Source organism: Paenibacillus sp. MAH-35 (assembly GCF_058135425.1).
Map to the genome: position 1 here is coordinate 1 of NZ_JBYUPU010000010.1, position 57,671 is coordinate 57,671.

General features: G+C 55.4%; 51 protein-coding genes and 4 pseudogenes (1 of these 55 running past the window's edge). 21 read left to right on the plus strand and 34 right to left on the minus strand.

Annotated features, from left to right (window positions below):
• Positions 1-870: 870 nt before the first annotated feature.
• The 3 genes from AC3Y2E_RS12830 (at position 871) to AC3Y2E_RS12840 (ending at position 4,053) form a co-directional block, all read left to right on the plus strand.
• Positions 871-2,367 carry an ABC transporter substrate-binding protein/permease gene (locus AC3Y2E_RS12830; RefSeq protein ID WP_379210780.1) on the plus strand — a complete coding sequence of 499 codons (1,497 nt, stop codon included), beginning with the start codon at positions 871-873 and terminating at the stop codon, positions 2,365-2,367.
• A complete protein-coding gene (locus tag AC3Y2E_RS12835) occupies positions 2,360-3,082 on the plus strand; it encodes an amino acid ABC transporter ATP-binding protein (RefSeq protein ID WP_379210782.1) in 723 nt (240 codons plus the stop codon). Before AC3Y2E_RS12830 ends, AC3Y2E_RS12835 begins: the two co-directional genes overlap by 8 nt.
• Positions 3,083-3,285: 203 nt before the next feature.
• Positions 3,286-4,053 carry an exodeoxyribonuclease III gene (locus tag AC3Y2E_RS12840; protein WP_379210784.1) on the plus strand — a complete coding sequence of 256 codons (768 nt, stop codon included), beginning with the start codon at positions 3,286-3,288 and terminating at the stop codon, positions 4,051-4,053.
• Between the two features lie 228 nt (positions 4,054-4,281).
• Here the strand turns inward: AC3Y2E_RS12840 and AC3Y2E_RS12845 are convergent, their stop codons facing one another.
• The 4 genes from AC3Y2E_RS12845 to AC3Y2E_RS12860 form a co-directional block, all read right to left on the minus strand.
• Positions 4,282-4,650, minus strand: coding sequence for a DUF3862 domain-containing protein (locus AC3Y2E_RS12845; RefSeq protein ID WP_379210786.1), 369 nt, complete (start codon positions 4,648-4,650; stop codon positions 4,282-4,284).
• A gap of 122 nt (positions 4,651-4,772) precedes the next feature.
• The gene (locus AC3Y2E_RS12850) at positions 4,773-5,453 is read right to left on the minus strand and encodes a DUF4386 domain-containing protein (RefSeq protein WP_379210788.1); all 681 of its coding nucleotides are present in this window, start codon (positions 5,451-5,453) and stop codon (positions 4,773-4,775) included.
• Positions 5,454-6,355: 902 nt separating this feature from the next.
• Positions 6,356-7,054, minus strand: coding sequence for a transglutaminase-like domain-containing protein (locus AC3Y2E_RS12855; protein ID WP_379210790.1), 699 nt, complete (start codon positions 7,052-7,054; stop codon positions 6,356-6,358).
• Positions 7,055-7,075: 21 nt separating this feature from the next.
• Positions 7,076-7,849, minus strand: coding sequence for a helix-turn-helix domain-containing protein (locus AC3Y2E_RS12860; RefSeq protein ID WP_379210792.1), 774 nt, complete (start codon positions 7,847-7,849; stop codon positions 7,076-7,078).
• Between the two features lie 324 nt (positions 7,850-8,173).
• Here AC3Y2E_RS12860 and AC3Y2E_RS12865 point away from each other — a divergent pair, with 324 nt between their 5' ends.
• Both AC3Y2E_RS12865 and AC3Y2E_RS12870 read left to right on the plus strand, forming a co-directional pair.
• Positions 8,174-8,857: a hypothetical protein gene (locus AC3Y2E_RS12865; protein WP_379210794.1), complete on the plus strand. Its 684-nt coding sequence runs from the start codon at positions 8,174-8,176 to the stop codon at positions 8,855-8,857.
• Between the two features lie 330 nt (positions 8,858-9,187).
• Positions 9,188-9,298, plus strand: a pseudogene (locus AC3Y2E_RS12870) (Fic family protein); the annotation flags it as partial.
• Between the two features lie 90 nt (positions 9,299-9,388).
• Here AC3Y2E_RS12870 and AC3Y2E_RS12875 read toward each other — a convergent pair.
• From AC3Y2E_RS12875 to AC3Y2E_RS12900, 6 genes are read right to left on the minus strand one after another with little or no spacing between them, the layout of a single operon-like run.
• Complete coding sequence (locus tag AC3Y2E_RS12875) at positions 9,389-10,249, minus strand: sulfurtransferase (protein ID WP_379210796.1); 861 nt, start codon at positions 10,247-10,249, stop codon at positions 9,389-9,391.
• Positions 10,250-10,266: 17 nt separating this feature from the next.
• On the minus strand, positions 10,267-11,040 hold the full coding sequence (locus AC3Y2E_RS12880; protein ID WP_379210798.1) for an ABC transporter ATP-binding protein: 774 nt from the start codon (positions 11,038-11,040) through the stop codon (positions 10,267-10,269).
• Positions 11,041-11,065: 25 nt separating this feature from the next.
• Positions 11,066-12,082, minus strand: coding sequence for an ABC transporter substrate-binding protein (locus AC3Y2E_RS12885; protein ID WP_379210800.1), 1,017 nt, complete (start codon positions 12,080-12,082; stop codon positions 11,066-11,068).
• Positions 12,083-12,118: 36 nt separating this feature from the next.
• Positions 12,119-12,898, minus strand: coding sequence for an ABC transporter permease (locus tag AC3Y2E_RS12890; protein ID WP_379210802.1), 780 nt, complete (start codon positions 12,896-12,898; stop codon positions 12,119-12,121).
• Between the two features lie 48 nt (positions 12,899-12,946).
• Complete coding sequence (locus AC3Y2E_RS12895; RefSeq protein ID WP_379210804.1) at positions 12,947-14,314, minus strand: LLM class flavin-dependent oxidoreductase; 1,368 nt, start codon at positions 14,312-14,314, stop codon at positions 12,947-12,949.
• A gap of 41 nt (positions 14,315-14,355) precedes the next feature.
• Complete coding sequence (locus AC3Y2E_RS12900; protein ID WP_379210806.1) at positions 14,356-15,342, minus strand: aldo/keto reductase; 987 nt, start codon at positions 15,340-15,342, stop codon at positions 14,356-14,358.
• A 510-nt stretch (positions 15,343-15,852) separates the two neighbouring features.
• Here AC3Y2E_RS12900 and nikR point away from each other — a divergent pair.
• The 6 genes from nikR to AC3Y2E_RS12930 all read left to right on the plus strand — a co-directional run bounded on the left by nikR (position 15,853) and on the right by AC3Y2E_RS12930 (position 22,105).
• Positions 15,853-16,473 carry a nickel-responsive transcriptional regulator NikR gene (nikR, locus tag AC3Y2E_RS12905; protein WP_379210808.1) on the plus strand — a complete coding sequence of 207 codons (621 nt, stop codon included), beginning with the start codon at positions 15,853-15,855 and terminating at the stop codon, positions 16,471-16,473.
• Positions 16,474-17,025: 552 nt separating this feature from the next.
• Positions 17,026-18,618, plus strand: coding sequence for an ABC transporter substrate-binding protein (locus AC3Y2E_RS12910; RefSeq protein ID WP_379210810.1), 1,593 nt, complete (start codon positions 17,026-17,028; stop codon positions 18,616-18,618).
• A 31-nt stretch (positions 18,619-18,649) separates the two neighbouring features.
• Positions 18,650-19,639, plus strand: a complete 990-nt coding sequence (locus tag AC3Y2E_RS12915; protein WP_379210812.1) for an ABC transporter permease — start codon at positions 18,650-18,652, stop codon at positions 19,637-19,639.
• Positions 19,636-20,514: an ABC transporter permease gene (locus AC3Y2E_RS12920; protein ID WP_379210814.1), complete on the plus strand. Its 879-nt coding sequence runs from the start codon at positions 19,636-19,638 to the stop codon at positions 20,512-20,514. The genes AC3Y2E_RS12915 and AC3Y2E_RS12920 overlap by 4 nt, the downstream gene beginning before the upstream one ends.
• Before the next feature lie 84 nt (positions 20,515-20,598).
• Positions 20,599-21,522, plus strand: coding sequence for an ABC transporter ATP-binding protein (locus AC3Y2E_RS12925; RefSeq protein ID WP_379210816.1), 924 nt, complete (start codon positions 20,599-20,601; stop codon positions 21,520-21,522).
• Positions 21,512-22,105 carry an ABC transporter ATP-binding protein gene (locus tag AC3Y2E_RS12930; protein ID WP_379210818.1) on the plus strand — a complete coding sequence of 198 codons (594 nt, stop codon included), beginning with the start codon at positions 21,512-21,514 and terminating at the stop codon, positions 22,103-22,105. The genes AC3Y2E_RS12925 and AC3Y2E_RS12930 overlap by 11 nt, the downstream gene beginning before the upstream one ends.
• Positions 22,106-22,241: 136 nt before the next feature.
• Here the strand turns inward: AC3Y2E_RS12930 and AC3Y2E_RS12935 are convergent, their stop codons facing one another.
• Positions 22,242-23,510, minus strand: a complete 1,269-nt coding sequence (locus AC3Y2E_RS12935; RefSeq protein WP_379210820.1) for a WD40/YVTN/BNR-like repeat-containing protein — start codon at positions 23,508-23,510, stop codon at positions 22,242-22,244.
• A 378-nt stretch (positions 23,511-23,888) separates the two neighbouring features.
• On the opposite strand from AC3Y2E_RS12935, the gene rfbF reads away from it, so the two are divergent.
• Positions 23,889-24,662 carry a glucose-1-phosphate cytidylyltransferase gene (gene rfbF, locus AC3Y2E_RS12940; protein ID WP_379210822.1) on the plus strand — a complete coding sequence of 258 codons (774 nt, stop codon included), beginning with the start codon at positions 23,889-23,891 and terminating at the stop codon, positions 24,660-24,662.
• 54 nt (positions 24,663-24,716) lie between these two features.
• A pseudogene (locus tag AC3Y2E_RS12945) lies at positions 24,717-25,730 on the plus strand (glycosyltransferase family 2 protein); the annotation flags it as partial.
• Between the two features lie 142 nt (positions 25,731-25,872).
• Here AC3Y2E_RS12945 and AC3Y2E_RS12950 read toward each other — a convergent pair.
• Genes AC3Y2E_RS12950 through rfbG form a run of 5 tightly spaced genes read right to left on the minus strand, consistent with a single transcriptional unit; the run spans position 25,873 to position 30,259 of the window.
• Positions 25,873-27,012, minus strand: a complete 1,140-nt coding sequence (locus AC3Y2E_RS12950) for a DegT/DnrJ/EryC1/StrS family aminotransferase (protein ID WP_379210827.1) — start codon at positions 27,010-27,012, stop codon at positions 25,873-25,875.
• An 18-nt stretch (positions 27,013-27,030) separates the two neighbouring features.
• Positions 27,031-27,705, minus strand: a complete 675-nt coding sequence (locus AC3Y2E_RS12955) for a GNAT family N-acetyltransferase (RefSeq protein WP_379210829.1) — start codon at positions 27,703-27,705, stop codon at positions 27,031-27,033.
• Positions 27,706-27,709: 4 nt separating this feature from the next.
• Positions 27,710-28,567, minus strand: a complete 858-nt coding sequence (locus tag AC3Y2E_RS12960; protein ID WP_379210831.1) for a glycosyltransferase — start codon at positions 28,565-28,567, stop codon at positions 27,710-27,712.
• Complete coding sequence (gene rfbC, locus AC3Y2E_RS12965) at positions 28,564-29,139, minus strand: dTDP-4-dehydrorhamnose 3,5-epimerase (RefSeq protein ID WP_379210833.1); 576 nt, start codon at positions 29,137-29,139, stop codon at positions 28,564-28,566. Before rfbC ends, AC3Y2E_RS12960 begins: the two co-directional genes overlap by 4 nt.
• Before the next feature lie 4 nt (positions 29,140-29,143).
• Complete coding sequence (gene rfbG / locus AC3Y2E_RS12970) at positions 29,144-30,259, minus strand: CDP-glucose 4,6-dehydratase (RefSeq protein ID WP_379210835.1); 1,116 nt, start codon at positions 30,257-30,259, stop codon at positions 29,144-29,146.
• 272 nt (positions 30,260-30,531) lie between these two features.
• Between rfbG and AC3Y2E_RS12975 the strand changes: the two genes are divergently transcribed.
• Positions 30,532-30,936 (plus strand): hypothetical protein, encoded by a 405-nt coding sequence (locus AC3Y2E_RS12975; protein WP_379210837.1) that lies wholly within the window; start codon positions 30,532-30,534, stop codon positions 30,934-30,936.
• Between the two features lie 381 nt (positions 30,937-31,317).
• On the opposite strand, the gene AC3Y2E_RS12980 is transcribed toward AC3Y2E_RS12975, so the two are convergent.
• From AC3Y2E_RS12980 to AC3Y2E_RS13015, 8 genes and pseudogenes are all read right to left on the minus strand, one after another.
• Positions 31,318-31,596: a hypothetical protein gene (locus AC3Y2E_RS12980; RefSeq protein WP_379211211.1), complete on the minus strand. Its 279-nt coding sequence runs from the start codon at positions 31,594-31,596 to the stop codon at positions 31,318-31,320.
• A gap of 41 nt (positions 31,597-31,637) precedes the next feature.
• Positions 31,638-33,419: a hypothetical protein gene (locus AC3Y2E_RS12985; RefSeq protein WP_379211213.1), complete on the minus strand. Its 1,782-nt coding sequence runs from the start codon at positions 33,417-33,419 to the stop codon at positions 31,638-31,640.
• A gap of 55 nt (positions 33,420-33,474) precedes the next feature.
• Positions 33,475-33,927: pseudogene (locus tag AC3Y2E_RS12990) on the minus strand (NTTRR-F1 domain); the annotation flags it as partial.
• A gap of 139 nt (positions 33,928-34,066) precedes the next feature.
• Entirely contained in the window at positions 34,067-34,864 is a 798-nt protein-coding gene (locus AC3Y2E_RS12995; RefSeq protein WP_379210839.1) for a hypothetical protein, read from the minus strand.
• Positions 34,865-34,876: 12 nt separating this feature from the next.
• Positions 34,877-35,458 carry a DUF4179 domain-containing protein gene (locus AC3Y2E_RS13000; RefSeq protein WP_379210841.1) on the minus strand — a complete coding sequence of 194 codons (582 nt, stop codon included), beginning with the start codon at positions 35,456-35,458 and terminating at the stop codon, positions 34,877-34,879.
• On the minus strand, positions 35,459-36,019 hold the full coding sequence (locus AC3Y2E_RS13005) for a sigma-70 family RNA polymerase sigma factor (protein WP_379210843.1): 561 nt from the start codon (positions 36,017-36,019) through the stop codon (positions 35,459-35,461).
• Between the two features lie 198 nt (positions 36,020-36,217).
• Entirely contained in the window at positions 36,218-36,715 is a 498-nt protein-coding gene (locus AC3Y2E_RS13010; RefSeq protein WP_379210845.1) for a GyrI-like domain-containing protein, read from the minus strand.
• Between the two features lie 114 nt (positions 36,716-36,829).
• Positions 36,830-37,255, minus strand: coding sequence for a DUF6157 family protein (locus AC3Y2E_RS13015; protein WP_379210847.1), 426 nt, complete (start codon positions 37,253-37,255; stop codon positions 36,830-36,832).
• 17 nt (positions 37,256-37,272) lie between these two features.
• Here AC3Y2E_RS13015 and AC3Y2E_RS13020 point away from each other — a divergent pair, with 17 nt between their 5' ends.
• Positions 37,273-37,701, plus strand: coding sequence for an MBL fold metallo-hydrolase (locus AC3Y2E_RS13020; protein WP_379210849.1), 429 nt, complete (start codon positions 37,273-37,275; stop codon positions 37,699-37,701).
• 84 nt (positions 37,702-37,785) lie between these two features.
• On the opposite strand, the gene AC3Y2E_RS13025 is transcribed toward AC3Y2E_RS13020, so the two are convergent.
• Entirely contained in the window at positions 37,786-38,733 is a 948-nt protein-coding gene (locus tag AC3Y2E_RS13025) for a phosphotransferase family protein (protein WP_379210851.1), read from the minus strand.
• A 409-nt stretch (positions 38,734-39,142) separates the two neighbouring features.
• On the opposite strand from AC3Y2E_RS13025, the pseudogene AC3Y2E_RS13030 reads away from it, so the two are divergent.
• A pseudogene (locus tag AC3Y2E_RS13030) lies at positions 39,143-39,499 on the plus strand (helix-turn-helix domain-containing protein); the annotation flags it as partial.
• Positions 39,500-39,590: 91 nt separating this feature from the next.
• Here AC3Y2E_RS13030 and AC3Y2E_RS13035 read toward each other — a convergent pair.
• Complete coding sequence (locus tag AC3Y2E_RS13035; RefSeq protein WP_379210853.1) at positions 39,591-41,864, minus strand: helix-turn-helix domain-containing protein; 2,274 nt, start codon at positions 41,862-41,864, stop codon at positions 39,591-39,593.
• A 236-nt stretch (positions 41,865-42,100) separates the two neighbouring features.
• On the opposite strand from AC3Y2E_RS13035, the gene AC3Y2E_RS13040 reads away from it, so the two are divergent.
• From AC3Y2E_RS13040 to AC3Y2E_RS13060, 5 genes are all read left to right on the plus strand, one after another.
• Positions 42,101-43,045: an ABC transporter permease gene (locus AC3Y2E_RS13040; protein ID WP_379211198.1), complete on the plus strand. Its 945-nt coding sequence runs from the start codon at positions 42,101-42,103 to the stop codon at positions 43,043-43,045.
• A gap of 13 nt (positions 43,046-43,058) precedes the next feature.
• Positions 43,059-43,943: a carbohydrate ABC transporter permease gene (locus AC3Y2E_RS13045; RefSeq protein ID WP_379210856.1), complete on the plus strand. Its 885-nt coding sequence runs from the start codon at positions 43,059-43,061 to the stop codon at positions 43,941-43,943.
• 137 nt (positions 43,944-44,080) lie between these two features.
• Positions 44,081-45,721, plus strand: coding sequence for a type 2 periplasmic-binding domain-containing protein (locus tag AC3Y2E_RS13050; protein WP_379210858.1), 1,641 nt, complete (start codon positions 44,081-44,083; stop codon positions 45,719-45,721).
• A gap of 97 nt (positions 45,722-45,818) precedes the next feature.
• Positions 45,819-46,826 carry a ComEC/Rec2 family competence protein gene (locus AC3Y2E_RS13055; protein ID WP_379210860.1) on the plus strand — a complete coding sequence of 336 codons (1,008 nt, stop codon included), beginning with the start codon at positions 45,819-45,821 and terminating at the stop codon, positions 46,824-46,826.
• 21 nt (positions 46,827-46,847) lie between these two features.
• Positions 46,848-48,716 carry a right-handed parallel beta-helix repeat-containing protein gene (locus tag AC3Y2E_RS13060; RefSeq protein ID WP_379210862.1) on the plus strand — a complete coding sequence of 623 codons (1,869 nt, stop codon included), beginning with the start codon at positions 46,848-46,850 and terminating at the stop codon, positions 48,714-48,716.
• 718 nt (positions 48,717-49,434) lie between these two features.
• Here AC3Y2E_RS13060 and AC3Y2E_RS13065 read toward each other — a convergent pair.
• The 8 genes from AC3Y2E_RS13065 to AC3Y2E_RS13100 form a co-directional block, all read right to left on the minus strand.
• The gene (locus tag AC3Y2E_RS13065) at positions 49,435-50,271 is read right to left on the minus strand and encodes a stalk domain-containing protein (RefSeq protein WP_379210864.1); all 837 of its coding nucleotides are present in this window, start codon (positions 50,269-50,271) and stop codon (positions 49,435-49,437) included.
• 1,821 nt (positions 50,272-52,092) lie between these two features.
• The gene (locus tag AC3Y2E_RS13070) at positions 52,093-53,529 is read right to left on the minus strand and encodes a glycoside hydrolase family protein (protein WP_379210866.1); all 1,437 of its coding nucleotides are present in this window, start codon (positions 53,527-53,529) and stop codon (positions 52,093-52,095) included.
• A 657-nt stretch (positions 53,530-54,186) separates the two neighbouring features.
• On the minus strand, positions 54,187-54,456 hold the full coding sequence (locus tag AC3Y2E_RS13075) for a helix-turn-helix transcriptional regulator (RefSeq protein ID WP_379210868.1): 270 nt from the start codon (positions 54,454-54,456) through the stop codon (positions 54,187-54,189).
• An 81-nt stretch (positions 54,457-54,537) separates the two neighbouring features.
• Positions 54,538-55,374 (minus strand): sulfurtransferase, encoded by an 837-nt coding sequence (locus tag AC3Y2E_RS13080; protein ID WP_379210870.1) that lies wholly within the window; start codon positions 55,372-55,374, stop codon positions 54,538-54,540.
• An 83-nt stretch (positions 55,375-55,457) separates the two neighbouring features.
• On the minus strand, positions 55,458-55,895 hold the full coding sequence (locus AC3Y2E_RS13085; RefSeq protein ID WP_379210872.1) for a DUF350 domain-containing protein: 438 nt from the start codon (positions 55,893-55,895) through the stop codon (positions 55,458-55,460).
• 56 nt (positions 55,896-55,951) lie between these two features.
• The gene (locus tag AC3Y2E_RS13090; protein ID WP_379210874.1) at positions 55,952-57,229 is read right to left on the minus strand and encodes a glutathionylspermidine synthase family protein; all 1,278 of its coding nucleotides are present in this window, start codon (positions 57,227-57,229) and stop codon (positions 55,952-55,954) included.
• A gap of 50 nt (positions 57,230-57,279) precedes the next feature.
• Complete coding sequence (locus tag AC3Y2E_RS13095) at positions 57,280-57,588, minus strand: hypothetical protein (protein ID WP_379210876.1); 309 nt, start codon at positions 57,586-57,588, stop codon at positions 57,280-57,282.
• Between the two features lie 30 nt (positions 57,589-57,618).
• A protein-coding gene (locus AC3Y2E_RS13100; RefSeq protein ID WP_190923625.1) for a hypothetical protein crosses the window boundary here: on the minus strand, positions 57,619-57,671 show its final stretch. The gene runs 397 nt beyond the window's last position; 53 of the gene's 450 nt are visible here — the last part of the coding sequence; its start codon lies beyond the right edge, outside the window — the gene reads right to left on this strand; its stop codon occupies positions 57,619-57,621.

Here is a 57,671-nt window from a genome sequence, read left to right on the forward strand (position 1 = left end):
TTCGCCCAGACTCCCGGGGCTCGGCGCTCTCTTGTCCTCGAAAGGTTCGCTATTACGATGCGGTGGGATTCACGGTCGGTCCATTACGGCCTGTGAATTCGCTTCCTTGCGCTTTGCGCAGTTTTTCGCAGGGCTTCAGCCGCCGGATCTCTCCTGCGTCTGCCTGCTAGCTACGGGGCGGCTTGGCCCCTACCCCGACTGAACTTTCATCAGCTAGTTGTGCCTAGCTTGGCTAGGCGCGCGGAGTCTTTTGCACATTCTATTTTCGGCATGTTGGGCTACCGGCACGAATAGAGGCGGTTTGCCCCCCTTATTTCAACCAACCCGCCCCGTCTGCTCCTTTTTTCGCCGATTTTAGCAGCTTCAATCCGCTCTTATTTCATCGCCCAAGCCGGTTTTCACAAAAATAAAGGGTGCCAAAGAGACTGTCGATTCATTGTGTAGAAGTGATAGCAGGCCGTTCCAAGTGAAAAGTTACCTTCTTCTGCTCAAACAGGTTGTCCGGAATCCCTTGATTGAATAAGGATTGTAAGGTAGGGGATTCCAGACAAAACTCGCCAGAAGGTAATCTTTTCCCTTTCCACTTTGTTGTCCACATTGAATCGACAGCCTCACAAACCGCTTCTATTCGCTTCCTTCCCCGCTTGAAGCAGGGCAGTTGGCCGAGGACGCGGGCGTAGGTCCGAAAAGTCGAAAAGTCTCGCTTTTTCTGTGTATCGGGGACGGCTTCCCCGTTAAAATTTCACGCGCAGAGCCACAATAAGGTATAGCCGTCCGCTGGTGCCAGCACCAGTTTCAGCCATTTACATCCTATCTTGTACCGCTTATACTTTCTGAGTTGAATCCATTACACACAGGATAGAGGGAATCATGAACAGGAACTTGTCAACCAGAATCAGAATCTCACTCCTCATCTTCGTGCTCCTTCTGCTGTCGCTGGGACCGGCCGCCTCGCTGCCGCTAGGGCACACAGCCGTCACTTATGCAACGAACGAACCGGCAAAACCGGCCAAAAAGCTCGTGATGGGGACGTCGCCCGATTATCCCCCCTACGAAAGTGTAGACGCCAAGGGCGGCGGCGAAATTGTCGGTATGGATATCGATATCGCCAAATACATTACCGGTCGGCTCGGTTACGAGCTGGAGATCGCCAGCATGGACTTCAGCGGGCTGATCGCCGCTCTTCAGACCAAACGCGTCGATTTTGCCATGTCCGGCATGTCGGTAACCGAAGAGCGCAAACAAAGCGTCACGTTCTCCGACAGCTACTATACGGCGCGCAATACAATCGTATCGCATAAGGACCAGGCGTACGAAAACGTTGAGCAGCTCTCGGGCAAACTGATCGGGACCCAGCTCGGCTCGGTTCAGGATCAATATGCGCAAACCATTCCGGGAATCCAGCTGAAAAAGCTCAATAAAATCGCCGATTTGATTCAGGAACTGAACTCCCGCCGCATGGACGCCGCCATCGTCGAAGACGCGGTAGCTATCGAGATGGTCCGGGCGAATCCGAATCTCGTGCTGAACTTCCTCCCGGTATCGGAGCAGGATAACGGCTATGCGATCGCATTCCCCAAGCAGTCGGAGCTGGTCGACGACTTTAACCGGATTTTGCGGGAGATGAAGGAAAGCGGACAGCTGCAGCAGCTGACCGACAAATGGTTCGAAGAAAAGGAAACCTCCGCCGGTAAAGGCGCCGAGGGCAAGCTGATCGATTTCAGCGTCCTTGAGGGGTATGTCCCTTATATTCTTAAAGGCGTGTATGTGACGCTGCTGTTCACACTCGTCTCCGCGTTACTCGGATTGTTGTGGGGAACGATTCTTTCCCTGTTCAAAATATCGGGCATCCGCCCGCTGCAGTGGTTCGCCACCGCGTATACGTCGGTATTTCGCGGAACGCCCTTGCTCGTACAGCTGACGATCATCTATTACGCGACCCCGCAGCTGTTCAACTTCGACATCCCGGCGCTGCTTGCGGCCGGACTCGCGTTCGGGCTCAACTCTGCAGCTTACTTGTCGGAGACGATTCGCGGCGGCATTATGGCCGTGGATAAAGGTCAGCGCGAAGCGGCGATCGCCCTCGGCATCCCGTACCGCAAAATGATGGTGCGCATCATCTTCCCGCAGGCGCTGCGCCACATCCTGCCGGCGCTCGTGAACGAATTCGTCGCCCTGCTCAAGGAGTCGTCGCTCGTGTCCGTCATCGGGGTCGCCGAACTGATGCGCCGCGCCGACGTCGTTCGGGCCAGCACCTTCCGCGCCTTCGAAGCGCTGCTGCTCGTAGCCGTCATTTATTATGTGCTCGTGCTCGTCCTTACGTCTTTGGCGCGCATGCTGGAAAGGAGACTTCGCCGCAGTGATTAACGTAACCGATCTAACGAAAACGTTCGGCAAAAACCAGGTGTTGAAGGGGATCTCCACTCATGTGGACAAAGGCGAAGTCGTCGCCTTGATCGGGCCGTCCGGCTCCGGCAAATCGACCTTCCTGCGCTGTCTGAACCTGCTCGAGATTCCAACCTCGGGAACGATTACGATCGACGGGGCAGAGCTGACCAAGCCAAAAACCGATATCGCCCGGATCCGCCAGCGGATCGGCATGGTATTTCAGCACTTTCATCTGTTCCCGCATATGACCGTGCTCGATAATATTACGTTCGCCCCGATCGAAGTAAAAGGAATGTCTGCGGAAGCGGCCCGGACCAAGGCGCATGAGCTGCTCGCGCGCGTCGGTCTGGCGGATAAAGCGGACAGCTACCCTTCCCGGCTGTCGGGCGGACAAAAGCAGCGCGTAGCGATTGCACGCAGTCTGGCGATGGAACCCGACATTATGCTGTTCGACGAGCCGACCTCGGCCCTTGACCCGGAGATGGTCAAGGAAGTGCTGAACGTCATTCGCGGTCTCGCCGACAGCGGCATGACGATGCTGATCGTCACCCATGAGATGAAGTTCGCGCGCGAAGCGGCCGATACGATTTACTTCCTCGATAACGGGAAGCTGATCGAGCGCGCGGCGCCGCAGCAGTTTTTTACCAACCCCCAAAGCGAACGGGCCGCCCGCTTCCTGGAACAGGTTTTGTAACCGGACCGAACGGGCACGGGTCATTCTTCTGGAAAAGGCTGCGCGATACGCAGTCTTTTTTGCCCTATTTCGCAAATCCGGCAGAGAGTCAAATATGCTATACTTCCAGAAGAAACGTTCCGCTTACGGCTTGAACCCAGAAACGGCGGCAATTTCACAGCACCACCCGTAGAATCGGAAGCTTAGCAAGGGGAGAAACGACGATGAAGCTGGTATCCTGGAACGTCAACGGATTAAGAGCCTGCGTGAACAAGGGCTTTCTCGATTATTTCAAGGAAACGGATGCAGACCTGTTTTGCCTTCAGGAAACGAAGCTGCAGGAAGGGCAGATCAGCCTGGAGCTGGGCGAGGAGTACGAGCAATATTGGAATTATGCGGTCAAGAAAGGCTATTCCGGCACTGCCGTATTCACGAAAATAAAGCCGTTATCGGTCCGGTATGGGCTGGAAGAGGACCTTGAGCCCGAAGGCCGGATTATCACGCTCGAATTCCCTGCCTTCTATCTGGTGAATGTGTATACGCCCAACGCCAGACGCGATCTGTCGAGACTGGAGCTGCGGATGGAGTGGGAGGACCGCTTCCTCGCTTATTTGCAGCAGCTCGACGAGCGCAAGCCCGTGATCGTATGCGGCGATCTGAATGTGGCTCACCAGGAGATCGACCTGAAAAATGCGAAGGCCAACCGGGGCAATTCCGGATTTACCGAGGAAGAACGGGACAAGATGACCCGGCTGCTCGAAGCCGGCTTCATCGATTCGTTCCGGGACTTGTATCCCGAGCGGACGGACGCCTACAGCTGGTGGTCGAACATGCCCCGGGTCCGGGAGCGGAATGTCGGCTGGCGGATCGATTATTTCCTCCTCTCCTCCCGGCTGAAGCCAGCGCTGCTGGACTCGCAAATCGACGCCCACGTGCTGGGAAGCGATCATTGTCCCGTAGTGCTTCAGATGGCGGACGAGCTTAAAGGCTGAGCGGGTACTGGCGCCGGGGATTTAAAGCTTTCCCTTGGAATGAAGATTCACCAGCTCTGCAAGGCGGGCTGCCGATCGTATGGTCCGGCATTTTGCCGCTGAATAAAGGGCGTTATGGGAGGCGCCACCTGGCTCAGCAAGCAAAGAGGGCGGCGACAAGTTGTCCGCCGACAATCCGCCACCGCCCATAACCTGCGCCCTATGCGCCGCATGAGATTCCGTCCGCCTTTATTTAAGACCATATTGCGATTTGGACTTTAATTCGTCTCCCAGAAAGACGAAGCTCGCGCTGCCGGAACCTCCCTTCCCCTCGTACGAGACGCCGATGGCGTACATGCTGCTGCCTTTTTCGCCGCTCTCCGTTACGATCTCGCCTTCGCCGCCTACGATTTTAACGACTTCCTTGTACTTCATTCCGTTGTTGATTTTGTCGTATTGTTCTTTTGTAATCGTACTTTTTTTGGAGGATTCCGATTGCTGTCCTTCTGATTGGGCCGCCGTACCTCCCGCCGGCTTAGTCTGGCTGTCGTCCTTCGAGCCGCAGGCCGCCATTACGATCATGATACCGATAACGATTGCTATACGAAAAGTTTTCATAGTACCTCCCAAATGATATCAATTGTTACCCATAAAATTGTACTCACTCATCCGATCTTTTTTTAGGTGCGAAATGACTATGTAGGACCTACGACTGAACAATTTCAGTACGACTCGCTCCTTTACGCCGCTTCCGTTGACTGCGGCTCCTTGACGATATGAAACCCTTTGACGATTAGCCAAAGAGGCATCACGATCTCGAATAGGGCTCCCGGAATGTATAGAATCATGCCGCTATGGCCCATAAGCTCCACGATCGCACTGGCCGACAACGAGACATATCCAATAAAGCCGAGAACCGAGATGAATCTGGGAATAAGGCTGGACCGGTACAACAAATGGCAAAACAAAAGGCTGTACAGTCCCAGCGTAATCATAGCCAGCTGAAAAGCAATGAAGCTTCCTTCTTCCGCTATCGCTCCCAGGGTATGAAAGTAAGAATTAGCCGGAGCTCCTGTCGCGATAAATTCTTGGCTTAATCGCACGAGCAGCAGCGGACCGATTGCGCCGACAACCAGAAGTACGGCCTCTATGACCCGGAAACCGACGTAACCTACTGCGATTTTTTCGCTATGCCGCTTTAAAACCGGGAACAATACGACCGCGATTCCGACAACGGCGGCCGAATTCATAAACTCCAGCAATACCCCCGTAAGGATTTGGTTTTTGTGACTGTAGGCATTCGTGAGGTAATCCGGAGAACCCAAAATCGATTCGATCCTTGCATTTCCTAATAAATAGGCAGCTGTTGCAAATAAAAACAGGATGCCTGCAAGGACTGCCGCCTTTCTATCCGTGTTCATTTCTCCCCTCCTCGGCGTTTGCGTGCTGGGCTGGTGTAGCTTTGCCCGGCAATTGCGCTGTTCACCGTGCATTATAGTCGAATCCGATTCCGGCCTTACAGATACTAAAGTACGGTTTCAAAAACAAATCCCCGCAAATTTCATTCCATCGCGACGAAAGATGCGCAACGGAAGTTTCGTCTGCTTCAATGAGAATGATTATCGCCAAAAAGGAGCACCTGCCTTGCCGTCCATTGTTTCATCCCGACCGGCCGGCCCCGAAGCCGCCCCTCTCTTCTGCCTTCCTGTCCGGATCGCCGAGTTAACTCCCCTTGATCGCGACTGAACCGAGGGAACCGATCCGGGAGCTCCCGGATCGGTTTCGTATGGGGCGGCGGGGGCAACTCCGGCTTCAGGATGTTCCGCTCCCCCGATTGGCTCTGGCTGGAGGCCGTTCGCAGCGGCCGGGTGTATATGATGCAGGACTCCCATCTGTTCCGCGGCTATGATCCGATCTCCACGCAGGGGCAGTTAAACGCCATCGCAAGGAAACTGCTTGCGGATCACAATTTTGCATGAACGGATATCATTTTCAAGCGTAGTCGAATGAGCGAATACCCTGTATAGTTGTCACTGAGAATGATTATCGTTCAAATTGCATACAGGAGGATATTCAAAGTGTCACGTCGCTTGTTTTTCGTTCAAGCCGTTTTCGTGTTATGCCTCGTATGCCTTGTCTCCGCCTGCGGGGCAGGTTCGGCAGATGTTCAGCCCTCCGCTTTCATCAGAAAGCGGGGGGCACCTTTTTTTGCGGGACGGGTTGTAATGCGGCTTCTCCGTCGCCTGCTCATCCATCCGCCGCAGCCGGATGGTCCGGCTTGCCGTCCGCCCCGCCAGCTCCGGAGGCTCTTTAGCTTCGCTGGTTATCCTTCCCGTATCCTTCTCACGTTTCGATTCATCAGATGCCGGACGACCTGCTGGTATACCACTTTCCGGATTCCACTCAAGTTTTGCGGATGGCGGGCAAAAAACGCATCCGGGCTGTCATACACACCCAAATCGCGCACAATCCCCTCTTTTTGCACATACGTATCGTTGCCGTCCCAATAGATGGGTGGGTTTTGGAAATCGTTCGTGGCCACGCCGTAACCGCAAAATGAACCTTCGCACTCGCTGAATGTTTGCTGCAGCTTGGTTAAGTAAGGAAGGTCCAAAATAAATCCCTCCATATTCAGCCATCTTCCCTCGACATGCACTTCCACCCAGCTGTGGATGATTTCATTGGGCGACAGCCGGTAATACCAGCCTTTCATCGCGCCTTTTTGCAGCTTTTTATCGATCGTAAATCCGTGCATCCGGCAAGGCACCCCCACGGCTCGCAGCAAAGCCATGAACAGCACCCCCTTCGTATTGCATTGACCGTAGCCGTCCTGCAGCACCTCGGATGCCGGTATATCATCCGCCCGGTTATAACCGAACAAAACCGCATCGCGGACATAGTTGTAAATGTCGAGTATTTGTTGGGGCGGCGCCAAGCGATCCCACTGCTTCGCCCGGATCAACTGCCGAATACGGGGATGCGAGTAGTTAAGCAAAGCCGTTTCCAGGGTATACGTTCTCACGGGGAACACCTCCTTCCCCCACTATACCGTCTCGTGCGCGTAAGAAACTTTCAAAAAGACGCTGTCTTTGCGAATATCTCTGGGCGTCATCCCGAGCAGCCGTTTGCTTGCGGCGGCAAAATGGGAGGGGCTGTCAAATCCCGCGGTCAATGCTGCTTCTGTAATCGACATCCCGTTCAAAATCAGATAAATCGCCTTCTGAAGCTTGCTTAACAGAATATAGCCGCTTAACGGAATTCCCGTATGTTCTTTGAACAGATGAGATAATCTGCTGCCGGACAAGCCCAGCTTCCCGGCAAAATAACGGACGGAGTGGTCGTCGCTCTCCCCTTCTTTTAATATACCGATTAACTCCAGAACGCGCGGATCGGCCATAGCCGGTTGAACATAACGGACGCCCAGCAGTTCCAGGAGCTGCGTCAGGAAACGGTTATAGGCGGTACTGTCCGCAACGGTATGACTGAAGCTGCGCACAAACTCAGCGGCCGCAGCCGCCTTCTCATCCGGAAATACGCCGTATCCGCGATCGCCGATCTGTTTCTTAAAGCCCGCCGCCAATGTGGAGGTGCTGTCCATTAACAACAGCAGCAGCGGCTGGCCTTGCCCGTCCAGGCGGTGGCTCACATTGGAATCCAGAACGATACCGCCGCAGGTGCGAAGCGTGCCTTCCACTTCCATCTCAAACGTATCCTGCAAGGAGATCGTCGCTTGCAAAAACAAATGTTTGTGAATATCGGCATCGATGGTGTCAGTTAGTACCAATAGATGGTGATCGGCACCGTATACGTTCATCATGCTTTGCCTCTCCTTATGCCATTGTACTTTCATCTCAGCTTGCCGTTCGCTTGTCCTGATCCGGCCTCTTCTTGAACCGTCAGCGTTCCCCGTGCCCATCTATCATGAAAGATTGTACACGCGCGCCAACGGCCTGTACAGATTCGATTCGTATAACCCTTTCCCTCTCCCCTTAACTTGTTGCGCTCTTGAAAACTTTGTGTCACACTATGAATATCAACCAGCAGCCAAGCGGCAAAGAATGCCCCGCTTCCTTTCTAACCGGAGAGGAATCGGGGTTTTTAGGCTTGTATCAACCGAATATGCGAGGGGAGGGATCGAGGAATGGGCTTCCAATTGGAACACGAGAACTGGATACGCGATCATCTAAAGCGAAGAAGAGGGGAACGTCTCGACGCTCTAAGACGGGGCCACGGCTACGGAAATCGATTGTTCGCTGAGCAAATTTGGTGGCCGCTTGCCGGTCACTTTCACGGGATCCACCCCGAGTATGAGGTGAAGGACTGGCGGGGACGCTCTTACTTTGTGGATTTTATGTGGGTTGTAGGAGCGGTACGGATTATTTTTGAAATCATGGACTTTGGTTCCCACGGTACGGACCGAACCAAGTATCGAAGGGATCTCAACCGGGGGCTTTTTCTTCAGGCTCAAGACTGCTCGGTCTACTACATCTCTCTGGATGAGCTAAAAGAGAATCCTTCGTTCGTTCTTTCTGCATTGCGGAGCATTCTATCCCCCTACCTGTCGGCGGATTCCGGAGCTAAACGAACGGTTACGAGGTGTTATTCCAAAATCGAACGGGACTTGATGCGGACTGCCATTCGCCACAACCGTGTCATTCGCCCTGCTGAGGCGGCAAGGGAATTGGAACTGCATACGATGACGGTCATTAAGTACTGTCGCCTACTGGTGGATAAGGGGAAGTTTCGAGCTGTAGCGAGAGGAGTGTCCGGGCGGGTCATTTATTATGAGTATGTAGGTTCCATCCAAAGTCCGGATTTGGTCTGATTGTGGAGCGATCGTGCGATTGTATATGAAAAATCATATATATTTTTCTCCGAGTAGGCAAAATTAATGAATCTGTATGAATAATCATATAGAATTTATCATTTTGCATGGATTTGAAATATTCTATGCGAAAAATCATACAGAATCAAAGGTCGGCCGGGGCAAACCGACTTGGACTCACTCCAGCCTTGGTTGACCAACCGTCATATCGCGCCGAGCACCGCGCGCCGGGGTGCTTCGCGGTTCGGAAAGACGATTACGGATAGCTGATCATACGCTCCTACCGACTATCCGTTCCGAGATCACCCCAAAGCATTTATTTTAGATGAGGATACTCATCCTCTTCTAAAAGTAGCCATTCTGCACGCGCAATTCGAATCTATTCATCCATTTTTAGATGGCAATGGACGTTTAGGACGAATACTAATCGCACTATTTATGATGCAATCTAAACAAATATCCCCCTGCATTACACAAAAAAGTACATCGCCACATGAACGATGTACTTCGAGTCACAACCTGTATTTCTGCTTAAGCCTGGTCTTCGTCCCCCGTCGCAATCGGATTCTCCTCATAACTAATCCAATCGCTCCAGCTTCCCGCATACAGCTTTACATTCGTAAAACCCGCTTCCTCCAGCGCCAGCACGTTCGGCGTCGCCGAGATGCCCGAGCCGCAGTAGACGATGATCTCGTCCGAGGCGCCGAGCTCTGCGAAGCGGTCGCGCAGCTGCTGCGGGGACTTCCAGCTGCCGTCCTCATTCAGCACGTCCTTCCAGAAATAGTTCACCGCGCCCGGTATATGCCCGGCGACCGGATCGAACGGCGCTTCCAAGCCCGCATACTGACGGGCGTCGCGCGAATCGACGAGCGCCGTACCGGTGCGGCGGCCTTCCGATGATGCACGCACCTCGTCCACACCGGCGAGCAGCTCGGGCCGCACGGCCGGCACGAATTCGCGGGGCTCGGGAGCCGGCTGCTCCCTCGAAACCGGCAGTCCTGCCGCCACCCAGGCGTCGTAGCCGCCGTCCAGCACATGGACGCGGTCCGCTCCCGTATATTTCAGCACCCACCACAGCCGGGCCGCGGCCGGACCGTTGCCGTCTTCATAAACGACGACCGTCGACGACTTCCCGATGCCCAGACCACCGAATGTCCGAGCCAGCCGCTCGGGCGTAGGCAGCGGACTCCGGCCCCCGTGCTCGCCCGCGGGATCGGCCAGATCCGCTTTCAAATCGACGAACACCGCACCCGGAAGATGTCCCCGCTCATAGGCGCTTCGCCCGTGAAGGGCATCCTTGGGCGAGAATCGCACGTCGGCGATGACGATTTCCTCTCCCGCTTCCAGACGGGCCTGTACCCACTCCGCTTTTACAAGATTCGAACCCGGCATCCTCATTGCTCCTTCCATTAGATCACATATTCCAAATGCTCCTGCGTCTTCACATCGTGAATGACCGCGTAAATATCGCTCTGAATCTTGAGCAGCTCGAGATCGTCGCGCTTGCGGGGGCGTCCGCCCGGAACGTGGAAAATCTTACTGATCCGGCCGGGCCTCGGCGACAGCAGCACGACCCGGTCCCCTAGAAATACGGCCTCGGATACGTCGTGCGTAACGAACACGACCGTTTTTTTCTCCGCCTCCCAGATGTTCAGCAAGTCGTCCTGCAGCTGCAAGCGGGTCAAATGATCGACCGCTCCGAACGGTTCGTCCATCAGCAGCACCTCGGGATCACCCGCGAGTGCCCTCGCGATGCCGGCCCGCTGCTTCATCCCCCCAGACAGATGGTGCGGGTATTTGTGCTCGAACCCTTGGAGCCCGACCATGTCCAAATAGTTGTGGACCGCCGCTTTCCGCTCCGCTTTGGGAACGCCGCGAAGCTCGAGGCCCAGCTCGACGTTCCGGAACACCGTACGCCACGGATATAGCGACGGGTCCTGGAACACGACACCCCGTTCGATGCCCGGCCCTTGCAGCTTCTTGCCGCCGAAGCGCACCTCTCCCGACGACGGCAGCTGCAGCCCGGCCAATATTTCGAGAAGCGTGCTCTTGCCGCAGCCGCTCGGACCGAGAATGCTGAGAAATTCCCCGTCTTCGATCGTCAGGTCGATATTCGACAACGTTTCGGTCGGGACGGTCCCTCCGAACACTTTCGACACTGCGTTGATCGAGAATCCGGCCATACTTTCACCCCGCCTCCAGATCGTTTTACTTTTTAGGTATGAACCGCAAATCGACGATTTTATCCACGTCGTACACTTTGTCCTGGAAGCCCAGATCGACCTGGATCTGCTGCGTTTCAAGCAGCGATTTCGAATCGACGTTCGGATCGTTCTCCCACAGTACGTCCTCGCGCCTGAAGGCACTGTCCACAGCTTTCTCATCCACTTTGACATTTTGCAGGAAGTACGCCCGGTACTCGTCGAAATGGCTTTTCGCATATTCCTGCGATTTGAAATAGGCGCGAAGCAGCTTCTCGATCAGTTCCGGATGCTTCTCGATGAAATCGTTGCGCGAGGCCAGTACGCCCGTATGGAAATTCGGCAGATAGTCCCAGCCTTTGGCGAGCAGCTTCCCTTGGCCGCTAATCTCCACCAGCGAGGCGAACGGCTCGTGGATGATCGTCGCATCGACCTGGCCTGTCAGCAGACTGGCGTAAGCCGCTTCCTGCGCGCCGTTGGCCACGTAGGCTACGTCGTTTTTGCGGAGCCCGTGTTTCTGGAGAATCGTCTGCGTGTAGACGTCCAGACCGCTGCCGAACGTGCCGGCGCCGACTTTTTTCCCCTTCAAGTCCTCGACGCTATTAATACCGGGAGCCCCGATTAAGTAAAACGGTCCTTTCGTCCGGAACATCGAGGAGACGATTTTGATCGGGGCGCCCTTGCCCGCGGCGATGATGGCGGTCGTCGTAGGGACATCGGCGATATCGACATCTTTGCTCGTTAATCCTTCAACGGCGTTTTTAGTCGTAATGAATTCGACGTCGAGGCCCTCTTCCTTAAAGAAACCTTTCTCCGCCCCGAAACGCACGGCCAGGCCGCTGACGCCGCTAAGTGGGGAGTACCGGATTTTCTGCAGCTTTCCGTTGTCCGCAGATGCGGGAGCGGAAGCAGGCGAAGCCGTCTCCCCGCCGTTCCCTTTGGCGGCGCTCCCCGCGCAGCCGGACAGTATCAGCGCGGCAGCTATACTTGCAAGCAGGACGCCCCTCCATTTGTGTTTGATCATGGTTTTTTCTCCTTCTGATAGAATCAAATGATGGTATTAGGCAGACTTCCATTTGAGCACGACTTTTTTCTCCAGCGTATCGATGAACGCGATGATCAGCACGGATACGACGGTGATGATCGTAATGATCGCAAACGCCTTGGCCGTATCGTACACGGATGTCGCTTGAATGAGCAGGTTGCCCATCCCTTCCTTCGATGCGGTCATTTCCCCGAACAGCGCCCCTACAAGTCCGGTAGCCGCCGACAGCCTCAACGAGACGAAGATGGTCGGAGCGGCGGACGGCAGGATGACTTTCCAGATCGTCTGAAACTTCGTCGCCTCAAACACACGGGCTACCTTCAGATGCTGTTCCGCCGTTTGTTTGATTCCGGTAATCGTATTAAAGGCGATCGTGAAAAAGCAGAACAAAAAGACGATGGCGATCTTATTGGACAGTCCGATCCCGAGCCACAGCATCAGCAGCGGGATGATCGTCACTTTGGGGATGGCCAGCAGCGCCGAAAGAAACGGTCGGAAGAACGTTTCGGCATTCGGAACGAGCACGAGGAACATCCCGGTCCCGATCCCCGCAAGTGCGGACAGCACGTATCCGGCGGCAAACTCCTGCAAAGTGACGACCAGATGCCGAAACAGCTCGCCTTTCGTAAACAGAGCGGCGATTTCCTGCACAACCCGGGTCGGCTCCGGCACATACAAGCTGCCGACGATTCCCGCCCGGACGATATATTCAATGAGTCCCAGACCGAGCAGCAGGAGCGCGATCTGACCGATGATGATGCCGCCTCCGTAACGGGCGGCTTTCCCGTTGCCCATACATTTCCCTCGTTTCTCCCACTTCGTACGGTACGATGATCAGGCGGGTTATTCCGCGGCTCCCTGCAGAGCAGCCTGCTTGGCGAACCGGTTGTCCGGACGCGCCAGGCCGAAGTGCTCCCGAAACGTGCTTCCCTCGTATTCGGTGCGGAACAGTCCGCGGCGCTGCAGCTCCGGCACGACCAGCTCTATGAACAAATCGAGTCCTCCCGGCATGTACGGAGGGCATATGTTAAATCCGTCGGCGGCCTCCTGAACGAACCATGTCTCGATCTGATCGGCGACTTCGGCCGGATTGCCCACCACAAGCAGATGGCCTCTCGCCGTCGCGGCAAAGTAATGGAACAGCTCGCGAACCGTGATGTCCTCGCGTCCGGAAGCGCTTTGCGCCAGAGCGACCAGACGCTGGGCCTTATCGCCCGGGTGACTCGACTGCGACACATCCGGCAGCGGTCCGTCGAGCGGCAAACCGGTCAAATCGATGCCGAGACGCTGAGACAGCGGGGCCAGGTTATAATCCGTGACGAGCAGGGCACTCAGCTCCTCATATTTAGCGCGCGCCTCCTCGCTCGTGCGGCCGACCAGCGGCACCAGCCCGGGCAGGATCGACAGCTCTTCCGGTGTGCGGCCGTATTTGGCCAGCTTGCTTTTGATCCCGGCGTAGAAGGCCTTGGCTTCCTCCAACAAAATCTCGCCTGTGAAAATGGCGCTGGAAAACCGGGCTCCCAGCTCCTGACTCCGCTCGGAGGTGCCGGCGGATAGTAGCGGGATTTGCCCTTGCGGCGGCCTGGCTACGTTCAGCGGCCCGGCTACCGAGAAATGTTCCCCGACATGGTTAAGCGCATGGACCTTGCTTTCGTCGACGAAGACGCCACTTTTCTTATCCCGGATAAACGCCTCGTCCTCCCACGAATCCCAAAGCTCCTTCACGATCCCCACAAACTCGTTGGCATAATCGTAACGTTTGGCGTTGTCCCAATGCTTCTCGCGGCTGAAGTTCAGCGCCGCCCGGGTATCCGCGCCGGTTACGACGTTCCAGGCGGTCCGCCCGCCGCTCAAATAATCGAGAGACGCGGTCATCCGGGCCACGTGGTACGGCTCCGCATAGGTCGTATTGACGGTTACGATCAATCCGATTTTCTCCGTCGCGGCTGCCAGATAGGAGAGCATCGTGAACGGCTCCAGCCGGATCATTTGCGAAGGAAACGTGTACTGCTCATCCGCGCTGGAGGCGAGCCGGTCGCCGAGGAAAAAGAAGTCGAACTTCGCCCGCTCCAGCTTGAGGGCGACCTGCTTCAGAAATTCGGGGTCGAAGGCTCCGCCTGTGACCGCCTCGGGCAGCCTCCAGCCTGCCGGATGGTAGCCGGTGGAGAACAGAAACAGGCCGAGATGCAGTTGTCGTTTGGATATGCTCATGAGAGGTTCCTCCTAGGTTGGTATGCGTGATGATCACAGGTTTAAACAATCAGGCCGACTTTGCGGGAAATGGCGTCGATTTTGCTCAGCTCTTCCGGCGTCAACCGCTGATCCGCGTATTGGATCGAATCCTGGATCTGCTCCGGCTTCGATGCGCCGAGAATCGCGGAAGACACATAAGGATGACTCAGCACCCATGCCAGCGAAAATTGGGCCAGCGTCCACCCCCGCTTCTCGGCCAGCGGAAGAATCGCTTCCACCAGGGCGTAAGCGGGATTGGAATGCAGCAGCAGCTCCAGCCGCTTCTCGCCTGCCGCAAGCCTCGAGTCGGCCGGGGGCGCCTCGCCCTGACGGTATTTGCCGGTCAAGATCCCTCTGCCGAGCGGACTGTACGAGATGATGCCGACTTTCTCGGATTCCGCAAACGGGATGAGCTCCCGCTCGATGCCGCGCGTGATGAGGCTGTACTCTGGCTGCACGCTTTCGAACCGGTTCCAGCCGTGAACGGCGCTGATGCCGTGAGCTTTGGCGAGCTGCCACGCCGCGTAGTTGGAGCAGCCGATATACCGGATCTTCCCCTGCTTGACGAGATCGTCCAGCGCGCCGAGCGTTTCTTCCAGCGGCGTTTCTTTATCGAAATGATGGACTTGATACAGATCGATATAGTCGGTCTGCAGCCTTCTCAGACTGTTGTCCAGCGCACGGAACAGATGATACCGGCTCTGCCCCTCGTCGTTGACTCCGGTTCCTACGCGGGCATGGGCTTTGGTCGCCAGGACGACACGGTCCCGCTTTCCTTTCAGCAGCTTGCCGAGGATCTCTTCCGATTGGCCGCTTTGGTTCGGGTCCCCAACATCCATTCCTTTGCCGTAAATATCCGCCGTATCCACGACGTTGATGCCTGCGTCCAGAGCAGTATCCAGCACCTCCGCCGATGTCTTCTCGTCGATCCATCGTCCGAACGCCATCGTGCCCAGACTGACCTCCGACACTTTCAGGCCGGTTCTTCCTAATTTGCGGTATAACATAGGGATGTACGCCTCCTTGGTAGATGAAAAGGTTCGATTCGGGTTCGCTCCGCAGCGGGGAACCCGTGTGCAGGCAAGCCGGCGCTGCGCTTGCGGGCAAAAAGAGATAACTTTGCTAGATGACAAATCGCTCTAGCGATAAATATGTGCGTGCCAAGGTTCGTTCCACAGCGGAAAACCGTGTGCGGGGCAAGCCGGTCTTGCGGGCAAAAGGTTGCGTCAGCTTCAGCTTCGCTGAAAGCGAATCCCTCGCTGCTCTAACAAACAGGAACAGCCGGAAAGACGGCTTGTTTGATTACTTACAAGCGTCTCTCCGGCTGTCCGGTTGAGGAATATTAACTTTACTATTCCGATGTGCTAAGTAGGATAATAACATGAGACGAAACGGTTCGCAACCGTTTTTTTATTTTTGTAGATGCGTTTGTCCGAGCAGCGCCGCGAGGCGGTTTCTCGTGAAGCGGCTCCATTTGTGCTACAATTTAGGGTAAACAGGCTTAATTGGAGGAATTTATGGCCGATAAAGATGAATTGGTCCGATTCGGCGTTTCGATGCCGTCCGAATTAATCCAGCAGTTCGATCAGTACACAGCCGAGCAAGGCTATACAAACCGCTCCGAAGCGATTCGCGATCTGGTGCGCAAGGCGCTGCTGCAGCCGGGGCGTCTGCTGCCCGAGCAGATCGTCGCCGGAACGATCGTGATGGTGTACGATCATGACGTACGGGAGCTGCCGCTGCTGCTTATGGACCTCCAGCACCGGTTTCACCGGCAAATTATATCGAACATGCACATCCATATGAATCGCGACCAGTGTCTCGAAATTATTGCGGTCCGCGGCCTCCTCGCCAAGCTGAGAGAGCTGCATGCGCAAATTCAGGTGCAGCGCGGCGTACTGTACTGCGAGCTGTCGGTTACTTATGTGGACGGGCAGGAGCCGGGCGACGGCGGTCACTCCCACCACCATCACGACCATGACCACGATCATGATCACGACCATCACGATCATCATCATCATCACCATCAGCATAACCACCATGATCACCATGCCCCTGACAATCGCGATCATTCCGGGACGCATTCCCCTGCAGGTGAACACGAGCATCCTCCCGGCCAAGGCACATCCGAATCGTAACCGTCCGGCAGATCACCTCGAAAGATTTCATAGAAGTACGGATGCCAATAGGGAGCGCTTATAAGTTCCCGCAAATGCCGCCTAACGATAAGAGCGGTTCGCACCTCTTAATCCGGCGCCGTCGCTATCATTTTTACAATTAAGAGCGGTTTGCACCTTTTATTTCACCCGTTCTGCGCCGCAGCAGGGCATTCGGGGGAATATTGGAGCTGCAAACCGCTCTTATTTTCCGCTCAACCCGACTTTGAGACCAATAAGGGGTGCACATCGCTCTTATCCCTCCTATCCTCCAGCTTCCTGCAAAGAAACGTTGGTGCACGAACCAGCCTCTCTATTTCCCGTCTTTCCGCAGCTTATACTTGGCTATAGGGAGGAGGAACACTAGGATTCTGTCTGTTCGGCGATAGGAGCTGGCCCGGCGGTCTCCTTTTTTAATTCGTCTTTCATGGAAGCAAGAAAATTTTGTTAAAGCTCTTATTCTCCTCCGACCTTTGTGTTACAATGTCGATAAAACGTGTTACGAAAATAGAGGGACAGATGGAGGGAACCGTCTTGAAACGAAAATCTGTACACACCGTCCTCGTGGCGCTGCTCGCCTGCCTCGTGCTGGCCGGCTGCTTCTCCGGGGACAATTCCGGCGCCCGCAAGGAGGACGAGCTCGTGCTCGCCGTCGGCGCCGAGCCTGAAGCCGGGTTCGACCCGACGACCGGTTGGGGCCGGTACGGCTCGCCGTTATTCCAGAGCACACTGCTGAAGCGGGACTCGGACATGAAGATTGCAAACGATCTGGCTACCGGTTACGAGGTAAGCACAGACGGCACCCAGTGGACGATCAAGCTGCGCAAAGACGCCAAATTTTCCGACGGCAAGCCCGTCACTTCCGCCGACGTGAAATATACGTTCGAGACAGCAGCGGCAAACGGCTCGATCATCGACCTGACCCATGTCAAAAGCATCGATGCCGGGGACGACTACACCGTCAAATTTACGTTAAAGGAGCCGCAATCGACGTTTATTACCCAGCTCGTATCGACGGGCATCGTGCCGAAGCACGCTCATGGCAAAGATTATGCCTCGATGCCGATCGGCTCCGGACCGTACAAGCTCGTACAGTGGGATAAAGGTCAGCAGGCCATCGTCGAAGCCAACCCGGACTATTACGGCGACAAACCGTTTTTCAAAAAGCTGACGTTTCTGTTTCTGAGCGAAGACGCCGCGTTCGCTGCCGCCAAGGCGGGCAAAGTCGATATTTCCTACATCCCGGCCGCTTTCAGCAAGCAGCAAGTAAACGGCATGCGGGTCGAAGCCGTCCGTACGGTGGACAATCGCGGAATCGCCTTCCCGTATGTGAAATCTGGAGAAAAGACGAAGGACGGCTACCCGGTCGGTAACGACGTCACCGCCGATCCGGCCATTCGCAAAGCGATCAATACGGCGATCGACCGGAAAGCGCTCATCCAAGGAGTGCTGGAAGGCTACGGAACGCCGGCGTATACAGTGAACGACGGACTGCCTTGGTACAATCCAAGCGCGGCGGTAACAGACGCCGACCCCGCGGCGGCGAAGAAGATGCTCGCGGATGCCGGCTGGAAAGATGCCGACGGAGACGGCATTCTCGAGAAAGGGGCGCTTAAGGCTCAATTCTCGCTGATCTATCCGTCCGGAGACGTAACCCGCCAATCGCTTGCGCTCGCCGCCGCCGACATGATCAAGCCGATCGGCATCCGGATCGACGTGCTCGGCAAAAGCTGGGACGAGATCGGCAAGCTGATGCATGCCAACGCCATCCTGATGGGCTGGGGCAGCAACGATCCGCTGGAGATGTACAACCTGTACAGCAGCAAGTACAAAGGCGTCGAGTATTACAATACCGGCTTCTACGGCAATCCGGCCGTCGACGAATGGATGACCAAGGCGCTTCGAGCGACGAATGAAGCCGAAGCGATGGAATATTGGAAGAAAGCGCAATGGGACGGCACAACCGGCGTAAGCGCTCAAGGGGACGCGCCATGGGCATGGCTCGTGAACATCGATCACGTGTATGTCGTGAAGGAGAACCTGAGCATCGGCAAGCAGCGCATTCATCCTCACGGACACGGCTGGCCGGTAACCGACAATATCGAGGAATGGAAATGGACGAAGTAAGGCCTCGAACCGCAGAAAGGAAACTGGAACCATGGTTGTTCGCACCTTATCGTACACTCTGCAAAAGCTAATCCGTCTTCTTTCGCTGCTCGCCGCAATCAGCATCGTATCGTTCGTGCTGGTCAGCTCTTCGCCGATCGATCCGATTCAGGCGTATGTCGGCGCCGACATGATGCGGGTCAGTCCGGAGCAGCGGCAGCTGATCGCGGAATATTGGGGGCTCGACCGTCCTCCGCTGGAGCGGTTCGCCGGATGGGCTTCCGCCTTGCTGCAGGGCAACCTCGGCACTTCGATGATGTACCGGCAGCCGGTGGCCGAAGTCATCGGCGAGCGGTTCATGAGCTCGCTATGGCTGATGAGCCTTTCCTGGCTGCTGGCCGGCCTGTTCGGCTTCGCCTCCGGCGTGATTGCCGCCATGAACAAGGACCGCTGGCCGGACAAGCTGATCAAGTGGTATTGCTACACGCTCGCTTCCACCCCGACGTTCTGGATGGGCTTGCTGCTCCTGATGGTGTTTGCCGTCTGGCTCGGCTGGTTCCCGGTCGGACTCGGGACGCCGGCGGGGGTGCTCGCCGAACAGGTGACCTGGAGCGACCGGCTGGAACATATGCTGCTGCCTGCGCTGACGCTCAGCATCGTCGGGATTGCCCCCATCGCCCTTCATACGAGGCAGAAGCTGTCTGACGTATTGGGCAGCGACTACATCCTGTTCGCCCGGGCCAGAGGCGAGCGCGGGTTCCGGCTGTTCCGCCGCCACGGCTTGCGCAATATTGCCCTGCCCGCCTTGTCCCTTCACTTCGCCGCGTTCAGCGAGCTGTTCGGCGGCGCCGTGCTGGCGGAGCAAGTGTCCTCTTATCCCGGTCTAGGGCAGGCGACGGTGGAAGCGGGCTTGCGCGGCGACGTCCCGCTCCTGCTCGGCATCGTCCTGTTCAGCTCCTTGTTCGTATTCGCAGGCAATCTGATCGCTGACCTGCTCTATCGTCTGATCGATCCGCGGATTCGGGAAAGGCGGCCTGCATGAATATTCACGAAGTAAATCCCGGAGCGGAAGCCGCGGCCGGTTCCCGGTTGTCCCGCTTCCGGTTCAACCGGAGGCAGCGGGCGTTAGGCGCCGTCGCCTTGGCCGGCCTGCTGGTCGTCTCCGTCTGGACGGCCGGCAGCCTCATGAGCGCGGACCCGCTCGCCACCCGGCTGGAGCTGCGTAATTCGGTGCCGTCGGCGGCGCATCTATTTGGAACCGACTGGCTCGGGCGCGATATGTTCACCCGCACGATCAAAGGGCTGGCCTTGAGCATCAACGTCGGGATGACCGCCGCGGCCGCAAGCGTTGTCATCGCCGCCTTGATGGGACTGGCCGCCGCCATGGGCAAAGCGGCCGACCGGGTCGTAAGCTGGCTGATCGATTTGTTTCTGAGCGTTCCGCACCTGGTCACGCTGATCCTGATTGCCTTCGTATTCGGCGGCGGCATAAAGGGCGTCGTCATCGGGATCGCCCTTACGCACTGGCCGACCTTGGCCCGTGTCATCCGCGCCGAAGTGCTGCAGCTCCGCACGGCGGAATATGTGCTGATCTCGCGCCGGATGGGCAAGTCCCGCTGGTGGGTCGCCACCCGCCATATGATGCCGCATATCATGCCGCAGCTGTTAACCGGCCTGCTGCTCGTATTCCCTCATGCGATTCTGCACGAGGCGGCGATTACGTTTATCGGGCTCGGGCTGTCTCCGCATCAGCCGGCCGTCGGCATTATTTTATCGGAATCGATGCGTTACTTGTCTACGGGCATGTGGTGGCTCGCCTTTTTCCCAGGTTTATGCCTGCTATTGATCGTACGCGCGTTCGATATGGCCGGAGAAAATTTGAGGCTGCTGCTTGATCCCCGGCGGATGCACGAATAACCGGTCGCCTTGACGCTCCGCCGTAAAGATCGGCCGTAATACAATCTGGCACCGAAAGGTTCGGCCAAGAGGAGAGGGAACCGTATGCCTATTCTCGAAGTGGACGACCTGTCCGTTTCGTTCATGCAATATACGCGCGGCTTCAAGCAGACCCGGCTCCAGGTGCTGCAAGGCGTCCAGCTGTCGGTCGACCGGGGAGAGATCGTGGCGGTCATCGGGTCGAGCGGCTCCGGCAAAAGCTTGCTGGCGCACGCCGTGCTCGGCATCTTGCCGTCCAACGCTTCGATGTCGGGAACGATCCGCTACGACGGGGACGTGCTGACTGCACAGCGGCAGGAGCAGCTGCGCGGACGGGAAATTGCGCTCGTCCCGCAGTCCGTCAACTTCCTCGACCCGCTCATGAAGGTCGGCGCTCAAGTGCGCAGCTCGGTGAGAACCGGAGATCCGCTGGCCGAGCAGCGCAAGTCGTTCGAGCGGTTCCGGCTTCCGTCGGATGCCGAGAACCGGTACCCGCACCAGCTGTCTGGCGGCATGGCGCGCCGGGTGCTCGTCTCTACCGCGACGATCAGCGGTGCTTCGCTGCTCATCGCCGACGAGCCGACGCCCGGACTCGATCCGGCGGTCGTGCAGGAGACGCTGAGCACGCTGCGGGAGCTGGCCGATCAAGGCGCTGCGGTGCTGCTGATCTCTCACGATCTGGAGTCGGCGCTGCACGTCGCCGACCGCGTGGCCGTCTTGTACGCCGGGACGACGGTCGAGATCGCAGCCGCGGAAGATTTCGCAGACAACGGGCAGCGTCTGCGCCATCCGTACGCCAGGGCGCTGTGGCGGGCGCTGCCGCAAAACGAGTTCCTCCCTATCTCCGGAAGCCAGCCGCAGCCGGGCGAGCTGCCGGACGGCTGCCTGTTCGCCCCGCGCTGTGCGCTGGCCACCGCCGAATGCAGCCGGGAGAGACCTCCGATGCGGGTTCTTCGCGAAGGAAAGACGAGGTGTTTCCATGCCACTTGAAGGGCGCCATCTTGGATTCCGCTATGGCAGCGGTCCCTGGGTGCTGCGCAGTATAGACATTTCCTTGGAACGAGGGGAGATCGTCGGACTTGCCGGTCCGAGCGGGCGCGGCAAAAGCACGCTGGCACGTATGCTGGCCGGATACGAGCAGCCGCACGAAGGAACGGTCCGGCTGGACGGACAGGCGCTCCCAGAATCGGGCTATCATCCGGTCCAGCTCGTCTTCCAGCATCCGGAGAAAGCCGTGAACCCCCGTCTCAGCATGCGCCGCATACTGAATGAGGGCTGGGAGCCGGACCGGGCGTTCCGCACCTCGCTCGGCATCGCCGAGGAATGGCTGAGCCGGTACCCGAACGAATTGTCCGGCGGCGAGCTGCAGCGCTTTTGCGTCGCCCGCGCGCTCGGACCAGATACGCGCTACTTGATCGCCGACGAGATGACCACGATGCTCGATGCCATTACGCAAGCGCAGATATGGAGCGCCGTAATTGGAATTGCCCGCGAGCGGCAGCTCGGCGTGCTGGTCATCAGCCACGAGCGCAGGCTGCTGGACCGCTTATGCGATCGAATGATCGAATTGTAAACCGTTGTGAACCGTTGTGAACGATACGTCTGCCGCCGATCGCAGCCCAGGCTGGAATCAGCCATACGCCAAAAACCTCCGGATAATCCTGCAGCCAGCGGAATCCGGAGGTTCTTTATTGTTTGCTAAGCGCTTGTTACTGGGCCTGGAACGTATGCACCTTGCTCCAGCTTTTGCCGCCGTCCGCCGTCGTGTACATCACGGATGGCCCTGCGCTGTCGGATATGATCCACCAGCCGTGCGTTGCGTCGGCGATCGCGAGCAGCTGATTGCCATAGCCTTCAAGCTGCGTCTCCCCGTTCGTCCACGTTTTGCCGCCGTCCGTCGTCCAGCCGATCGTATTCGGTTTGTCGCACGCCGGACACTGGCCGCCCATATAAGCGGTCTTCGGATCGACCACGTACAGGGCGCCCGGCTTGCTTCCCGTATTCTCCGGGCCGCTCGAATGATCGATCGGGAACCCGGGCGCCGGCCCGCCTCCCGCCGTCGAGTTCGCGATCACCGTCTGCCAGCTCTTACCGCCGTCCGCCGTATGAAAAAGCGAATAAGACGTCTGGCTCATCCCGGAATCTCCGATACACTCCACCCACGCGTCGTCCGCTCCGGCGGAACGGATGAGGGCGCCGTTAAGCGGGGCTACCGTTTTGCGCGACATGACGCTTTGCCACGACTGCCCTCCATCCGTCGTTCGGAGCACCGAGATCGTATCCTTCACCTGCGCCACCGCCCAGCCGTTCCGCTCGTCGTGGAAGTAGGCGTCTCCCGTCGTTCGGTCGGGAACATGGAGCTCGTTCCACGTCTTCCCGCCATCCTTCGTCACCGCATTGGCGCTGAACGCTTCCGTCTTGGATACGAAATGGAGGAATCCGTCGCTCGGGACGGTCCCGGCCTCGGTCCATTGTTTCCCGCCGTCGGTCGTGCTCAGTAAAGTCCGCTTCGTCCCTTTGCCCGACCCGTCCGTCACGACCGCCCATGCTTCCTGGCCGTTCAGGGCAAACAGCTGGCTCACCGTACCGGCTCCGCTGTACTGCCTCGTCCATGTCTTGCCGCCGTCGTCGGTTCGAGCGATCCAGCCTTCTCCGCCGGTCCATCCGGACTTCGGAGTGGCCAGCCGGACGGCGGTAACCTGATCCGCCCGGACCGCCGGCGAAGCGGCACCGTTGTCGCTTCGCGGAGGAACGGTTCCGGGTGTCTCCTGCGATCCGGGAGCCGGCTGGCCCGGCCGCTCATCCGGCCCGTTGGCCGTGCCCGGGGCCGGATCGGCCGCCGAGGCAGCAGGCGTGTCCGGATCGGTTCCGGCTGCCGGATCGGGAGCTTGCCCTTGCTGGGACACACAGCCGGCGAGCACCGCCATCAGGATGCAAGCCCATAATGCAAATGCGATAAACCGCAATCGAGTTTTCATCAAAGTTCACTCCTTCTGGCCTTCTAGCTGTACTCCTTCAAGATATACCCTATTAGACGGCGTACTAATCCAAATAGTTGCCGAAGCATAGCATTCTCATTAACTAACGAACGACTGTTAGTAAAAATTTCATTAAATTGAATTACATTCGCCTACGCTCGCCCGATCCTACTCGAATCCTGCCTGTTCCCGCCGCCCCGGCTCCTTCGACAAGCGCCTCCCTTGCTTCCGTCCCTTGCCCGGCGCGGCTAACTCTTCTTTTGTGCCGCCGCTATATGAGAGTTTGTACCTGTCAACCCGAGAGTACTTACATATAATGTTGTAATTGATTTTCAGATTCTCCGATCCTACGGAATACAGCCAGAAAGGAGCTTACCTATGAAAGTCGTCATACTAGCCGGAGGGCTCGGCACAAGAATCAGCGAAGAAACGCAAGTGAAACCGAAACCGATGATTGTAATAGGAGAGCGCCCGATCCTATGGCACATCATGAAAATATACTCCCACTACGGGTTCCGCGAGTTCGTTATCTGTCTCGGTTACAAAGGAAACCTGATCAAAGAGTATTTCGCCAACTATTTGCTGAACGAGTCCGATGTCACGCTGGACTTCACGAAAAAGAACAACCTGCGCTATCACCATTCAAATCATGAGCCTTGGCGCATCACCCTCGTCGATACGGGCAGCGACTCGATGACCGGAGGGCGGATCAAGCGGATTCAGAAGCATGTCGGAGACGAGGCGTTTCTGCTTACTTACGGGGACGGCGTATCCAATGTGAATATTCGCGAGCTGGTACAATTCCACCGTTCTCACGGAAAGTCAGCCACCGTCACCGCGGTACAGCCTGCGGGCAGATTCGGGTCTTTATCGATCGGAACCGGCAGCCAGGTAGAGCAGTTCAACGAGAAGCCGAGGGGAGACGGAGGATGGGTGAACGGCGGCTTTTTTGTAATGGAGCCGAGCGTGTTCGACACCATCGAAGGAGATGCGACGATCTTCGAGAAAGAGCCGCTGGAGCAGCTCGCCCGATCCGGCCAGCTGCATGCTTATAAGCATACGGGGTTCTGGTACGCGATGGACACCTTGAGGGACAAAAACCATCTGGAACAGCTGTGGCATTCGGGAAACGCGCCTTGGAAGCTGTGGTAGACAAGGCCGGAGGAAGATCATCCGTACGTACGGACGGATCGGACAAAGCGAAACCAACAAGGAGGGAATCCCATGAAGCCGCTCGTCAGCATCCTGATCCCCACCTATAACCGGCCGGATTATTTGAAGCAGGCGTTAAAGAGCGCGCTCTCCCAAACCTATACCCCTACGGAAATCATCGTATCGGACAACAGCGACAACGACCGGACCGAACAGGTCGTTCGGAAGCTCCAGGCGAAGGCGAAAGGTTCCCGAACTATCCAATATGTAAAAAACAGCCGAAATATCGGGCCGATCGCCAACCAGCGGCAATGTCTGGAGCTGTCCACCGGCGAGTATATCAATTTTCTGATGGACGACGATCTGCTGCACCCGGACAAAATCGACGCCATGCTCCCGTACATGCTGAAGGACAACAGCATCGCGCTCGTCACCTCGCGCCGGACGATGATCAAGGACTCCGGCCGGGAGGTCGAAGTTTTGCCGAAGGACGAAGCGTTCCGGAAACAGTTTATCCGCGACCGGAAAGTGAACGGGAAAGCGCTCAGCGAGAAGATGCTGCTTGGCCGGAACAATTACATCGGCGAACCGACCACCGTCTTATTCCGCAAATCCGACCTCAGCGAGCCTTTCGGCTCCTTCTGCGGCAAAACCGCTTACAACAACGTCGACGCCGCCTCCTGGCTCACCTTGCTGGCGACCAAACATGCCGTCTTCTTATCGAAGCCGCTCAGCTACTTCCGCAAACATCCCAGCCAATTATCCAAAAGCACGCCTTCCCAAATGGCCCGGCTATGCGATTGGATCGACCATACCATCGATGCGAGAGAGAAAGGGCTTCTTGGCGACCAAGCCGATTATACCTTGGCAATCCGGCAGCTGAAGCAGCAGCTTGTCGAGCAAATCCCCGATTGGAACAGAAAAACGAACGATCGTTACCTAGAAGAAATTCTATCCAAAATCCGGATGGTGACGGAAGCCGGAGCCGGCCTGCCCGGTTTTGCCGATGACGCCAAGGAGCTTCAAGCCCTTCTGTTCTGGTTGGAACTCCGAAAGATCTTTACTTAACCGCTGCTAGAGCAATTTGGATGGAGCCGGCCTCCTCATCCCCTCTTTTCGTTTCGGTGACGTGAAAGAACCTTCAGTTCCATCTATCGTGGTTCTGAAGGTTCTTTTGCATCCTACTATCGATTTCCCTAGCCTTCGCCCCTCACCCGAACTTGGCCTCATATGCCTGAATGCAGGACAGAACGTACGCCACTTCCTCGTCGGTCAAATCGGGGAACAGCGGCAGCGTGACGAGTTCGCCCCAGATCGCGTAAGCCGAAGGCGTCTCGCCCTTATACTTCATGAAGAGCGGATGCAGCGTAAGCGGCATATAATGAACCCCTGTTGCGACGCCGTGCTCCTTCATATGAAGAATGAACGCTTCTCTGTCCGGGACCCGCACCATGTAAGCCCAATAAGAGGAATGCTCGGGGTGGTAAGGAAGCGCCTCGCGAACCCGGTTGCACCCTTTCAGTCCTGCCGTGTACTGCTTGATGATCGATTCCCTTCTGCGGTTCATCCCCTCCAGCTTCTCCAGCTGAGCGAGGCCGATCGAGGCCATCATATCGTTCATATTGTATTTGTACCCGATATCGGATATTTCATAATACCAGCTGTTCGCATCGCGGTTGTTCAACTGATTCGCCTCGTACCGCTCCCACGTATCTTTGTTGATACCCACCCAGCGCGAATGACGCAGCGGCTGGAGCAGTTCGGCATCGTCCGAGGAGATCATCCCTCCGTCGCCGGTCGTCATGCATTTTTTCTCCTCAAAGCTGTAGCAGCCGATGTCGCCCCAGGTTCCGAGCGTCTTCCCTTTATACTTCCCTCCGGCGGAATGCGCGGAATCCTCGATCACCTTCACCCCGCGCGGTTTCGCCCAAGCGACGAGCCGGTCCATCTCTGCCGGGTGCCCCGCAAAATGAACTGCCATCACCGCGACGCAATCTTTATCGTACTTCCGGTCCAGATCCTCCAGGCTGATGCATAACGTACGCTCGTCGATATCGACGAACACCGGTTCCAGACCGTTGTATAAAGCCGCCATGGCGGTAGCCGCGAAGGTCAGCTCAGGCACGAGCACCTTTTTCCCTTTCGGAAACCGGTAAGCGGACAAAGCCAGATGGAGAGCCGCCGTACAGGAATTGACGCCGACGGACTCCCTGCACCCGACATAGCTGCTCCACTTTCGCTCAAACTCGCTGACACGGGGCCCCAATCCGAGCCAGGCAGCGGTGAAGCTGGCTTCCAAGCTTTGGAGCTCCTCCCTGCCGACGGAAGGCTTAAACAGCCTGATATTCACTAGCGGTCACTCCCCGTGTCATAAAATATGCTTCAAGGTATCATAGAACCCTTCCGTCCGCACCTTCATGGTAACGAGATACCGCTGCGCTTCGCCCCCGGCATCGTCGTCCTCTGCGGCCACCCACCGCGTAACGTCGCCTTCCACCTGTTTCACCAGAGGCGTTCTTTTTTCTTCCTGGAAGCCGAGCTTCTTGTAGATCGCGATCGCACGCGCGTTGTCGGCAAGCACGTTCAGGTAGCCGGTCTGCAGATCGAGCACCCGGATGCTCCATTCCCCCAGGGCCAGCAGGGCGTAGATCATAATATTGCCGAATCGCCCTTTCCGGCCCCGCAGCAAATTATCGAATTCGCACTGCTTCTTGACCTCATCGTAGTGAAGGAAGCCTACCTGGGCGATCGGATTCCAATCCTCATCATCCACGAAAAATAAAATCCGGTCGTCCGCCTGCAGCACCTGCTGCTCGAGCCATTGGCGCGTTCCATGCTCCGTCACCGGGAATTGCGTCGTGAACCATTCGCCGGAGGCGCTCCGCCATTCGGTCAGCAGCCGGATTTCCTCCTCGCTGTGCAGCGTATCCGGCGTGATCGGACGCAGGCGTCCGCACGTTTTGCCGTTTACGGTGATCGGGATGCAATAAGAAGGAAGCTGATCGGCGGACGCATACTTATACCGTTGCAATAGTTCTTTCATCGCTCTAGCGTCCTTTCTTCAAGTAATCCTCAACCTTCTCTCGGAGGCCTTTGGGAATCGATATTTTTTTCATGTATTTGTCGTATTCTTTCTCCGAGATATACCCTCTCGCCTTGGCATAGCGGAAAAACGTCTCCTGATCGAGCTTGGCGACTTCCCCCGCCATCTTGTGCTGCGACAGCTGCTTCGGATGATAGCGCAAATAGCTCAGCGGTTTGGACATGTAGACGCCTTTCCCTTTATCCAGCAGCGCCACCCAAGCAGCCAGATCGACCGCATAGTAGACCTGCCGTCCCATTAGGACGCCGAACGGCTCGGTCAGATCCTTCTTGCGGAACATGGCCGTCGTCGGTTCTCCGATGTAGTTCGTTTGATCCCGCATCATGAGCCGGTTTAGCACTTTCCCGTCGACGACCGTATCGGTCTGGTACAGCTTCCGGAACGTCCACATCGGCGGGACGTACAGCGGCTTGCCGTCCTTATCGATGACCCGGCGCTGGGAAGTCACAAGCGTAACTCCCCGGTTATTGAGAAAATACGGAAGCATCTTCGCGATCTTATCCGGGTGAAACAAATCGTCGTCCATCAAATAGTTGACGTATTCCCCGGAGGCGAGCTTCAGGCATTGCTGCTGATTGGCGATCGGACCGATATTTTTGGTATTGCGCACATACAGAATCTTCGATCCGTTCGGCTCCGCCTGATACCGTTTCACGATGAGCTCGGTCTCGTTATTATCGCTGTTGTCGCAGACAACTATCTCAATGTTGGGGTACGTTTGCTGTAAGGCGCTCTTCAAAGCCAGCTCAAAATAACGGGGACGGTTGTAGGTAGGAATCAATATGCTTACCAGCGGTTTCATCCCGATCTCCCTTTCGTCTCGTCGTTCGCACTCGTTCCCATGAGCTCCTTCCACGCCGGCAGCCGGGCATCCCGGTCCGAGAGAATCGGCGCAGATACGGGCCAGTCGATCCGAAGCGTCTCGTCGTTCCACACAATGCCTCCCTCGTGAGAAGGAGTGTAGCGGTGATCCACCTTGTAAGTGACCTCGCAATGATCCGTCAACGTGCAAAAACCGTGAGCGAACCCTCTCGGAATATAAATCATCTTGTGGTTGTCTTCCGTCAGCTCGATCGAGCCCCATTGTCCGAATGTAGGCGAATCTCGCCGCATATCCACGAACACATCGAGAATCGCTCCCCGGCTCACCCGGACTACTTTCGTCTCTCCATGAGGCGGCCGCTGAAAGTGCAGCCCCCGGATCGTTCCTTTCCGGCTGGAGTAGGAACGGTTCTCCTGAACCCAGATCCGGTCCAAGCCGTAGTCGCTCCATAGCTGACGGTCGTACAGCCGGGTGAAATATCCCCGATGATCGTGGTGGGGCGTTCCCGTAATCTCATATACTCCTGATAAAGCACAAGGCCGGATCAACATGTCCCTAGCCTTCTTTCCCGTAATCTTGGATCTGCTGCAGGCAGACCGCTCTCATGTCGCTTTGCGACTCGTAGGCTTTCACCCATTCGACGGTTTTCGCCAGCGCCGTATCCAGGTTCCAGACAGGATGCCAGCCCAGCCTCCGCTTCGCTTTGGAACAGTCGAGCATCAACAGCTGCGACTCGTGGGGATGCTCCCCCTCTTCCGCCTCATAGGCGCTGCTGCCGCCCCATAAATCGCACATCTTCCGGACGACGTCCGCCACCGGGAGCACGTCGCGGTCGTCCGGCCCGAAGTTCCATTCCTCGGCAAAGGCGGGACCTTGCTCGATCAGTTTCTTGGCGAGCATCAAATAACCGCTGACTGGCTCAAGCACATGCTGCCAAGGCCGGACCGCCTGCGGATAACGGAGCTTGATCCGCTCTCCCCGGAGCAAGGCCCGCGTACAGTCCGGAAGAAGGCGGTCCTTCGCCCAGTCCCCACCGCCGATGACATTGCCCGCCCTGGCTGTAGCGATGGCAACCCGATGGCGGTCGTACGCGCCCGGAGGGAAAAACGCTTCGCGGTAGCCTGAAGTGATCAGCTCCGAGCAAGCCTTGCTGCTGGAGTACGGATCGTTTCCGCCGAGTTGGTCCGTTTCCCGGTATCCCCAAGCCCATTCCCGGTTCCGGTAGCACTTATCTGTCGTTACATTCAGCACGGCCCGGACCGGTATGCCTTTCTGAACCGCCCCTCGCACCGCTTCCAGCAGATTGACCGTTCCCATCATGTTCACTTCGTACGTCTCCGCCGGCTGCTCGTAGGAGCGTCTGACGAGCGGCTGAGCCGCCATATGAATGACAATGTCCGGAGCTGCATCTTCGAGGGCCGCTGCCAGCTGCTCCGGGTTTCGAATATCCGCCGTGTGGGAGGTCACCCATTCGTCCAATTGACACAGCTTATACAGACTGGGTTCGGTAGGAGGTTGCAGCGCATATCCGGTGACGGAAGCCCCTAGAGAGTGCAGCCAGATGCAGAGCCACGATCCTTTAAAGCCGGTATGGCCGGTTACAAACACTTTTTTGTTGCTCCAGAAGCTTGGGGTTTTCCACTTCGTTGCCAGTACTGCCTGATTGCCCATGCGCCGCCACCCTCTGATTGTTTAATTTCATTTTTCTCTCCTAGAATGCCCGCCCTCTCTACCAGCACCCTCTCTTAACTCCCGCCACTAGCCATATAGTATGGTCCAAGCAATGAAACCGAAACTGGCATCTATCCTTGCCCTGTCAAGAAATCAGCCTTAATCCAGTTCATCGTAAAAATTTGAAAAAAATAATGCAGGTATACCATTCACTCGTCCAATCCTCTCATTCACCTGCCACATAGTATAGTTGCGAGAAGGGAGGGATTCACATGAGCAAACTGCAAGAAGAACTGATGAAGGTTTTGGCCAAAATAGGAATCAACGAGCAAACGATGCTTCCGGTCATGCAGCGGCTCGGCGAAGTTCAGGCGAAGCTGGACTCGATCGACGACGAGCAGAACGTGACCTATATCCAGGAATTGCTGAGACAAGTGCAGGACCAGATCGGTTCGCTGCAATGGAACGGACCTGAAGATTCCTCGATCGGGCAAGCGTTGAGCCAACTTCAATCCAAGGTAGCTTCCTTTAATCTGGATGAGCAGGCGATCGCAAATGCTTTGAAAGGCATCAGCTCCCTTCACGATCAAGCGGGAACGATGCTTCAAGAGCAACTGGCCGCATTGAAATTAAACGAGAAAGAAATATTAGACCTTCTGCAAAAATTCAAAAGATAAGGAAAGCTTCCAAACGACCAAACGAAGCCTATTCCAAGATGGAAGACCCTTGTATGCCTCAGAGGGAGCTGTCTTCGTTCAGAATGGCTCGGTTCGCTTTAACGTTTAGCAAACTTCCCCATTCTGCAGCGGCACGCAAATGTTGCTTTTATACCCCCGCTTGTATATAAACAATGGCCGAGACGCCCTGGTCTCGGTCCTTTGTTTTTATTGAGGGAGAAACCCCGTACCTGTCTACCCGTACGCAGGAATGTTATCGGAGGGGTCCTCTTCGCAGAATTCAGGGGGAAATGTACCCGAAGTTGTGCAAGCTCATCATTAAAGAAAAAGAACCTTTGCGCACCCGGTTCGCGGGCGGGCAAGGTTCTTTTTTCTTTGATCTTAAATCAGTTTCACGACAGTAACCGTAGTAAAGGCAAAGTTGAAATCCGTTCCGGAAATGTTCGCCAGGGTTAGCGTCGCCGGCGTTCCGCCAGTATTAATAATGGACGAACCGCTTAAGACGAGATTAAGAGCGAGCGCTCCTCCATTCGTTACCGAAGAGAATGAGCTTTCCACGGTTACATCGTCCACTTGCAAAGCGGTAACGGCTTCGGCGCCGCCAGGCAACGTTACGGTAGTCGTATATTCAACAAAATAAGTCTGGTCCGGATCAAGCACAATATCAGCCGTTCCTGGAGTATGCGTGATAGCCGTTCCGTTTACAGCCCCGTTATTCGATAATACAAAGTCTGCTCCTGTAGCAACAGTTGCTCCGGTAGGCGTATAGAAGGATGCATTGTTTTGTGTGGCCAGCGGCCCTGTCGCTCCAGTCGGGCCGGTTGCTCCCGCTGCTCCGTCGGCTCCGTCCGCTCCTGGTTCGCCTGTCGGACCTGTCGGGCCCGTTGCTCCCGCTGCTCCATCTGCACCGTCGGCTCCTGGTTCGCCAGTCGGACCTGTTGGGCCTGTCGCTCCCGGCGCTCCATCCGCTCCGTCGGCTCCGTCCGCTCCCGGTTCGCCTGTCGGACCTGTTGGGCCCGTTGCTCCCGGCGCTCCATCTGCTCCGTCCGCTCCCGGTTCGCCTGTCGGACCTGTCGGACCTGTCGCTCCCGCTGCTCCGTCGGCTCCCGGTTCGCCTGTCGGACCTGTCGGGCCGGTTGCTCCCGGCGCTCCATCTGCTCCGTCCGCTCCCGGTTCACCTGTCGGACCTGTTGGGCCCGTTGCTCCCGGCGCTCCCGCTGCTCCGTCGGCTCCCGGTTCGCCTGTCGGACCTGTCGGGCCCGTTGCTCCCGGCGCTCCATCTGCTCCGTCCGCTCCCGGTTCACCTGTCGGACCTGTTGGGCCCGTTGCTCCCGGCGCTCCATCTGCTCCGTCTGCTCCCGGTTCGCCTGTCGGACCTGTCGGACCTGTCGCTCCCGCTGCTCCGTCGGCTCCCGGTTCGCCGGTTGGACCTGTTGGGCCGGTTGCTCCTGGCGCTCCATCTGCTCCGTCCGCTCCCGGTTCACCTGTCGGACCTGTTGGGCCCGTTGCTCCCGGCGCTCCATCTGCTCCGTCTGCTCCCGGTTCGCCTGTCGGACCTGTCGGACCTGTCGCTCCCGCTGCTCCGTCGGCTCCGTCCGCTCCCGGTTCGCCTGTTGGACCTGTTGGGCCGGTTGCTCCTGGCGCTCCATCTGCTCCGTCCGCTCCCGGTTCGCCTGTCGGACCTGTTGGGCCGGTTGCTCCTGGTGCTCCGTCGGCTCCATCTGCTCCCGGTTCGCCTGTCGGACCTGTCGGGCCTGTCGCTCCCGGCGCTCCATCTGCTCCGTCCGCTCCCGGTTCGCCGGTTGGGCCAGTCGGGCCCGTTGCCCCTGGTGCTCCGTCCGCTCCGTCTGCTCCCGGTTCACCTGTCGGACCCGTTGGGCCCGTTGCTCCCGGCGCTCCGTCGGCTCCGTCCGCTCCCGGTTCACCTGTCGGACCCGTTGCTCCTGGTGCTCCATCCGCTCCGTCGGCTCCTGGTTCACCGGTCGGACCTGTTGGGCCTGTCGCTCCCGGTGCTCCATCCGCTCCGTCGGCTCCTGGTTCGCCTGTCGGACCCGTTGGGCCCGTTGCTCCCGGCGCTCCGTCGGCTCCGTCCGCTCCCGGTTCACCTGTCGGACCTGTTGGACCCGTTGCTCCTGGTGCTCCCTCCGCTCCGTCGGCTCCTGGTTCACCGGTCGGACCTGTTGGGCCTGTCGCTCCCGGTGCTCCATCCGCTCCGTCGGCTCCTGGTTCGCCGGTTGGGCCTGTTGGGCCTGTCGCTCCCGGTGCTCCGTCTGCCCCGTCGGCTCCCGGTTCGCCGGTTGGGCCTGTTGGGCCTGTCGCTCCCGGTGCTCCGTCTGCCCCGTCGGCTCCCGGTTCGCCGGTTGGACCTGTTGGGCCCGTTGCTCCCGGCGCTCCATCCGCTCCGTCGGCTCCTGGTTCACCTGTCGGACCCGTTGGGCCTGTTGCTCCCGGCGCTCCATCGGCTCCGTCGGCTCCTGGTTCACCTGTCGGACCTGTTGGGCCCGTTGCTCCCGGCGCTCCCTCCGCTTGCAGCAGCTGGACATCATCGATCAGGAAAGCGGCCGACCCGGCCGTGGACGCCTTGTCTATATACACCAGCGCCTGAGTTGCGTTCGGGGGAGCTTCTGTGGACACGGTGTAGTAGGTCAGCCACTGTGAAGCGGCCCCGTTCGGCAGCCGGCCCGGATAAATATTTTCTACAACTCCCCACCCAAGCAGATTGTTCATTGCATCGTAGAAGGATACTTGAATGGATATCAGGGCGTTAGATCCGGCTCCGTCATTGGCGAACGATGCCTTCAACATGTATTTCTCTACCGCCGATATCGGTACAAGCTGCGCTATATACCCGAATGCTGCACCGCCGAGTATACGGGCGCTATATTGACCGCTATGGCTCTCTACGTTCGTGATGGCGGCGTTCACTGAAGACCAGGGGCTCATTAACCCGGTTTCAAATCCGCCGTTGACAATCACGTTGTTAAAAGACATGACTGCTTCTCACCTGCCGTCCCTATCTGATTTGCTAATCTCCGACCGGTCATAATGAGAGATTAGCATGTATCAGTATATGTGATGACGACAGTTTGGAGCGGGCTTATACAAGGGAAGACCGCCCATTTCTCCTCTATCAATCTTGCAGCGTAATCCGAAACCCTTCCGTCATCCGGTATTTCGGATTTCGAATCGTCAGCTTTATACTGCTCTTGTCGGATCCGGTGAGTGCCAAATAATAAGTCGTAGCGTCGCCGTTTTCATCGAATTCCCATCCGAAGCCGCCAGTGCCGTCCACATCCAGATATACCCAATTGAGCTTGAAGGCGTCGCTTTTGTTCTGGAAGGACATTCGGATTTTTAACGCTTCATATACGTTTCCGTTATTACTGTCCGTATGCATGACTTTTTCCGTATCCAGCACCGTAACGTCAGCATCTTTAAAAGACAAAGCCTTGTTCACCGTCCGCCGTTCTCCCATAGCCGGGACTTTTAGCGTTACAGCGGCGGCTTCTTCACTTTCCAGCGTCACATGCGGAATATGCAGCACCGGATTGCTTTCGCCGTCATCCTTCCTGTCGAACTGAAACTGCTTGCGGACCCCTACACGGGGCGAGCGGTCCTGGATATACGGCTTGGAGCCCTGATCGGTGATTAGATGGAGATCGCCTTGCAGCTTGTCGTTATACGGGTCTTTGGTAAACGAGCTGAGCTTATAGCCCCCTGTAGAGTACGGGTACAGGTTAACGGTAAGCTTGTCGTCCGACCGGGACGATACGGCCGTGAGCGATAACGGGCCGTGAACCACAGTCGGCCCGATCTGCTCCAAAGAATGAAACCGTTCATACGACTGGAGCGTAAAGGCAATGGTCAATCCGGAATACGCATAATGAAGCCGGTACTCCGTGCCGGGCTTTATCTCGCTTTCCGGCAAAATAAAGTCTCCCTATACAATGTCGAACTTACCGCCGGTGCCCCAACCCCGATGGCTGATGTTATATGCCGCTTCTCCTGCTTGCAGCGTTACCTCGTGCCGTTGGGATCTCTCTCTCAGCAGCCGCTCTTTCTCCTCGGCCGCAGGGCCGTTATCCGGCTGTGTAAACTTCCGTTCCAATGTGAAGAGTACCGAGATCTTATTCCCGGAAGCTATAGCTTCATTCAGTGTGAGCCGGTAGACCTCATTCTCGGCCGTTACGCCCGGTGTTTGCATTCCGTACTTGATTCCGCCTTCCGGCTCGATGATGCCGTAACCGGGAACGTAGCCGAATAATTTGCCGATCGTCGCGGTAACCGAATCGAAATTCATCGAAGCGAGCGCAGCCAGCAGGAAAAGCAGGGCGGCGGCCGCCGTCAGCCGCTTTCTCCGCCGTCTGGCCCGGACCGGACGGAAGCCGGCTTTTTCGTATACATTCGCCTTAATTCGTGCGGCGATTTTCCGGTCGACGGGAACGGACAGGTCGTCGTCCAGCAGCTTGCCGGTTTCATCGGCATCCAGCCGGTCCAGCAGCGCTTTCAGTTTGTCCTCCATTTACAGCACCCCCTCCAGCAGCGACTTCAGCTTGGCCAGCCCTCTCGATACTTTTTTGTCAACCGTATTGACCTTTAGACGAAGCGCCGCGGCGATGTCCTTCGAGCTTTGTCCCAAATAATATTTGCGGACCATTATTTCACAGTCAGGCTCGCCCAACGCTTGAATGCTCTCAATGAGCGCTTCCCTCGTTTCCTTGCCGGCAACCTGATCGGCCGGGCTCTCCGACGCCTCGTCCATTCCGGCAAAGCCGCCGCCGCCCTCCAGATTAGCGAGCCTCTGTCTCCTGCTCATGATCTTGTAGTAACGGTTAATCGCTTTACGCTTCGCAACCAGCGCGACGAACGATTTGAGTGAGCTTTTCTGCGTGTCGATCGTGTCTCGGGCCTGATACAGCTCAAAAAAGATTTCGCTGACGCATTCCTCGATATCTTCTTTGTCGCATACGGACGTCAGCTTATCGGAGACGATCGTGTACACGAGTCCCATGTAGCGGTTCATCAGCAGCTCCAGCCCTTTCTCCGGATGACGGGCGAGCTTCTCCAGTATGCGATCGTCCAAACGGTTCACCTTCCTTCATTACCAAAAAAACGATATACCTTTATATTCCGCTTTTCGCGGGAAACCTGACTATGGAAACGTCTGAAACGGACAAAAAAACAAAAACCACACCCGGCTCTTTGGCCGGAGGTGGCTTCCTGCACAGTTATGGTATCATGCCGATCGAGAGACGGTCGTGAGCGTACTTACCCGCTGCAACTAGTCTTGAATCGGACCCAAGACCCGGATCGCTATCGATTCATCCGGTTGACAATCGTCATCGAAGCGGTACTTCTCCAAAATCATCCCTCTTGTCCTGGGCGCGAGTCCGTTCGTCTTCCGGTATTCAGCCAACATCCCGTACGGGTCCGGTCCCCACGGAAGAGGACCTTCATAATACACCGATGCGTAAGTCGCCTCCGGAATCGCAAACCCCATCATCCCCTCGGGGATTTCCGACAGTTCGCTGACCTGAAGACAATAGAAGTACGTGAACATCACTTCGCTGTCATACCAGGGCGCCCAATATACGTCCGGATCGACTGCATGCCGGATCTCGCCCTTGCGCTCCATGAACAGCTGTTTCGTCTTGCCGATTTTGCTAAAATCGCCGTGCTTAAACGATACATTAACGGGGAATCCGACCATGCACATTTCTTCCAGCTTGACGATCTCCACATCGTTCGCTTTGCCGACCGGCTTTCCGGACTCGTTCATCAGACTCCGACCTTTCCGTTATAAAGTTGGACTGCTATTAAATGAAACGGAAACCGGTCGTCAAACTATACACTCCGAGGTCATTCTCCCCGTCCCGGCATCCGCAGCCAACCGCTATTTCTTGCTGTTCCTCATAGCGGCGAGTACCTTCACGTCCCCTCCCGCACCTTCGGCAAACTTCCGGTACTCCGGGGATTCCATCGGCACGAGCGCCAGTTTGCCCTCCCCGTTGAAGTGGATGCCCCAGCCGTACTTTTTGGGCAGCATCGAAGCGCGCAGGCAAGCTTTCGGCGTCGAGTAAAATTCGTCCCGGATCCGGGTTCCGCTCTCGGACAACTCTTCCCGGGTAATGCCCTTGTGCCGGACGTGTACTTCGTACATAAGCTCTTCCATCGTATAACCGTACGGCTGAGACGAAACCAGCTCGTATTCGATACCGGGCTTCGTTTTCCCGGCTTTTTTGTCCGGAGGTACCGTTCCGGCCTCCGCCGGACAGTCCGGCGCTACCGTGATGAACGTATCATAATAGTTGAAGTCCATAGTAGTTCCTCCTTTGCTTGATCAAAAATACGGCCGAAGCCCAAGCCCAGCTGGACCAATTGCCGGAGCCGTGGCGCTCCGCACTGAAACGCGTGCTGGACCATCCGCCGGCCGCACCGGTGGACCGGACGATCACGCACGGCGAACGTCTACCCATCGCCGGCGGACTTGTCGTAATCGGTACCCCCGGACATACACCCGGGCATATCAGCCTGTATCATCAGCCGAGCCGGACGCTGATCGCCGCCGACGCTTTAACGGTCGAGGACGGCCGTCTGCTTGGCCCCACCGCCGGCCAAACTCACGATATGCCGCTTGCGCTCCGGTCGCTGCTGGCGTTGACGGAATACGACATCGACACCGTCGTCTGCTATCACGGCGGGCTTTACCGGGACACCAATAGCCGCATTCGAGAGCGCATTGCGGAGATCGCCCGGGGCGGCTGACGCCAATCATCCCACGGGCAGCGGCAGACCGCCATCCGGCAACCTGCTGCTGCTCGTACCCTAACCTTTCGCTCTCTGATCAGCTTACGCCTTCGTTTCGGACACACGGTCCAACAGGCTGATCAAGTAAGCGTCCAATCGCTCGATCATCATCTCCGTCGTGAGCCCCTTCATCCCCAGTGCCGTCCACCCGCCGTATACTTCCGGAGGCCAGTAGGCGAAGTCGATCAGTGTGACGAGATCCCAATACGGGTCGTATGCGAAGGAATCGACTGCATGCTGCCGGTACAGCGTCAGGAATTCGTCAGCCGTCCTTACATCGTACAGCAGAGCCAGATTGACGCGGCAGTGACCGACATCGACGCCGGCAGGGCCGATGCACCCGTTAACCCAGTCGACAACTCCGCTAACGGCGCCTCCCGACCACAATACGTTAGCCGGATGAAAGTCCCGGTGGATAAACCGCGCCGCAAACGCCGGACGTTCGCTCGTTACGATACCTGCGGCGGTCCGCCACAAATCCGGCACCTTCGACCAGGACGACGTATCCAAGGAAGCGGCGTTGCAGTAAGGAGCGAAAGCCCATGGGAAATCGCCCGCCTTCACATCATGAATCTGTATAAGAGCTTGCGCCATACCGTTCAGCCAAGCGAACCTATCCTCCGGCTCCAATACGACCTTGCCTTCGAGCCGTGTCATCAGTAAAGCCGGCAAGCCCGTGCCGCAACGGCTCCCCGTCTCGTCGAAGGCTACGACGGCCGGAATCCGCACTCCGGCAGCCTCGGCCGCCCGGCGCAGACTTTCCGCCTCACGCACAACCAGATCGGGCTGCTCCTGCAGCCACTCCTTATTGTCGATCTGCCGCAGCACGAAGTACCGGACCTCACCGTCTACACGCAGCGAAACGCCGTGAACGGGGGAGGAAACGCCTCCAAAAAGCCGCTCCACCGATAGCACCTCCGCTTCCGGATGAACCGCATCGACTACCCATTTAAGGGCGTGGTCCGACAACGTTGGTTCCGTCGATTGCATTTGCCCCCTCCTTTATCGTAGAAAAACCGTGCGAATATCCACTTGTGTTCCTTTATTAAAGAGATTCGCGAGCCTGCGGCCAATTCCCTCCACAAATTGTAAATCCCCTGACCGCTTCCAAAAAGTTATCCCGATGCTAGGCCGAGCAGGTCCAACTTCCGGTCCATAAATATCCAAATGTCACGTGACAAAAGTGATGACACCGCTCACTACTAGGAAAGGAGGCGATAATTTATATTGATATACAAGCACTTCGTTCGAAGCAGCGGTTATCCGTTCCGAGTGCAGAAACATTCTGAAAAAGAGGGAAATGTCCATGTCGAAGAAACAATATCCCGTATATTTGTCTGTGGAAGAGCGCAACATGTTGCGAGCGATTGTTTCCAAAGGTACGGCCCCGGAAATAACGATGCGGCGAGCCCAAATTTTGCTCCTGTCCGATGAGCATCGCTCCGGCGGCAACAAAACGTTCGTCGAAATCGCCGACGAGCTGCAAATTCATGTCAATACGGTGTTGAACATCCGCAAGACGTTTGCACGCCAAGGCCTGCAAGAAGTGATTCAGCGCAAAAAACGGACGAAACCTCCCGTTCCGCCAAAAGTAACAAACGAACTGGAGGCCCAGATCGTCGCCCTGAGCCGGAGCGAGCCTCCGTCAGGCAAAAGCCGCTGGTCGCTGCGCCTGCTGGCGAACAAAGCGATCGAACTGGAATATATCGATTCCATCTCCTACGACACGGTCGACCGCATCTTAAAAAAACGGGGGACAGCGGCTGCACAAAAGCGCTCGTATCCTTGACAGCCCGCAGCCTTCGCCCGAAGGCGCCCCGGGCCCGGACCGGCTCTATAGCGGAACGTCAGGTTTGGGAACTGCCGCTCCCGGATTCGATCGCCTGGCTTTTGCGGTACTCCCCGGGCGGAACCCCGGTCATCTTCTTGAACATCCGGTTAAACGAAGTTACGTTCCGGTAGCCGATCCGGACACTTATATCCTGCACGCTCAGATCGGTATCCGACAACAGATCTTTCGCCTTGCGGATGCGAACCGCATTGATATGCTCGCTGAAGTTGGCCCCCGTTTTTTCCTTGATATAGACGGATAAATAAGCAGACGACAAATTTAATTTATCGGCAAGCATATCCAGCGACACATCGTCGGCAAATTTGTTTTCCACATAATCCATCACAAAAGCTACCGTAGGGTCCTGCTCTTCTTTCTTGGTCTGGATGACCGTCGTCGCCGCATGAAACAATTCGGCGTAAAACTGCTTGAATTGCTCCAGCGTGCAGCATTGTTGAACGACGGCCAGCTGCCGCCTCTGGAGCGAGGAATCCGCATCTTCCCCGAACGGCTCCAATATTTTCGCCACCCTCGCAATTACGCCCTCGGCCAACTGCCGCAGCTGCTGAATGCTCGCTTCCTTCTTGTCCATCTGATCCAGCATCCGTTCCATGAACGAGACGCAGAACTGGCGGTTGCCCGCCTGCAGATTCGCATACAGCTCCTGCTCCTGGGGAACCGTGAACGCCAGCTGGGGCGGGACGGAGCGGCGCTCGCGAATCAGTTGCGTCTCGTCCATCGGTCTGGCCTGCTGCGCGATCTCCTGTACTTCGCGGTAAGCGTTATTGAACTGCTCCGACTGGTCGTAAACCGGACTGATCGCAATCGTCACAAGGAAAAATGCTTTGTCCCGGTCCAGAATCGTCTTCAGCTTCGACAACGTCTCATCCAGCTCGCCGGGCGCTACCTCTCCCCGGACCAACGACAAAATCTGGTTGTTCTCGATCTGAAACGTATGCGACGAGGTCACCTTCTCCGAAAGGACGAGACTGATATATTCCTGGATGTAATAGGACATCCGATCCGTCTTCATCTCGCTGTCCGCGACAGGCTGCAGCTTAAAGTGAAGCTGGAACAGCACGATGAAAAACGGTTCGTCCATCACCGCGATATCTTTCCATTCATTAATATCCGACGTAATCGATTTCAGCTTATTAATGTAGGAAAAACTCGTCAGCAGCGACTGTTTATCCAGCAGCTCCTTATGAACATCCGACTTCTCCCGCATCAGCTCGCGGATTTTCTGGTGAATCAGATCGAACTCGCGGATCGGACTTTGCAGCAAAGCCGAATCCTTTTCCATAATCGAAGTGACCATTTGCTTCACCGGCCGGTTGATTTTCCGGCTGAAATAGACGGATGCGAGCAGCCCGATGACGATCGACACCGCAAAGAGCAGCAGCAGCGTTAAGCTGGCGTTCCGGACTCTGGACGTGATGTTCGCATACGGGACCGCCGTTACGTACGTAAGTCCCCCCTCGGCATCCTTCTCGACAAAGTAGTAGTAGCCGTCAGACAAGCCATAACCGCTGCCGCCCTCGAACACCGGAATATGCTCCGTCGTGAGATTCTCGGACGAACGGTACAGCAAAGAGCCGTCCTTCCGCAAAATCATAAACTGCCGGTTGTCTTCCGTTCCGTAAAACGCCTCCTGCATCATCTTGGCGTCCAGCAAAGCGATAATCTGATAGTTCGAAGACGGCATCCGCAGCGAGAACGGAATCAGCTCGTGGCCGGACGACGAGTTCAGCGACGTTACCGTAAATGTCGTTTGCGGATGAAGCTCGTAATTGCCCCCCCGGCGGAATTGCTCCTTCCAGTACGAGAGCGGATAGTTGCGGCTCACATAAAAACGGGAAAAGAACATATCCGCATCCACAGTTCCTTCCTTCTCCGCGATCATCGAGTTCGAATCGAAATACAAGACGATGTTGTTCAGATAAAACATCGGATTGTACGCCTCGGACCGAAGCTCCTTCAACATGACCGATGCCTGAAAATAGTCTACGTCCGACTCCCCGCTTACATGCAGTTGGCGGTTAAACGCCACGACCTTCTCATCCGTGTACAAATTAAACAGCAGCGTCTTGATTCGCTCAAAGTGGGTTTTATACCTTTCTGCCGTATTGGTCAGCATAAGGCGGTTGTATTGGATAATCTCTTTTTGTACCCCTTTGTTGAACAGTTGAACGGAGATCACGTTAAAAATCGAAAACAGCACGATGATGCCGAGGAAGCTGATGAAGATGTTGAACATTAACGATTGACGGTTCCATGCAGCCCATTTCAAGCTTGGCCTACCCCTTTATTTCCGGCATGTCCGGGTCTTTTATAGTACTTCATTTATTGTATCGAAAGTCCGATTGCGGCAAAACACGCTTTTTTTTAGGTTATTATCTTTTTTTAATCCGGCCTAATCCGCCGCAAGAGAACGAAAGAACTGTAAATACTTTTTCCCGCAGCGCTCTGCTATGCTCCAAAAAGAAAAGAACGAAAGCAGGTGGGGTCTTGTCGAAACAAACTTCCATGCCGGCGGCAGCCAGAGAGGCCGGAACCAAACCGAGGCGATCGGTGGTTTTGAGGAGAATCCGTAAAAATTGGGACTTATATGTACTGCTCGCACCGGTCATCGCCTTTTTCATTATTTTCGAATACGTGCCGATGTACGGCGTTCAGATCGCCTTCAAAAACTTCATTGCCACCAAAGGCATTTGGGGCAGCCCTTGGGTCGGGTTCCACCATTTCGAACGTTTTTTTGAAAGCTATTATTTCTGGAGGCTCCTCAAAAACACACTCGGCATCGGATTGTATCAGCTGTTCGTCGGCTTCCCGGTTCCGATTATACTCGCCCTGATGATTAATGAGGTACGATCCAAATCGTTCAGCCGGTTTGTGCAAACGGTAACGTACGCGCCGCATTTCTTATCGACGGTCGTTATGGTCGGCATCCTGATGATCTTCCTCTCCCCGCAAACCGGACTGCTGAACAACGTCATCACCTGGATTCGCGGAGAACCCATCGAATTTCTGACCGAACCGGGCTGGTTCAAAAGCATCTACGTTTTCTCGGGCGTATGGCAGCAGATGGGCTGGAGCTCGATCATCTATCTCGCCGCTCTAACCGGTATCGATCCGCAGCAGCACGAAGCGGCGCGAGTAGACGGTGCTACCCGCTGGCAGCGCATCTGGCATATCAATCTGCCGGGTATTATGCCGACGATTACGATCCTGCTTATCCTGAATATGGGCTCCCTGCTCAGCGTCGGCTTCGAGAAAGTGTACCTGATGCAAAACTCCCTGAATATGCAAGCGTCGGACATCATCTCCACGCACGTCTATCGCAAGGGCATTATCGACGGACAATACAGCTATTCGGCTGCGGTCGGACTGTTCAACTCCGTCATCAACTTCATCCTGCTGGTGGTTGTTAACCGGATCGCCCGCAAAGTGAACGACACAAGCTTATGGTAGGAGGTATTCGGCAATGAACCGACAAAGCACCGGCGAGAAACTGTTTGATTGGGGAGTCCATGCCGCTCTGGCGCTCATCTGCGTCATCGTCTTGTACCCGCTCGTCTTCGTCCTCGTCGCCTCATTCAGCAGCCCAGAATCGGTCATGCGTGGAGAAGTGTGGCTGTGGCCCAAAGATATAACGGTGGTCGGGTACCAGAAAATATTCCAAAATAACGAAATCCTAACCGGATATGCAAACACGATCTTCTATACCGTAGTCGGCACCACGATTAATCTGGTCATGTCCATTGCCGCCGCGTATCCGCTCTCGCGCAAAGATCTATACGGGCGCAACTTCATCTCGGCGATGATGGTCTTTACGATGTTTTTCAGCGGCGGCATGGTCCCGACCTACTTGCTGGTGAAAAATCTCGGCATGCTTAATTCGATGTGGGCGCTTATTATCCCGGGCGCCGTCTCCGTATACAACATCTTGATCATGCGTACGTTTTTCCAAAACGGCATCCCTTCCGAGATGCAGGAAGCGGCCTCCATCGATGGCTGCTCCAATCTGTCCACACTGGTCCGCATCGTGCTTCCGCTATCGATGCCGATTATAGCCGTTATGATCTTATTCTACAGCGTCGGTCACTGGAACGCCTACTTCAGCGCCCTGATCTACTTGACGGACCGCGACAAATACCCGCTGCAGCTGTTCCTTAGAGAAATTTTGATCCAGGGTCAGATGCAGGAGATGCTCGGCGTCGGCGACGATTCCCATGCGAGAAGCGTTATGGAGGGCGAAGCAATTAAGTACGCGGTCGTCATCGTAGCCAACTTGCCGGTACTTCTGCTGTATCCGTTCCTGCAAAAGTATTTCGTAAAAGGCGTCATGATTGGGGCCATTAAAGGGTAAGGAGCACGCCGGACCGCTCCTTTCCATCCAGGCCATCTCTCTTTCAAACGCAGGAAAGCGCTTTATCTGTCAGGCTATTGAGGGCTTCGCCCTATTAGCGCATAATAACTATGGAGAAAAAGGGAGGATATTCATCCATGAACAACAAGAAACGGTGGATCGCCATGACCGCGACGGTTGCGGTAGCGGGCAGCCTGCTGGCCGCCTGCGGCAGCGACAATACATCCGGGAACGGCGGCGATGCCGGCAAGGAAGGCGGCTCGAAGGAAATCGCCAACCTGAACGCGTCCGGCATGCCGATCGCGAAGGAACCGATTTCGCTCACCTTCTTTACAGGCAAAGCGGCAACCAACGGCAATAACTTCGAGGAAACGCTCGTATGGAAAGAATATGCGAAGATGTCCAACATGAACATCAAGTTTCAGCTGGTTCCCTTCGAGAACTTGACCGAGAAGCGCAACCTGGCGCTGGCCGGCGGCGATTATCCCGATGCGTTCTACTCTGCTAGGGTTCCGGCTTCCGACTTGATGAAGTACGGATCGCAAGGCACGTTCATCAAGCTGAACGACCTGATTGATAAATATGCCCCTAATTTCAAAAAACTGATGGAGAAATACCCGGATTTGAAAAAGGGATTAACGATGCCGGACGGCAACATCTACTCCTTCCCGTCGTTTTACAGCCCGGATTTCCTGCCGATGCTGATCGGCACGCCGTTCTGGGTGAACCAGGATTGGCTTACAAAGCTGGGTATGAAGGAGCCGACGACTACAGAGGAGCTGTACCAATATTTGAAGGCGGTTAAGCAAACGGACTTGAACGGCAACGGGCAAGCGGACGAGATTCCGTACGCCGGGGAAGGCATCAACCCGCTGATCGAGCAGATCCGGGGCGCATGGGGCTTCGGCAACCGCGGTCTGGGCCACAAATTCGTCGACGTCGATCCGAAGACGAACGAGCTGCGCTTCTTCCGTACCGACCCGAAATATAAAGAAGTGATCGAGTACGTCCGCAAGCTGTATACCGAAGGGCTGATCGACAAAGAGATTTTCACGGTGAAGACGAGCGCCCTGTATGCCAAAGGCCAAAAAGGCATTTTCGGCTCGACGATTAATCCGAACCCGTCCACTCAGCTGAACCAGACCGGATATATCGGACTCGGCGCTTTGAAAGGGCCTCACGGGGACCAAGTTTACTCGCATGTCAAAGTACCTGCGGTATGGCCGGGGGCGTTCGTCATTACGGACAAAAACAAACATCCGGAAGCAACTGTCCGCTGGATCGATCATTTCTACGGCGACGAAGGCGCAACGTTTTATTTCATGGGCATTGAAGGCCAAACCTACAAAAAAGCGGCAGACGGCAAGCTCGAATTTGTAGAAGAAATTACGAAAAATCCGAGCGGTCTCACAATGGACCAGGCATTGGCCAAATATATCACATGGCTCGGCGGCAGCTACCCGGGTTACGTCCAAGAGAAATATTTCAAAGGGTCGGAGACATTGCCGGAATCGATCGCGGTTGGCAAGAAAGCTCAACCTTTCGCGGTTAAAGAGCTGTGGAACAACTTCAACTTTACAGAGGAAGAGACGGAATTCCGCTCGACGGTCGGCTCGGATATGCAGACGTACATCGGCGAGATGGAAGCGAAATTCATTACCGGCTCTCAGCCGATGTCCGAATGGGACAAATATGTCGCCACCGTACAAAAGATGGGCCAAGACCAATATATGAAAACATACAAGCAAGCTTACGAGCGTTACAAATCGAGCAAGTAAACCGAAGCCGCCGGCATAACAGCAAGTCACTTCAGGAGGGTACGGCACGATCGCCCTCCTGTTTTTGTTATAGCTGCATCACGAAAGGAGTTCAGCAATGACCTTTAAACGTTCTGCCCCTGCCTGGACCGTCGCTTTGCTCGTTTTGGTGCTTCTTGCAGGCTGTAATGGAACCGCTGCCAAAACGGAACAAGCTGCAGTCGCGCCTGCTCCGGCCATTCCGAAGACGGCTGAGCCGCGTACAGATCAAATTTTCGATAATAACGCCTACAAAGGCAAGCTGACGATCCGTTATTTCCATCTGGCCGGCGACAACTTGACCGGAGACAGCTTCCTGATCCAGTCCCCGGACGGCAAAACGATGCTGATCGACGCCGGACTGCCCGAGGTTGGCAACCAAGTCGTCGCCTACTTAAAGAAGCTAGGGATCGGATCGCTGGATATCGCGCTCAACACGCATCCGCACATCGATCATATCGGCGGCTACGCGACCGTTGCGAAAGACATTCCGATCAAGCAGTTCTACATGGAAAATCTGCCTTATCCGAAATCGAATCCTTACAACAATGCCATGGCAGCGCTTGATGCCAAGGGCGTGCCGAAAAAAACGCTGGAGGAAGGCGATACGTTCGAGCTGGGGGAGGGCGTCCGGATCGAGGTGCTGAATCCTCCGAAGGGGGCGCTCCCGGAAGCGGTAAAAACATTTTCCGCCCAGGAGATCAACGATTATTCGATGGTGCTCAAAATGACTTACGGCGACCGGACGTTCCTGTTCACAGCCGATATTTACAAGCACCGCGAAGTCGAACTGTCCTCCTCCGCGCTGAAAGACAAGCTAAAATCCGACATGATGGATATTCCGCATCACGGCAGCGAGTCCACTTCCTCCTCCGAGGCCTTCCTGCAAGCCGTATCGCCGCAAATCGTCATCATGAGCCAAAACATTTATCAAAGCCCGAATTTGAAGGAGCGGTTGGAGAAAAAAGGCGCAAAGGTGTATTCCACGGGGCTGCATGGCAACATTTTGCTCCATTCCGACGGCAAAACGATCGAAGTCGTCACGGAAAAAGACTGGGTGCCGCCCCAAAAGGCAGACAAGAATTGATTCATAAAGGAGGACTTATTGATGACTGAACAACAGCAACCGAACCGCAAGATCAGCAGAAGAAAGCTTCTCGCCGCCATGGGCGCGACGGGGGTGGCCTTAGCGGCAGGCAACCGTTTATTCGGCACGGCTGCGTCCGCTTCCGCGCAAACGGTGGCGGGGGCCGTGTATAAGGACACAGAGAAGGAGCTGGCGGAGGGCAAAGGGAAGATCAAAGAGAAAGACAAGGAGGCGCTTCAAGCTCTGATCGCCGAGACGCTCCCCTTCTACAATGTGAGGGACTTCGGCGCAGTCGGGGACGGTACGACGGATGATACAGCCGCCATCCAGGCCGCCCTGAATCAATCGCAACAAGGCCCGTGCTCGCACGTCATCATCCCCAAAGGAACGTACAAAGTCATCGATACGCTACGGATATACCGCAATACGCGACTCACTTTGCACCCCGGCGCCACGATTTTGCGGTGCCACGATTATTCGTTCCTCGTCAACGGGGACAATGGGGCGACCTACCAGGGCTATGAGGGACACGGCAATATCATTATCGAAGGAGGCGTATGGGAAGGCAATATTCTGTTGTACCCCGACGCTTATAACGGCTTCGGCCTGGCCCGGGGCCGCAACATCCTGATCCGCCATACGGAGCTTCGCGATATCGTCACGAACCACGGAATCGACATGAACGCCTGCGATAACGTCTGGATCGAGGATTGCCGGTTTCTCGGATACCGCGACGGCTCTGCGGACCAATCCCGCGATTACGCGGAGGCGATCCAGCTCGCCAATCATACGTCAGCGGGCTTCTCGCAGTGGGGTGCCTTTGACGGCACTCCGTGTACGAACATCGTGATCCGAGGCTGTTATTTCGGAGCGAGCGGCACACCGGGCACCCAGCCGTGGCCGGCCGGGGTCGGGAACCATTACGCCGTGTACGACTCGTTTAACTCCAATATCAAAATTACAGGCAATACGTTCGAGGGGATGACCTTCGCCGGCGTGCGCAGCTTCAAATTTTACGAATTGCATGTGTCCGGCAACACGTTTCTGAACTGCAAGCGGGGAATCATGCTGTCCAATCCGGCCGGCAATACCGAATCGTCCAAGGACGCGGCGGGCAATCAGACAGGGCTGCCCCAATCGTCGGCCAACGTGATCATTTCCGGCAATATCTTCCGGGGGACGTTTTCCGAGAACATCTACTGCGTCGGCTGGCCGAAAGACAACGACGTCTACGCCAAGGTCGAGTCGGTGACGATCACGGGCAATACGTTCGAGCAGGCGGTATCGACCAGCAGCAATATTACGATGCGGTGGGTAAACCGTTTGACGGTGAACGGCAACGTCTTCCGCAACGTCTATCGCGGGATCTGGCTCTCGTATGTAAGCCATGCGAACATCGGGGACAATCATTTTCATAATGTGAAGACCGAAGCGGTTTATTCGGAAGAGCCCGACGCCAACTATAAGAACAAAGGCCATACCGCCGACATCCATATCCATCATAATCAGATCGATCGCTGCGGCCGAACGGGGATTTACATTCAGACCATCGACCGTTTCCAGATCAGGGACAATACGATCCACTCGCCGGCCGTCGAAACCGACAATACCCGTCACGGCATCACCGTGGCCAATTCGGCGAAAAACGGAACGGTCTCGGGCAATCGGGTCACGAAAGCTCCGACCGGCAACCAGAACCAATACGGCATCCACGTCACCTCGACATGCAGCAACGTTCAGGTGACCGACAACTTCGCCGAAGGCAAGACAGCGCCGGTGTTCATCCAAGGCGCATCCAATTTTGACGGCATTTACATCCATGCGCCAAACGGGACGAGATATAAAATGACGATCGGCAATGATGGTTTGCCTGTTTATACGCTGGGCTGAGTGAAGCGGGATAGCTGGAGCTGAGATATTGAAGCTGCTGACAAATAGGAGTCTTTGGCGAGGCTGTCGATTCATCGTGGACAACCAAGTGGAAAGGGAAAAGATTACCTTCTGGCGAGTTTTGTCTGGAATCCCCTACCTTACAATCGTTATTCAATCAAGGGATTCCGGACAACCTGTCTGAGCAGAAGAAGGTAACTTTTCACTTGGAACGGCGGCCTGCTAACACTTCTATACAATGAATCGACAGGCTCTTTGGCACCTTTTATTTTCAGTCTTTTCGCAAGATCGAAGCAAATAAAGGTGGTTTGACCCCCTTATTTCAACTAACTGACGGAGCCCAGGGCCTTTTCGCGGATATTAACAGCTTCAAACCACCCTTATTCCCGACATTTGTTGACTCGACAAGTAGGGGACCCCTCTTCCGCCTCATCGCAATGAAAAACTTAAATGTCCAAGTAAGAAAAACTTTTTAATGACTACACGAAGTTGGCCCACGAAACCCTGCATAGGTGGAGACTTTTCTTATGGGCACTCCTGCTCCGCCCGTTTGAAAGGTTTCTGCTCCACGACACCGTGAAACGAGCCTAGAGCTCTCGTTTCTGCGCAAGCCTGTTCCGTGGGCTCATGATCTCACCCACTCGCAGTACGAAACGTCCGTTTCTAATTCGGTGCGGGTTTTCATCATCAACAATGAGACCGCTGTAATTTGTGGCTTCTACTCTGCTGAACAGCCCGCTTCTTTCAAGGCGGCATCCATATTTTTCTTGTAATCCGCCAAATATTTTTCTAAATCACTTGCGTTTCGGCTGCCGCTCCGGTTAAAGTCGTCCACGATCCTTGTAGATTGTCTGGCATAGTCCGTGACCATTTCCTTACATACCGTATTCGGATATTTCTTCGTGCTGGCAGGCTCTTCCGGTTCCGGCGGTTTGTTAGGAACATAGGTGCTTTTCATCTCGACTACATTAGCCCTGCCCCATTTGCTTAAAAATTGATATTCTTCGATCTTCTTATTGTGGAATTCCACAGCATCTATCCGCTTAACGGTTACTCTTCCATTGATATCACCGAGGTGAATAAGGTCGACAACAAGCGTCTCCGCCGGGGTTTCGGTCAGCAAGCTCGACAATGCGACAATCCGGTCGTTATCTTTGTTGGAATCGTTCGCTTTTTTCAAGTCTATTTGCAAGTACGGGCCGTACTCATTGTAGGTCAGTCTTAGGTTACCTGCTTCGTACTCTTTCGCTTTTTCGCTCAACTTCTTCAAATCGCCGGAAAAGGTCCGGGAAGGATCGGGAAGGGTCAAGTCGACATTATATTTCTCGGCATCCCACTTTACTTCCACTCCGGCTTGTCTAAGCAAATATAGCGGCACTACCGTGCGCCCGTCGCGAATCACGGCCGGAGCGTCTTCGGCCAGCAGCTTTTTCCCACCGGATATGACCTGGACGATAGGATCGCCTTTATAGTCACCATGCATGCTTGACGCTTGAACAACACTGGCGCATCCTACAAATAGTAAAACGCTAGCAGTCACATACTTAAGTTTCATTTCCGCATCCCCTTGATCCTTGTACTTTTCACTCTTTTACAGTCACTGCGGCAACCTTGCCTCAAGCAGCGCCCCGGGCATACAGCACCCAATACCCATATCCTAGATTACCAAATTTTACTGGATATTGTGGAAGTTTTTTCAGCGTGTTTTGTCGCATGTTGTGGATCATGGAAATTTGAGGGCCGTAGCAAAACGAGTGTCTGAGCGGGGCGTTTCCTATATGTATGCGGATTCCATCCAAAGTCCGGATTGGGGGTGATCGATTGATTCGTCGTGCGATTGTTCTATATGAATTCATATAGATTTTACCTTTAGAGCGCAGAATCGATGAATCTGTATGAAGAATCATATAAAATTGATCATTTTGCGCTAATTGCGATGATTCTATATGAAATATCATACAGATTAACGAAGCAGGCAGCTGGATTCAAAAAAGGCTGGCACCCCACGGTGGAAGTTCCCTGCCGCACTTTGTTTGCAACTATTGGCGGTTGGTTGCAGTTGAACGAAAACACATGCTGTCTACCATGTAACAAGCATGCAACGGCTTCACTCGTTGTTCCACTTCCCGGAAAATGGGTTTATCACTGCACGACACCGAACTTGTTCCGGTCCGGATCGTATAGCGAAAAGCCCCGGATACCGCCGTCGAAATACTCGATTGTTCCAATTGAAGTGGTATGAGGAAATGTTGGGTTTTGAAGTTACTCATCGCGATGAACCGAACGCCACGGTGATGATGATGAACGATTACAAAATCGTTTTTTGTCTCGTGCTTTCATTTGATATTGAGCATCGACGTTTTCCGAGAAACAATTACCAAGTTGAGCAATATTTCAATTTTCATACCGAAGACGCGGATGACGCATATCGGACATTGAAAGACAAAGGAGCGGAGCGATGTAACAGTTAACACATTACCGTCCGGATCCTTGAAAAAGAACCAGGCACGCCCTTGTATAAAACGTACGCGATCAATCTTCATGCCGATTTCGGACGATCGGCATCACCTCGACGCCTTTTTCGACCAGTGCGGCATATGAGTATTCGATATATCAAACGATTCGAAATTGTAGTATGGGATTTTGTCCCCTCCCGCGTCGAACATCACCGGCTGAGGCCGCTTGACTTTCCACAGATTGATATAGGTTGCTTCCCCCGGGAAGGCAAGCCCCGTACATACATCGGATATCTGAATTACTTCTAAGCGGAACATGTTTATGTACCGTTCCGTCGAAAGTTTCATGTCTGTAACGGGGATAAAGATGCCACTAAAAATTCCGACGTAGAGATACGGGGGTGCACGTAACTTTTTCGGCAAGTTCTTATTTGCAAGCTGTTGAAGTAAAAACGCCAAAAAGGGCCGCAAACAGGCTTGCCCATCGGCAACCTGCCACGCCCCCAAGCCCGCGTCCGGACCGCCTGGTATCATGCGAACGGCGATCAGTTGCTTCCCGCCCTCATCCAAAAAGTCCAACAAGTAGCATATGACATTTTGATATGGCTAGGCTTCTCAGTAGGCCATCCGCTTCCTACCGTTAGGTAATGTAGGCTGTTTTGAGACTGTCGATTACTTACTTAGTACCGAGCCTACAACAAACAGGGCCGTCTCGATCATCATCTAAAACAGCTTGGAGACGGCCCTGTTTATGCGATTATTCCACCGGCACGACGGTTGTGCGATATATTTTGCTGAACGAAAGGTTCGTACAATCGATATCGAATGTTTGCAGCGGAATCGACGCAAGATTTTTCGGCAGCCAAACCTTGCGATTTTCCTCACACAATCGCGTAGGTTTGTTCTTTTCGACGAAGAAATCAAGCAAATCTTATCGAATATAAATCCGCGTCGCGCATCCGCGCGGTCAATACCACTTCTTTGTCTGCAAATTTTGCAAGCTCACCGTTATCAAAGGTTATCACTCGGTCAATGGAATCACCGAAAATCTCGCAGCTTTCAAGTGTTTCTCCCGTGGACGACCGCAAAGTGAAGTATATATAACCCCGTGCCGATGTCGAAAAGTTAATCCTCATCTCACCGCTTGTAAAGGTAAACGGCTTGGTGGTTATTACTTTTTCGGTATAACCGGCGTGCAGCGAAACGAACCCATCGCAGCGTATGGTATATCGCCACAATTGTGCCGGCACATTCATCCAATGATTGTCATAACTGTATAATGACAACTCGGGCGGTTCGCCTTCTACAAGGGGAGGCGTTTCGATGAGCCCGCGTGCCGGAAAGCAGTCGCCGTAAACCCAATTCGAACCGTTTTCCCTACCGGGGCGCATAAAAGCCTCATCATACCGCGTAAAATTTAAACCGTCGCGGGAAACCATAAATACGCAGTCTGTAACCGCAAGTCCGTAGCGCTTGTGTATCTTCATGCGTTCAAGACGTTTTTCTTTTCCGCAAAGCTGCTCAAAACTGCCGCTCCATTCGGGGCGTTCTACATATCTCGACGGAAAACCTATATACATATGCGGTGCGCGGACATACGGCGAAACACAGTTTGTATAAAGCGGATAATCCTCCGAGTCTCCAAAACAAATCAGTTCGGGGTCGCTCCATTTTTTTCCGTCTTCTGACCAAATGTAACGTATATCGCGTATTCCGGCGTTCCAGTCGTTGCCTATGATATTGTGGAACCCGCGTATATATCCGCGATATATCCCCGCAAGCTCGTCCCAGAAAACAACGTTGAGAGAATCCATATATCCTTTTGTAGTGATAATATCGCCCATTGTAAAGTGAAGTCCGTCGGGGCTTGTGAACATTCGCAGCTCAATTCGCTGCCCAAACTGCGGATTATTATATTTTCCAACGCCTTTATATTTCTCGGACGCAGGAACGGCAGGGTTATCATCGCGGAAGACCATAAAGTTATCAAAATTATTGGTATTTTTGTCTAAAATAATATTGTTCTCGCGCGAGCCTTCCCATTCGCAGATTCCGAGCGCAGGCTTTGTCCATGTAATTCCGTCGCGGCTTTCGGCATAACAAACACGAATACCATTCGTCGTGTGATCCTTTTTGTCGGGGCTAAACATCTGCCAGGCAAGATAGTACATCCTGTATATACCGTTGTCATGTAAAATGTTGTGGTAATTGCAACCGTCGCCCTCCCACGGTGCATCATGGTTTATTGCGATATGGCGGCGAGTCGGTTCATGCAAGCGGAATTCTGCCGTCGTTTTGGCATTGTCAATCAAATAGTCGTCGAAAAAGCATTCGCGTTTTGATGAAATGTTTATCATGTTATACTCCTTTATTGTCCTATATTTTTAATTTTACCAATCAAGCTTTGTTTCTGCCGCAGAGCCATTTTAGGCCTAGGCATTGCCGTCGCACCCGTCAAAATGACCTTTTGGGACCGCCCCATTTATGCCCATGCAGTTCCATTCAAATATCCGCCGGACGCTTTAGATATAAATGTGTTCCCTTTAATAATGCCACCCGTATTGGCGACTCCTAAAATATGAAACACATAGGCACTCCCAACGATGTCCCGAATAACAGTATTACCCTTAACTACCCAATCAGTTGAATTTCCACTAACCTGTACCATCCCCGTTGCAGCCTGCCAGCAACAAAGCAACGGCCAGCAGCAACAACGGAATCATTGTAAAACGTCTCTTCATTCTCATCGGACCATCTCCCCCTATTCCTTCCCTTCATCATATCGATCCCGGCCCCGGACGCCGGAACAATTTCAACCTACCCCATCATCTGCGATCTTTTCAATCACAATATATTAAAACCGTTGCAGCGAGCGGCTTCCAGTCCCAAGTTCAACGAGTTGAATATTGTGATACAAAAAAATATCCCACGCTTCATATCCCCCCCATTTCGTTTTCGCGGGAAGTGAAAAAGCCGACAGTGTTTCCTGTCGGCATGCGAGTCGGACTGATCGTTCAGCTATCGGCGAGTTGCGGCTTTTTCTCCATGTTCCGCGTAAACAACAGCTCTCTGTACTCGGAAGCAGTAATGCTGGTGTACATTTTGAATACTTTGGCAAAATAACTGTTGCTGTTGAAGCCAGAGCGTGTGCCGATGTCGGCGATTTTCGTCCGGGAGTCGGCTAGCAGCCGCTTTGCTTCCTCGATACGGAATTCGTTCAAATATTCGATCGGAGTCCGGTTGTACCTAAGCGAATTGCTCCCACAGGTGATCGTCCAAGCCAAAAAAAGGCCGCAACAGGTCACTTCTCATAACCTGTCACAGCCCCCAAGCCCGCGTCCGACGCGGCCTCCCTACACCTACTCTTACTCGTCCCCCGTAGCAATCGGATTCTCCGCGTACGAGACCCAATCGCTCCAGCTTCCTCCGTAAAGCTTCACGTTCCGGAAGCCCGCTTCCGTCAGCGCCAGTACGTTCGGACAAGCGGTTACGCCGGAGCCGCAGTAGACGACAATCTCGTCGTCCGGGTTCAGCCCGGCGAATCTCGCCGCTTGGCCGTCCTGCCCTTTCCACCGTCCGGTTTCGTCCAGAGCGTCTTTCCAGAACCGGTTGACCGCCCCCGGAATATGGCCCGCCGCCCGGTCGATCGGCTCCTCGAGCCCCAGATACCTTCTCGGCTCCCGCGAATCGATAATCGTCGTACCGGGTTTGCCGATTCTCGACTTCACGTCCTCCATCGACAGCAGCATCTCGGGCCGGATGTTGACGGTGAACGCCGTCTCCTCCGGCTGCGCCGGCTCGGTTGTCGTCGGATAACCGGCCGCTTGCCAGGAGCTGTAGCCCCCGTCCAGCAAGTATACGTTGTCATGCCCGGCGTAACGGAGCATCCACCAAAGCCGCGAAGCCATCGCCCCGCCCTGGTCGTCATAGACGACAACCGTTTTCGTCTCATCGATCCCGGCTTGTCCGGCCGTCTTCGCAAAAATGCCGAAATCCGGCAGCGGATGACGCCCCCCATGCAGCCCGACCGGCGCAGACAAATCCCGGTCCAAATGAAAATAGACCGCACCGGGGATATGTCCCTGATCGTACGCCGTCTGACCCGCATCGGGTTGGCCCAGCACGAACCGGCAATCGGCTGCAACGACATCCGGGTTGTTCAGACGTTCCGCCAGCCAGCCGGAGTCCACTACATTACGCATCGCAATCGCTCCTTCTCCATCTTGGGATAGCCAAACTAAAATCCTGAAAGGGAGGGCTCGCCTGGGGCCAGCCTCCCCCTTGCTTAATAACTGATCAAGGCCGCCATCAGCAGCCCGGTAGCGACGCTTAACCGGGAAGCGAAAATGCCTACGCTGACGTTGCCGTTCGGAATTTCCGACACGACTTTAAATGGCGTGACCAGCTCAAAAATATAAAAGACGACAATCTGAAACACAATGCCGACTACACCCCAGACTAACAAGTCCAGCAGCGATACCGAGTGGTATACCGCCGACGCCAGCACGATGGCGAGACCGATAATTTTGCCTCCGAGATCGTGGGCGGCCGCTTTTGCGGCATTGATTTTACGAAGATCGTCGGTGGCCGCACCCTCGCGGATCAGCTTATATTCATTGTAAGGCGTCGTTACCATAAATGCCATAATGCCGACGATCAGGATCGGCAGCGTCACGCCCAAGTAGGCGAGAAAATTCAATATATTGGACCATTGCTCACTCATGAAAAAACGTCCTCTCCATTCCCGCTATGTTGTTCCCTGCCGCCTTGCGGCCCGCATCATCCCGCCGCTTCCGGTTCAACCCCGACCGGCGCCTCTGCCTCTCCAATCCCGACTGGGACGTAATACGCCATATTGCCGGTAATTCGGCCGCCTGCGCGCGCTACGATCGCCGAAGCCCGCCCTCCGATCCAGAACGATCCCCAGAGCAGCCTCGCTTCGGCCTCTCCGCCTTCATGACGGATCGGAACGACCGGCAGCTCGACCCGCTGCTGGTAGATCATCGGCTGATCCCAGTACAGCTCCTCCCCGTCACGTTCCAGTGCCGTTCCGTCCGCTTCGTACAAGGTGACGCCTCCACCTTCCCGCCCCAGAATCGGCTTGGTTACGTAAGGGCACCGGCCTTCGAAACGGTTCTCCATGTAGGTCGGCAGCATGAAGGTCCGAATCGTCTCCCGTTCCTCCTCCGTGTAAAACTCGCCGGACTCGTACAAGTTCCACACCAGCGCCTGCATCGCTTTCGTCTGCGCGATCAGGGCGGACGGAGGATTAAGCACGGCCAGTCTCCGGTCCGCCATCAGGCAGAGCGCATGCTCTCCGGTCGGATAACCGTCCTCGTCCCGGTCTTCGGCCAGCTTCTCCAGTGCATGGAGCCGGTAAAGCAGGTCGATCGGCTCATGCTCCCCGTCCGCGAGCAGACACAGCCGGTCTTCATACACGCGCAGATCGGATAACGCCGCGAAGCGCGCCCCGCTTAAGCCCGACTGCCTCATCAGATAACGGGTCGTCCCCGCATCCTCCTCGTGCCAGTCCAAGGCGCTGAATACGACACGGCCGGTCGGATAGCCGTTAAGCCGGTACGTTTCTTCCGCGTTCCGAAACGCCGCCGTCAGGTGGGTCGCCATGTCTTCGTTCGGATCGGCCACCCCATACTGCTTGCAGATATGTCCGTTCACATGGAACGCTTCGACGATGCCGGTAGGCGTATCGCTGTTAAACTCCAGCATCTTCAGTCCTTCCTTCGTCCAGGCGAAGTCAAACCGGCCGATCACCGTCGGCAGTTGCTCGGATACCGCGATCCGGACGGCCCGCCACGTAGCTTCCGGCAGCCCGAGCTCGGCGAACAGCTCGAAGTCCGCCTGCCTTACGATCTCGGCCGTCCGCATCATCACCGCTCCGAGCCGCTCCGTCGCGACAGCCAGCTCGCGGCGTTCGTTCTCGGATATATGCAGCATCATGGCAAGCGCATATTCCTCTCCGTACATCCGGTCCCAAGTGAAAGTCCCTTCTTCGCGAAGCGGCGCATACAACCGCTCCCTCCAATCTTCGTACTTCACCGGCTTCCTTCCCTTCCTCGCCGTTATCGTCCGCGGTGGCAGTCTCTTCTTCAGCTTCCGCTCGATCCGGAGCTGCCAATGCCGCCCTTAGAGCCGGTGGACACGCCGGACGACGGTTTATATGAGCTCCCTGACGAGCTGGTTACGCCGTTTTTATAATATCGCTTCTTTCCGTTCGAGTAGTAGTAGCCGTTGCCGCCAACATAACTTCCGTCGTCATCGCAGCGCCCGTCGTTGTTGTCATCCCAGCATTCGCCCGCCGATGCCGTACGGCTGCTTCCGCAGCCGGGTGCGGCCACTAGAGCAGCCGCGACAAACAAGCTGACGAGCTTCCGGGTTTTACCGTTTTTCAGCTCCAACCTCTTCACTCCCTGATCTTTCTCCCGAAGTTATCTGACCGGCTGTGCGTAATACACGTACACTTTACGGTCTTCGTCCACTT

What these genes read in the sequence shown, in the direction of transcription:
- AC3Y2E_RS12845 (WP_379210786.1), bottom strand. Translation starts at nt 4,650, where the DNA reads ATGAAAACTTTTCGTATAGCAATCGTTATCGGTATCATGATCGTAATG.
- AC3Y2E_RS12885 (WP_379210800.1), bottom strand. Translation starts at nt 12,082, where the DNA reads ATGATCAAACACAAATGGAGGGGCGTCCTGCTTGCAAGTATAGCTGCC.
- nikR (WP_379210808.1), top strand. Translation starts at nt 15,853, where the DNA reads ATGGCCGATAAAGATGAATTGGTCCGATTCGGCGTTTCGATGCCGTCC.
- AC3Y2E_RS13080 (WP_379210870.1), bottom strand. Translation starts at nt 55,374, where the DNA reads ATGCGTAATGTAGTGGACTCCGGCTGGCTGGCGGAACGTCTGAACAAC.
- AC3Y2E_RS12900 (WP_379210806.1), bottom strand. Translation starts at nt 15,342, where the DNA reads ATGTTATACCGCAAATTAGGAAGAACCGGCCTGAAAGTGTCGGAGGTC.
- AC3Y2E_RS12860 (WP_379210792.1), bottom strand. Translation starts at nt 7,849, where the DNA reads ATGATGAACGTATACGGTGCCGATCACCATCTATTGGTACTAACTGAC.
- AC3Y2E_RS13050 (WP_379210858.1), top strand. Translation starts at nt 44,081, where the DNA reads ATGAACAACAAGAAACGGTGGATCGCCATGACCGCGACGGTTGCGGTA.
- AC3Y2E_RS12840 (WP_379210784.1), top strand. Translation starts at nt 3,286, where the DNA reads ATGAAGCTGGTATCCTGGAACGTCAACGGATTAAGAGCCTGCGTGAAC.
- AC3Y2E_RS12890 (WP_379210802.1), bottom strand. Translation starts at nt 12,898, where the DNA reads ATGGGCAACGGGAAAGCCGCCCGTTACGGAGGCGGCATCATCATCGGT.
- AC3Y2E_RS12880 (WP_379210798.1), bottom strand. Translation starts at nt 11,040, where the DNA reads ATGGCCGGATTCTCGATCAACGCAGTGTCGAAAGTGTTCGGAGGGACC.
- AC3Y2E_RS13060 (WP_379210862.1), top strand. Translation starts at nt 46,848, where the DNA reads ATGACTGAACAACAGCAACCGAACCGCAAGATCAGCAGAAGAAAGCTT.
- AC3Y2E_RS13025 (WP_379210851.1), bottom strand. Translation starts at nt 38,733, where the DNA reads ATGCAATCGACGGAACCAACGTTGTCGGACCACGCCCTTAAATGGGTA.
- rfbF (WP_379210822.1), top strand. Translation starts at nt 23,889, where the DNA reads ATGAAAGTCGTCATACTAGCCGGAGGGCTCGGCACAAGAATCAGCGAA.
- rfbG (WP_379210835.1), bottom strand. Translation starts at nt 30,259, where the DNA reads ATGGGCAATCAGGCAGTACTGGCAACGAAGTGGAAAACCCCAAGCTTC.
- AC3Y2E_RS13000 (WP_379210841.1), bottom strand. Translation starts at nt 35,458, where the DNA reads ATGGAGGACAAACTGAAAGCGCTGCTGGACCGGCTGGATGCCGATGAA.
- AC3Y2E_RS12975 (WP_379210837.1), top strand. Translation starts at nt 30,532, where the DNA reads ATGAGCAAACTGCAAGAAGAACTGATGAAGGTTTTGGCCAAAATAGGA.
- AC3Y2E_RS12850 (WP_379210788.1), bottom strand. Translation starts at nt 5,453, where the DNA reads ATGAACACGGATAGAAAGGCGGCAGTCCTTGCAGGCATCCTGTTTTTA.
- AC3Y2E_RS13040 (WP_379211198.1), top strand. Translation starts at nt 42,101, where the DNA reads ATGCCGGCGGCAGCCAGAGAGGCCGGAACCAAACCGAGGCGATCGGTG.
- AC3Y2E_RS12955 (WP_379210829.1), bottom strand. Translation starts at nt 27,705, where the DNA reads ATGAAAGAACTATTGCAACGGTATAAGTATGCGTCCGCCGATCAGCTT.
- AC3Y2E_RS13015 (WP_379210847.1), bottom strand. Translation starts at nt 37,255, where the DNA reads ATGGACTTCAACTATTATGATACGTTCATCACGGTAGCGCCGGACTGT.
- AC3Y2E_RS13045 (WP_379210856.1), top strand. Translation starts at nt 43,059, where the DNA reads ATGAACCGACAAAGCACCGGCGAGAAACTGTTTGATTGGGGAGTCCAT.
- AC3Y2E_RS13085 (WP_379210872.1), bottom strand. Translation starts at nt 55,895, where the DNA reads ATGAGTGAGCAATGGTCCAATATATTGAATTTTCTCGCCTACTTGGGC.
- AC3Y2E_RS12925 (WP_379210816.1), top strand. Translation starts at nt 20,599, where the DNA reads ATGCCTATTCTCGAAGTGGACGACCTGTCCGTTTCGTTCATGCAATAT.
- AC3Y2E_RS13070 (WP_379210866.1), bottom strand. Translation starts at nt 53,529, where the DNA reads ATGATAAACATTTCATCAAAACGCGAATGCTTTTTCGACGACTATTTG.
- rfbC (WP_379210833.1), bottom strand. Translation starts at nt 29,139, where the DNA reads ATGTTGATCCGGCCTTGTGCTTTATCAGGAGTATATGAGATTACGGGA.
- AC3Y2E_RS12930 (WP_379210818.1), top strand. Translation starts at nt 21,512, where the DNA reads ATGCCACTTGAAGGGCGCCATCTTGGATTCCGCTATGGCAGCGGTCCC.
- AC3Y2E_RS12920 (WP_379210814.1), top strand. Translation starts at nt 19,636, where the DNA reads ATGAATATTCACGAAGTAAATCCCGGAGCGGAAGCCGCGGCCGGTTCC.
- AC3Y2E_RS12830 (WP_379210780.1), top strand. Translation starts at nt 871, where the DNA reads ATGAACAGGAACTTGTCAACCAGAATCAGAATCTCACTCCTCATCTTC.
- AC3Y2E_RS13010 (WP_379210845.1), bottom strand. Translation starts at nt 36,715, where the DNA reads ATGAACGAGTCCGGAAAGCCGGTCGGCAAAGCGAACGATGTGGAGATC.
- AC3Y2E_RS12915 (WP_379210812.1), top strand. Translation starts at nt 18,650, where the DNA reads ATGGTTGTTCGCACCTTATCGTACACTCTGCAAAAGCTAATCCGTCTT.
- AC3Y2E_RS12875 (WP_379210796.1), bottom strand. Translation starts at nt 10,249, where the DNA reads ATGCCGGGTTCGAATCTTGTAAAAGCGGAGTGGGTACAGGCCCGTCTG.
- AC3Y2E_RS13065 (WP_379210864.1), bottom strand. Translation starts at nt 50,271, where the DNA reads ATGAAACTTAAGTATGTGACTGCTAGCGTTTTACTATTTGTAGGATGC.
- AC3Y2E_RS12865 (WP_379210794.1), top strand. Translation starts at nt 8,174, where the DNA reads ATGGGCTTCCAATTGGAACACGAGAACTGGATACGCGATCATCTAAAG.
- AC3Y2E_RS12895 (WP_379210804.1), bottom strand. Translation starts at nt 14,314, where the DNA reads ATGAGCATATCCAAACGACAACTGCATCTCGGCCTGTTTCTGTTCTCC.
- AC3Y2E_RS12935 (WP_379210820.1), bottom strand. Translation starts at nt 23,510, where the DNA reads ATGAAAACTCGATTGCGGTTTATCGCATTTGCATTATGGGCTTGCATC.
- AC3Y2E_RS12960 (WP_379210831.1), bottom strand. Translation starts at nt 28,567, where the DNA reads ATGAAACCGCTGGTAAGCATATTGATTCCTACCTACAACCGTCCCCGT.
- AC3Y2E_RS13055 (WP_379210860.1), top strand. Translation starts at nt 45,819, where the DNA reads ATGACCTTTAAACGTTCTGCCCCTGCCTGGACCGTCGCTTTGCTCGTT.